Source organism: Phaeodactylibacter xiamenensis (assembly GCF_965229835.1).
Classification (GTDB): domain Bacteria; phylum Bacteroidota; class Bacteroidia; order Chitinophagales; family Saprospiraceae; genus Phaeodactylibacter; species Phaeodactylibacter xiamenensis.
In genome coordinates this window covers 3287264-3344934 of sequence record NZ_OZ245931.1, presented here as the reverse complement: position 1 = coordinate 3344934, position 57671 = coordinate 3287264, and the positions used below count along the sequence as shown (strand labels likewise).

At 50.5% G+C, this 57671-nt stretch carries 48 protein-coding genes and 2 pseudogenes (2 of these 50 running past the window's edge); 24 read left to right on the top strand and 26 right to left on the bottom strand.

Features of this window, described 5'->3' with window-relative positions; translation table 11 throughout:
- Positions 1-1340 carry the 5' portion of a sensor histidine kinase gene (locus ACO08I_RS12345; protein ID WP_282775530.1) on the bottom strand. Its footprint begins 190 nt before the window's first position, so 1340 of the gene's 1530 nt are visible here — the first part of the coding sequence; the start codon lies at positions 1338-1340; its stop codon lies beyond the left edge, outside the window.
- A 650-nt stretch (positions 1341-1990) separates the two neighbouring features.
- Between ACO08I_RS12345 and ACO08I_RS12340 the strand changes: the two genes are divergently transcribed.
- Entirely contained in the window at positions 1991-8743 is a 6753-nt protein-coding gene (locus ACO08I_RS12340; protein ID WP_421949462.1) for a gliding motility-associated C-terminal domain-containing protein, read from the top strand.
- A gap of 163 nt (positions 8744-8906) precedes the next feature.
- Here ACO08I_RS12340 and lipA read toward each other — a convergent pair whose 3' ends face one another.
- From lipA to ACO08I_RS12310, 6 genes are all read right to left on the bottom strand, one after another.
- Entirely contained in the window at positions 8907-9779 is an 873-nt protein-coding gene (gene lipA / locus ACO08I_RS12335; RefSeq protein WP_421949461.1) for a lipoyl synthase, read from the bottom strand.
- Positions 9780-10005: 226 nt separating this feature from the next.
- Positions 10006-10824, bottom strand: a complete 819-nt coding sequence (locus tag ACO08I_RS12330; protein WP_421949460.1) for a hypothetical protein — start codon at positions 10822-10824, stop codon at positions 10006-10008.
- Between the two features lie 220 nt (positions 10825-11044).
- Positions 11045-11422, bottom strand: a complete 378-nt coding sequence (locus tag ACO08I_RS12325; protein WP_282775533.1) for a hypothetical protein — start codon at positions 11420-11422, stop codon at positions 11045-11047.
- Between the two features lie 51 nt (positions 11423-11473).
- On the bottom strand, positions 11474-11956 hold the full coding sequence (locus ACO08I_RS12320; RefSeq protein ID WP_044220839.1) for a Rab family GTPase: 483 nt from the start codon (positions 11954-11956) through the stop codon (positions 11474-11476).
- A 41-nt stretch (positions 11957-11997) separates the two neighbouring features.
- Positions 11998-12846: a hypothetical protein gene (locus tag ACO08I_RS12315; protein ID WP_152605020.1), complete on the bottom strand. Its 849-nt coding sequence runs from the start codon at positions 12844-12846 to the stop codon at positions 11998-12000.
- Between the two features lie 5 nt (positions 12847-12851).
- Positions 12852-13208 carry a hypothetical protein gene (locus ACO08I_RS12310; RefSeq protein ID WP_421949459.1) on the bottom strand — a complete coding sequence of 119 codons (357 nt, stop codon included), beginning with the start codon at positions 13206-13208 and terminating at the stop codon, positions 12852-12854.
- Between the two features lie 204 nt (positions 13209-13412).
- On the opposite strand from ACO08I_RS12310, the gene ACO08I_RS12305 reads away from it, so the two are divergent.
- From ACO08I_RS12305 to ACO08I_RS12290, 4 genes are all read left to right on the top strand, one after another.
- Positions 13413-14735 (top strand): polysaccharide deacetylase family protein, encoded by a 1323-nt coding sequence (locus tag ACO08I_RS12305; RefSeq protein ID WP_421949458.1) that lies wholly within the window; start codon positions 13413-13415, stop codon positions 14733-14735.
- 62 nt (positions 14736-14797) lie between these two features.
- Positions 14798-15445 carry a uracil phosphoribosyltransferase gene (gene upp / locus ACO08I_RS12300; protein WP_421949457.1) on the top strand — a complete coding sequence of 216 codons (648 nt, stop codon included), beginning with the start codon at positions 14798-14800 and terminating at the stop codon, positions 15443-15445.
- Between the two features lie 27 nt (positions 15446-15472).
- A complete protein-coding gene (locus ACO08I_RS12295; RefSeq protein ID WP_421949456.1) occupies positions 15473-16075 on the top strand; it encodes an AAA family ATPase in 603 nt (200 codons plus the stop codon).
- Between the two features lie 46 nt (positions 16076-16121).
- Positions 16122-16988, top strand: a complete 867-nt coding sequence (locus ACO08I_RS12290; protein WP_421949455.1) for a PD-(D/E)XK nuclease domain-containing protein — start codon at positions 16122-16124, stop codon at positions 16986-16988.
- 4 nt (positions 16989-16992) lie between these two features.
- Here the strand turns inward: ACO08I_RS12290 and ACO08I_RS12285 are convergent, their stop codons facing one another.
- Both ACO08I_RS12285 and ACO08I_RS12280 read right to left on the bottom strand, forming a co-directional pair.
- Complete coding sequence (locus ACO08I_RS12285) at positions 16993-20115, bottom strand: choice-of-anchor Q domain-containing protein (protein WP_421949454.1); 3123 nt, start codon at positions 20113-20115, stop codon at positions 16993-16995.
- A 281-nt stretch (positions 20116-20396) separates the two neighbouring features.
- Positions 20397-22034 carry an NAD+ synthase gene (locus tag ACO08I_RS12280; protein ID WP_421949453.1) on the bottom strand — a complete coding sequence of 546 codons (1638 nt, stop codon included), beginning with the start codon at positions 22032-22034 and terminating at the stop codon, positions 20397-20399.
- 170 nt (positions 22035-22204) lie between these two features.
- Here ACO08I_RS12280 and ACO08I_RS12275 point away from each other — a divergent pair, with 170 nt between their 5' ends.
- Positions 22205-23797 (top strand): RagB/SusD family nutrient uptake outer membrane protein, encoded by a 1593-nt coding sequence (locus ACO08I_RS12275; protein WP_421949452.1) that lies wholly within the window; start codon positions 22205-22207, stop codon positions 23795-23797.
- Positions 23798-23803: 6 nt separating this feature from the next.
- Here the strand turns inward: ACO08I_RS12275 and ACO08I_RS12270 are convergent, their stop codons facing one another.
- Positions 23804-24928: a nitric oxide synthase oxygenase gene (locus ACO08I_RS12270; protein WP_421949451.1), complete on the bottom strand. Its 1125-nt coding sequence runs from the start codon at positions 24926-24928 to the stop codon at positions 23804-23806.
- A 116-nt stretch (positions 24929-25044) separates the two neighbouring features.
- On the opposite strand from ACO08I_RS12270, the gene ftcD reads away from it, so the two are divergent.
- Positions 25045-26736 (top strand): glutamate formimidoyltransferase, encoded by a 1692-nt coding sequence (ftcD, locus tag ACO08I_RS12265; RefSeq protein ID WP_421949450.1) that lies wholly within the window; start codon positions 25045-25047, stop codon positions 26734-26736.
- 11 nt (positions 26737-26747) lie between these two features.
- Here ftcD and ACO08I_RS12260 read toward each other — a convergent pair whose 3' ends face one another.
- From ACO08I_RS12260 to ACO08I_RS12250, 3 genes and pseudogenes are all read right to left on the bottom strand, one after another.
- Positions 26748-27989, bottom strand: coding sequence for a hypothetical protein (locus ACO08I_RS12260; protein ID WP_421949752.1), 1242 nt, complete (start codon positions 27987-27989; stop codon positions 26748-26750).
- A gap of 72 nt (positions 27990-28061) precedes the next feature.
- Positions 28062-28961, bottom strand: a pseudogene (locus tag ACO08I_RS12255) (YCF48-related protein); the annotation flags it as partial.
- Between the two features lie 66 nt (positions 28962-29027).
- On the bottom strand, positions 29028-29534 hold the full coding sequence (locus ACO08I_RS12250) for a T9SS type A sorting domain-containing protein (protein WP_421949449.1): 507 nt from the start codon (positions 29532-29534) through the stop codon (positions 29028-29030).
- 254 nt (positions 29535-29788) lie between these two features.
- Between ACO08I_RS12250 and ACO08I_RS12245 the strand changes: the two genes are divergently transcribed.
- Positions 29789-29944, top strand: a complete 156-nt coding sequence (locus ACO08I_RS12245; protein ID WP_421949448.1) for a hypothetical protein — start codon at positions 29789-29791, stop codon at positions 29942-29944.
- Positions 29945-30029: 85 nt separating this feature from the next.
- Here the strand turns inward: ACO08I_RS12245 and ACO08I_RS12240 are convergent, their stop codons facing one another.
- The 5 genes from ACO08I_RS12240 to pheT form a co-directional block, all read right to left on the bottom strand.
- Positions 30030-31595, bottom strand: coding sequence for a T9SS type A sorting domain-containing protein (locus ACO08I_RS12240; RefSeq protein ID WP_421949447.1), 1566 nt, complete (start codon positions 31593-31595; stop codon positions 30030-30032).
- Positions 31596-32029: 434 nt separating this feature from the next.
- Complete coding sequence (rny, locus tag ACO08I_RS12235) at positions 32030-33712, bottom strand: ribonuclease Y (RefSeq protein WP_044220874.1); 1683 nt, start codon at positions 33710-33712, stop codon at positions 32030-32032.
- Between the two features lie 216 nt (positions 33713-33928).
- A complete protein-coding gene (locus ACO08I_RS12230; protein ID WP_052287835.1) occupies positions 33929-34231 on the bottom strand; it encodes a cell division protein ZapA in 303 nt (100 codons plus the stop codon).
- Between the two features lie 2 nt (positions 34232-34233).
- Entirely contained in the window at positions 34234-34551 is a 318-nt protein-coding gene (locus ACO08I_RS12225) for a hypothetical protein (RefSeq protein ID WP_160213755.1), read from the bottom strand.
- A 12-nt stretch (positions 34552-34563) separates the two neighbouring features.
- Positions 34564-37011, bottom strand: coding sequence for a phenylalanine--tRNA ligase subunit beta (pheT, locus tag ACO08I_RS12220; protein WP_421949446.1), 2448 nt, complete (start codon positions 37009-37011; stop codon positions 34564-34566).
- Positions 37012-37266: 255 nt separating this feature from the next.
- On the opposite strand from pheT, the gene ACO08I_RS12215 reads away from it, so the two are divergent.
- The 13 genes from ACO08I_RS12215 to ACO08I_RS12155 all read left to right on the top strand — a co-directional run bounded on the left by ACO08I_RS12215 (position 37267) and on the right by ACO08I_RS12155 (position 47922).
- Positions 37267-39465 (top strand): OstA-like protein, encoded by a 2199-nt coding sequence (locus ACO08I_RS12215; RefSeq protein WP_421949445.1) that lies wholly within the window; start codon positions 37267-37269, stop codon positions 39463-39465.
- Positions 39465-40229 (top strand): SH3 domain-containing protein, encoded by a 765-nt coding sequence (locus ACO08I_RS12210; RefSeq protein WP_421949444.1) that lies wholly within the window; start codon positions 39465-39467, stop codon positions 40227-40229. Before ACO08I_RS12215 ends, ACO08I_RS12210 begins: the two co-directional genes overlap by 1 nt.
- 99 nt (positions 40230-40328) lie before the next feature.
- Entirely contained in the window at positions 40329-41006 is a 678-nt protein-coding gene (locus ACO08I_RS12205; RefSeq protein WP_282776828.1) for a hypothetical protein, read from the top strand.
- An 11-nt stretch (positions 41007-41017) separates the two neighbouring features.
- Positions 41018-41884, top strand: coding sequence for a T9SS type A sorting domain-containing protein (locus tag ACO08I_RS12200; protein WP_421949443.1), 867 nt, complete (start codon positions 41018-41020; stop codon positions 41882-41884).
- A gap of 22 nt (positions 41885-41906) precedes the next feature.
- A complete protein-coding gene (locus ACO08I_RS12195) occupies positions 41907-42194 on the top strand; it encodes a hypothetical protein (protein WP_421949442.1) in 288 nt (95 codons plus the stop codon).
- Positions 42195-42227: 33 nt separating this feature from the next.
- The gene (gene tnpC, locus ACO08I_RS12190) at positions 42228-43598 is read left to right on the top strand and encodes an IS66 family transposase (RefSeq protein WP_421949441.1); all 1371 of its coding nucleotides are present in this window, start codon (positions 42228-42230) and stop codon (positions 43596-43598) included.
- Positions 43595-43903 carry an IS66 family insertion sequence element accessory protein TnpA gene (tnpA, locus tag ACO08I_RS12185; protein WP_421947417.1) on the top strand — a complete coding sequence of 103 codons (309 nt, stop codon included), beginning with the start codon at positions 43595-43597 and terminating at the stop codon, positions 43901-43903. The genes tnpC (ACO08I_RS12190) and tnpA overlap by 4 nt, the downstream gene beginning before the upstream one ends.
- Positions 43896-44246, top strand: a complete 351-nt coding sequence (gene tnpB / locus ACO08I_RS12180; protein WP_421947416.1) for an IS66 family insertion sequence element accessory protein TnpB — start codon at positions 43896-43898, stop codon at positions 44244-44246. The genes tnpA and tnpB overlap by 8 nt, the downstream gene beginning before the upstream one ends.
- A 30-nt stretch (positions 44247-44276) precedes the next feature.
- Positions 44277-45821 carry an IS66 family transposase gene (gene tnpC, locus ACO08I_RS12175; protein WP_421947415.1) on the top strand — a complete coding sequence of 515 codons (1545 nt, stop codon included), beginning with the start codon at positions 44277-44279 and terminating at the stop codon, positions 45819-45821.
- A gap of 29 nt (positions 45822-45850) precedes the next feature.
- Positions 45851-46021: a hypothetical protein gene (locus ACO08I_RS12170; protein ID WP_421949440.1), complete on the top strand. Its 171-nt coding sequence runs from the start codon at positions 45851-45853 to the stop codon at positions 46019-46021.
- Entirely contained in the window at positions 46018-46701 is a 684-nt protein-coding gene (locus ACO08I_RS12165) for an ADP-ribosyltransferase (protein ID WP_282774191.1), read from the top strand. Before ACO08I_RS12170 ends, ACO08I_RS12165 begins: the two co-directional genes overlap by 4 nt.
- Before the next feature lie 6 nt (positions 46702-46707).
- The gene (locus ACO08I_RS12160; protein WP_282774194.1) at positions 46708-47049 is read left to right on the top strand and encodes a hypothetical protein; all 342 of its coding nucleotides are present in this window, start codon (positions 46708-46710) and stop codon (positions 47047-47049) included.
- Positions 47050-47055: 6 nt separating this feature from the next.
- Positions 47056-47922, top strand: coding sequence for an ADP-ribosylglycohydrolase family protein (locus tag ACO08I_RS12155; protein ID WP_282774195.1), 867 nt, complete (start codon positions 47056-47058; stop codon positions 47920-47922).
- 261 nt (positions 47923-48183) lie between these two features.
- Here ACO08I_RS12155 and ACO08I_RS12150 read toward each other — a convergent pair whose 3' ends face one another.
- Together ACO08I_RS12150 and ACO08I_RS12145 are read right to left on the bottom strand one after the other, a co-directional pair.
- Entirely contained in the window at positions 48184-48711 is a 528-nt protein-coding gene (locus ACO08I_RS12150; protein ID WP_282774196.1) for a hypothetical protein, read from the bottom strand.
- A gap of 143 nt (positions 48712-48854) precedes the next feature.
- The gene (locus ACO08I_RS12145; protein ID WP_421949439.1) at positions 48855-49292 is read right to left on the bottom strand and encodes a XisI protein; all 438 of its coding nucleotides are present in this window, start codon (positions 49290-49292) and stop codon (positions 48855-48857) included.
- A 27-nt stretch (positions 49293-49319) separates the two neighbouring features.
- On the opposite strand from ACO08I_RS12145, the gene ACO08I_RS12140 reads away from it, so the two are divergent.
- The gene (locus tag ACO08I_RS12140; RefSeq protein ID WP_282777646.1) at positions 49320-50537 is read left to right on the top strand and encodes an ISL3 family transposase; all 1218 of its coding nucleotides are present in this window, start codon (positions 49320-49322) and stop codon (positions 50535-50537) included.
- Here ACO08I_RS12140 and ACO08I_RS12135 read toward each other — a convergent pair.
- The 4 genes and pseudogenes from ACO08I_RS12135 to ACO08I_RS12120 all read right to left on the bottom strand — a co-directional run.
- Positions 50534-50791 (bottom strand): annotated as a pseudogene (locus ACO08I_RS12135) (element excision factor XisH family protein); the annotation flags it as partial. The gene ACO08I_RS12140 and the pseudogene ACO08I_RS12135 overlap by 4 nt on opposite strands.
- 211 nt (positions 50792-51002) lie before the next feature.
- A complete protein-coding gene (locus ACO08I_RS12130; protein WP_421947434.1) occupies positions 51003-52010 on the bottom strand; it encodes a transposase in 1008 nt (335 codons plus the stop codon).
- On the bottom strand, positions 52010-52330 hold the full coding sequence (locus ACO08I_RS12125; protein WP_421946841.1) for a transposase: 321 nt from the start codon (positions 52328-52330) through the stop codon (positions 52010-52012). Before ACO08I_RS12125 ends, ACO08I_RS12130 begins: the two co-directional genes overlap by 1 nt.
- Positions 52331-52372: 42 nt before the next feature.
- Complete coding sequence (locus tag ACO08I_RS12120; RefSeq protein ID WP_421949438.1) at positions 52373-52465, bottom strand: element excision factor XisH family protein; 93 nt, start codon at positions 52463-52465, stop codon at positions 52373-52375.
- Positions 52466-53496: 1031 nt separating this feature from the next.
- Here ACO08I_RS12120 and ACO08I_RS12115 point away from each other — a divergent pair.
- The gene (locus tag ACO08I_RS12115) at positions 53497-54039 is read left to right on the top strand and encodes a DUF6843 domain-containing protein (RefSeq protein ID WP_421949437.1); all 543 of its coding nucleotides are present in this window, start codon (positions 53497-53499) and stop codon (positions 54037-54039) included.
- 88 nt (positions 54040-54127) lie between these two features.
- Here the strand turns inward: ACO08I_RS12115 and hemA are convergent, their stop codons facing one another.
- Positions 54128-55357 (bottom strand): glutamyl-tRNA reductase, encoded by a 1230-nt coding sequence (gene hemA / locus ACO08I_RS12110; RefSeq protein ID WP_421949436.1) that lies wholly within the window; start codon positions 55355-55357, stop codon positions 54128-54130.
- Positions 55358-55669: 312 nt separating this feature from the next.
- Entirely contained in the window at positions 55670-56593 is a 924-nt protein-coding gene (locus ACO08I_RS12105) for an ABC transporter substrate-binding protein (RefSeq protein ID WP_421949435.1), read from the bottom strand.
- A gap of 351 nt (positions 56594-56944) precedes the next feature.
- Here ACO08I_RS12105 and ACO08I_RS12100 point away from each other — a divergent pair, with 351 nt between their 5' ends.
- Positions 56945-57671: the beginning of a sodium-translocating pyrophosphatase gene (locus tag ACO08I_RS12100; RefSeq protein ID WP_421949434.1), read on the top strand. It continues 1517 nt past the right edge of the window; only the first 727 of its 2244 coding nucleotides appear in the window; it begins with the start codon at positions 56945-56947; its stop codon lies beyond the right edge, outside the window.

Genomic DNA, 57671 nt, shown 5'->3' with positions numbered 1-57671 from the left:
TTGTTCATACCGATGCCTTTGTCAGAAATGGTGACTTCCACACCGTTGGGCACGTTACGGGTATGTACGGAAATTTCCGGTTCATCAGGCGAATACTTATTCGCGTTGTCCAGCAGATTGTTGATGATATTCGAGATATGGATGTTATCCCCCTCGATCATCGGGTTGCTGGCTTCCAGTTCGGCCCAGGCTTTGCCGCCCTTTTTCTCTACCTGCAAGCTGATGTTTTCTACCGCATTATGAATAATGTCATGCAAATTGACATCAGAAACTTTGAGTGAAAAGTCCTTTTTGTCAATCAAAGCCATCTGTAGAACTTTCTCTACCTGACTATTCATACGTTTATTTTCCTGTTTTATTATGTTGGCGAAGCGCCCGACTTTGTCTGCTTTACCTGCGATCATCGGACTTATGATGGAATCGGCGGCCAGGGAAATCGTTGCGATCGGCGTTTTGAACTCATGTGTCATGTTGTTGATGAAGTCCGTCTTCATGGACGAGAGCTTCTTTTGCCGGAAGATCACATTGATGGTGTAAGCAAAGCAAAAGAGGATAATCGTGGTGAATACAATTGACCCTAAGAAGTTGAGCCACAGGGAACGCCAGACAAAACTGGTGCGTTGCGGGAAGTGGATCATCAGCATGCCGGGCGCCGTTGCATCTTCCGGAAACAGGTCCACTTTATAGCGGGAGTTAAAGATAGTCCGGAAGCCAGGCAAAATTTCCTTTGGCTGATCGTCCTCAACCACGTAGTGCCCGTCAGCAATAATAAAACTGTTTTTTTCTCTGGAGAAAATCCCGTAACTGTATTCGGTATCTATGCCCCGGTTAGAAAGTTCCTGTTTGAGGAATTTGTCGAGTTGCTTCAGCTTAATCCGTTCTTCTAACGGAATGCCCCGGGCGCTTTGTTCGAAAATCACCATCAGCTTGCGGTAAGTGTCCTTACGTTTAATGCATTCCGGGGAGCTGCAGTCGTTGAGCAGCTCTGCAGTGAGCCAGTTGAGCCAGGCGCCCCTGCTCACCTGATTGCCGCCATTGGCCATGTCGGAGGGACTCCAGTTGAAGTTGGGGGGCAGGTTGTCGGGCAGGTCAAGTTTTGCCCCATTCATTTCCTGGTAGTAGGCATTTTGGAACCCATTCAGGGAGTACTGAAGTACCTCCTGACTCTCCTCGGTTTCCAGCCTGCGGGTCACTGCATTGAGCGCGGCATAAATGTTTTTCTCAAAGCGTTCTTCGTTAACAGCAACGGCTGTACGGATGAGGTCCATCTGTAGAATCACTACGCCCAAAACAGCGGCACTCATCAGCCCGATTATCGCCCAGATTGCTTTTTTATTCATAAAGAACGGCCTTCTTGATTTGTACTTTTTAGCTCGCCTGCTACCAGGCAAATTGATACTTTGACTACCCAACAGGAACTAAACTCTTAAAGTTAAGCATTCCTATCAGGGTGAAGCCCTGTTTAACAGACCTTTAACGCCGGGGGACAATATGTCGTTTTATCCGGACAAATAACTCGCTTTGTAATCTGGGCGACATTTCATTCGCATTAATAAATTCCTGATGATTGGTAGTTCAGAATGCAAATTCAATATTTTTTTTGGCAAGTGGGCAATGAATTTGAAGTATGTTTTTTGTTTTGCTTTGGGACAAAGCCTCGTACTCCAAAGAAAAGGTGCGGTTTCGGGGCCATCTTGTTAAATTATTTCTTTACTGCCCTTCGATTTGGTATATTTGCTAAAGTTTAAACAATGAATTGCCCAAGCTGCCCCGGATATAAAATGCTCTGCGCGCTATTGGCCGTTGCTGTCCAATTCGTGTAAAGCACCCCACTAAACCTACCAAAAGAATCAAATAAGCACACACCTAAAATAATTATTATCGCCCAAAAACCATGACGGCGCTGCTGCTTCTTTGTATGCAACGATCATCTCCTGATGGAGATAACGGAAGAAATCATTTGGTTCGTTCAAGACTTTGATTGCATAACATGAAGAGAAATCTACTCCTTTGCCTTTTGACGCTGACTACTATCTCACTTTGGGCACAACAACCCCCCGGACCATGCCCTCCCGGTGAGCCGGCGCTTGCCAACAACTGTGGTGCAGCTTGCGTACTTTGTGACTTTACGACGTTCACAAGTAGTAACGATAACCCCAATACCGGGCAACAGGTACCCCCTGATTTTTGCCCTGGTCAGCCCATTCAGCCCCACAACGTTCAATGGGTGGGCTTTGTCGCTGGTACACCCAATATATCGATGAATGTACTTGTGGAAAACTGCAATGATGGGAATGGACTGCAAATCGGAGTTTGGGGTACTTCCGATTGCTCATCGTTTAACCTCGTCTCACAGTGTTCTTACCAGGTCAACCCCAATACCCCTACGCCATTTAATATGACCGGGCTTACCGTTGGAGCAACTTATTTCTTCATTGTGGATGGCTTCGATGATGACGTATGCGACTTCACCGTCAACGTCACTTCCGGTAGTACTACCGTCCCACCGGTGTCGGGTGTTCCCAACATCATACCCACCACGCCTCCGCCATACTGCCCGGGCAGCACAGTGACTTTATCTGTCAACGGCGTGCAAAATGCCGGTGCCTACCAGTGGACGGTCAATGGCACACCGGTTAATCAGGGCAACCAGGAAACAGTGACAATTAACCTGCCAGATGAGGCGAACTACACCATTTGTGTTACGCCGAGTAACGCCTGTAATGGTGCGGGCATCCCCAACTGTACCACTATCTCAACTACACCGCCCCCAACCGAAATGATCACCGAAGTGATCTGCCAGGATGAAGCGCCGTATACCTATCAGGGCTCTCCGCCTTTCTTTGAGACGGGAGTTTATAACTTTTCCTATTTTCAGAATGGCTGTCAGCAACCGGTGCAGCTGGACTTAACCGTAATCCCTCCTATCCCGCCCACTTTAATTACGGCGGAAATCTGCGAGGATGAAACCTACATCTTCCAGGGTACTCCGCTTAACCAAACCGGTCAGTACGAAGAAACGCTGACGACTGCTGATGGATGCGATAGTACCGTCATCCTCAACCTTACCGTAAACCCCAATACCTTTCAAAATATAGGGGAGGTCTTTATTTGTGAAACCCTTTTACCCTACATGGCCGGAGGGCCGGGGGGCGTGCCCATTTCACAGCCTGGCCCCTTTCAGGTGATACTTCCTAATGCCTTCGGGTGTGATCAGGTCACTGTGGGGTTCCTAACAATTACCTCGCCGGGTCTCATCATTGTAGATACAACCGTTTGTGAAGGAGAGCTTGTTGTGATCGGCGACCTGTTTAATGGTGGCTCCACTTTCACTGAAACGGGCTTCTACTCGGGAAATTTCACTGATCCGGGTGGATGTCAGAGTACTTTTCAGCTGGACCTCACCGTTTATGACCCGGTAACCAATATAGACACCACCATCTGTAACGGAGAGTCACTGACTGTGGGCGGTAATGAGTACAGTGCCGGCACAACGGATTTAGAAATCACGCTTCCTTCACAAACACCGGGTATCGATTGTGATAGTACTGTGATTTTAAACCTTACCATTCTTGACCCTATCGAAACTTTTCTGGAGGAAGAAATCTGCGAAGGGGACACCGCTATGGTAGGCTCCGAAATTTTCACCACAACCGGGGAGTACACCGTTCTGCTGCAGGCCAGCAACGGGTGCGACAGTACCGTCTTCCTTGACCTGCTCGTCAACCCCAACGTTGAAACAACGATCACGCCGGAGGTGTGCTTTGGAGATGATTTTGTGCTCGGAGACTCTACCTTCACGGCCACCGGCACTTATGAAGTACCGCTGATGACCACTGAGGGCTGCGATAGTACCGTTATTGTTGAGCTCACCGTCAAGCCGGAAATTACAACAACGCTCGACGAATCCATTTGTGAAGGAGACGCTTTCACGGTAGGAGGCATGAGTTTTGATACTACGGGTACCTATGACGTGGTATTGACCGCAGCGGATGGTTGCGACAGTACCGTCACCCTGAACCTTGACGTCATCCCAACCGTATTTACAACGCTCGATGAAGAAGTATGTAATGGTGGCAGTTTCACAGTGGGCACTTCCACTTACGATGTGACGGGCACCTACATGGATACGCTCCCGGCAATAAACACGGGCTGCGATAGTGTTATCACCCTGAACCTGACTGTCCTCGACCCGATTATTGAGGACATCACCCGTAAGGTGTGTACCGGACAGGCAGTAATGGTGGGAAGCAGCACCTACGATTCGCCGGGTATGTATACCGACACCCTGATGACGCCTGAGGGCTGCGACAGTATCGTCAATTTAACGCTTACGATCGAAGATGTGATCCGGGATACACTGTCCACCTCTATATGTGAAGGAGAAGTCTTCACCGTAGCCGGCACCGATTATGATGCGACCGGGCTTTATCCTAATGACTTTGTTACGGCTTCGGGCTGTGATAGTGTCTTTTACCTGAACCTCACGGTTGTCCCGACCCGTATTACCGATATAGACAGCACCATTTGTGATGGGGAAAGCGTAACCATTCTGGGCAACGACTATACCACCACAGGCATGTTTGAAGACGTGACCACGGCGGTGGAAACGGGTTGCGACAGTATTGTCCGGCTCAACCTTACGGTGCTGAATGTCCCACGGACCGACCTTACAGAATCCATCTGTGACGGGGAGACTTATACGGTAGGTACCTCAGATTATACCACGACTGGTATGTACGCAGATACCTTACAGGCGGCGAATGGCTGCGACAGTATCATCACGCTGGACCTTACCGTGCTTGATGTACCGGAAATAGGCCTTACCGAGTCAATTTGTGATGGAGAAACGTACACGGTAGGCACTTCTGATTATACCGCATCCGGATTCTACACAGACACCCTTGTGGCGGCAAATGGCTGTGATAGCATCGTAATGCTGGACCTGACGGTACTCAATGTACCTGAAGTTGACCTGGTAGAAAGCATTTGTCAGTTCGAGTCTTACGAAGTGGGCCCATCCAGCTACACCATGAGCGGGAGCTATGTGGATACGCTCGTTGCGGCAAATGGCTGCGATAGTATTGTCAGCCTTGAACTGACAGTATTCCCCGTGAAGCGGGACACCCTGGATATTACCATTTGCAATGCCTCTTCCTACACGGTTGGTAGCAACACCTACAACGTGGAAGGCACCTACGTAGATACCCTCAGTTCTAACCTGACGGGCTGTGACAGTATTGTTACCCTGAACCTGATGGTACGCGATTTCTTCGAAATCAATCTGAACCGCACAGTATGCGAAGGAGAGTCTTTCACAGTGGGTACAACGCCTTACGACTCCACCGGGATGTACTCTCAGACCTTCATTTCCGTGGAGGGCTGCGATAGTATTGTGAATCTCAATCTTACCGTCATTCCATTCCCACGGACCGACCTGGCACCTGTCATTTGCGAAGGGGATACTTTTAATGTGGCGGGCAATCCTTATTTCCAGACCGGCGTGTATATGGATACGCTGACTTCCTTTGTCTCAGGCTGCGACAGTATTATTACCCTTGACCTTACCGTCAATCCAACGCTGTTTACCAGTCTTACAGAAGAAATTTGCGATTACGAAACTTACACTGTAGGCACTTCGGTCTACAATACCACAGGGATTTATACAGATACCCTCAGTTCGGTGGTGACCGGCTGCGATAGTATCGTTACCCTGGACCTGACAGTGCACCCTACGCTGTTTACTGATCTGACGGAGGAAATTTGCGATGGGGAGACTTACACGGTTGGCACTTCTGACTACACCACGAGCGGAAACTATGTGGATACCCTTAGCTCAGTTGTCACAGGCTGCGACAGTATTATCACACTGGACCTGACGGTGTATCCCATCCCGATGACGAGCCTGACGGAAATTGTTTGTTTTGGTGATACCTATACCGTTGGTACTTCCACCTATGATGCCACTGGCAACTTTGTGGATACGTTGACCTCAGCGGTGACCGGCTGCGATAGTATTGTCATGCTCGACCTGACGGTACGGGAGGAAATCCGAACGGAGCTGGTGCAGGAGATTTGCGACTATGAGACCTTCTCCGTTGGCAACAGTACCTACAATACTACTGGTATGTACGCGGATACGCTCACCTCGATCGCCACTGGCTGCGACAGTATCGTCACGCTTGACCTGACCGTACACCCGACCTTGTTCACCGAGCTGACGGAGGAAATCTGTGATTACGAAACCTTCACGGTGGGCAGTAGTACTTACAATACGACCGGCGTGCATGTAGATACGCTCAGCTCGGTAGTGACCGGCTGCGACAGTATCGTCACGCTTGACCTGACCGTGCATCCGACCTTGTTCACCGAACTGACGGAGGAAATTTGCGATGGGGAGACTTATACCGTTGGCACTTCTGATTACACGACGAGCGGGAACTATGTGGATACGCTCAGTTCGGTCGTCACCGGCTGCGACAGTATCATTACGCTGGATCTGACGGTGCACCCCATTCCGATGACGAACCTGACGGAAATCGTTTGCTTTGGCGATACCTATACCGTTGGCACTTCTACCTACGATGCCACTGGGAACTATGTGGACACGCTCAGCTCGGTCATCACCGGCTGCGACAGCATAGTTACTCTTGACCTGACAGTTCGGGAGGAAATCCGCACGGAACTGGTACAGGAGATTTGCGACTACGAGACCTTCTCCGTTGGTAACAGCAATTATAATACCACTGGTATGTACGCGGATACGCTTACCTCGGTAGCCACCGGTTGCGACAGCATCGTCACGCTGGATCTGACGGTGTACCCGACGCTGTTCACTGAACTGACGGAGGAAATCTGCGACTACGAGACCTTTACAGTGGGCAGCAGCACCTATAATACGACCGGCGTGCATGTAGATACGCTCAGTTCGGTGGAGACCGGTTGCGATAGTATCGTTACCCTCAACCTGACGGTGCACCCAACCCTGTTTACCTCACTCACACAGGAGATTTGCGATGGCGAGAGCTTTGGCGTCGGCACATCTACCTACACTACAAGCGGCACTTTCGTAGACACGCTTAGCTCAATGGTGACGGGCTGCGACAGTATCATCACCCTGGACCTGACCGTGTACCCGATCGAAATGACTATGCTTACGGAAGAGATTTGCGAAAGCGAAACCTTTAGTGTTGGGTCCTCGACCTACAGCGAGGCAGGCAGTTATACAGATACGCTGACCTCGGTGGTGACTGGATGTGATAGTATCGTCATGCTCGATCTGGTCGTTAATCCCGAGTACGAAATTACTTTACAGGAGAATATCTGCGACGGAGAGTCCTTCCCTGTTGGTGCAGAAAGCTTCTCGCAAACGGGCACTTATACCGTTCCACTGACTACGGCAGCGGGCTGTGACAGTATCGTCACCCTTGAGCTATCCGTCTTCCCCTGCGAGCTGCAGTTTGCCAACGAAGCAACGGATGTCAGCTGTTTCAACGACTCCGACGGGGAGGTAGCTTTTGAAGTGCTGGTAGGTACGCCGCCCTATACCTTTACCTGGCAGGCGCTGCCGGGAGGGCTGCCCAATGGCAACGGCACTATTGATGGCAACAACCTTGAAGAAGTCATTGACCAATTGCCGGCCGGTACCTATCGTATTGATGTGGTGGACAGCTCTCCATTTGAAATTTCCGGCAGCTTCCAGGTCGTAGTGGCACAACCAGAGCCTGTCGATATTGAGTTGCTGCTTTCCGAATACAATCAGTTCAACGTGAGCTGCGCATCCGAAACAGATGGCTTTATTAATGGTATTGTTACCGGTGGCATCCCACCTTACAGTTATACCTGGAGCAATGGAAGCCGCCTGGATGGCATTGATGAGCTCGGCGCTGGCACTTACAGCCTTACCGTAACGGATGCTAACGGGTGTACTGCTTCAGCAGAAGCAACACTAATTGAACCTGAAGGCTTGAATGTCGCTCTAAGTGTTACCGATCCCCTTTGCTTTGGCGATGAGGCAGGCGTGGTCAGTGTTGACGCAGTGGAAGGAGGGGTCACTCCATATGTCTATGGTATAGATGGCTCTCCAATGTCAGGCAGCCCACTGTTTACCAACCTGACCATCGGCTCACACCTTGTACAGGTGCAGGATGCGAATGGTTGTACAGATTTACAAGAGGTTATTGTCAATCAGCCGGAAGAGCTAATCGTTGATCTGGGCGATGATATAGACATCGAGCTGGGTGAAAGTGTAGAACTCTACGCAGAGACTACCAACGATGATATGATTGCGCAGTACATTTGGCGTATTGATACAGCTGCACGCCCCTCCTGCCTGGATTGTGTCGATCCGTTGATCACGCCGCAGGTGACGATGTCTTATTTCGTTACCGTAATTGATGAGAACAACTGTCAGGCAACCGATCAGATCACGGTATTCGTAGACAAAGACCGGGATGTTTTCATTCCGAATGTCTTCTCGCCTAATGGAGATGGCAGCAATGATGTCTTTACCATCTTTGCGGGGCCTGAGGTCATCCGGGTCAACAGCTTCCAGGTTTACAACCGGTGGGGTGAACCGATGTACGAAATCTACGACTTCCCGGCTAATGATCCTACCTTCGGCTGGGATGGCACTCACCGGGGCGAACTAATGAACGGGGGCGTCTACGTCTACGTCGCTGAGATTGAGTTCGTGGATGGTGTCATTGAACTATACAAAGGCGATGTCCTGCTGATGCGGTAATGCCCTGTGATTTCAATAGACTTATGCAAAAGCCCGGCTGCCAAACGTTAGCCGGGCTTTTGTGTGTGGAGAGCATAACGATAAGGCCGGATACTAAAAAGAAAACCGGAAGCTTGCTCTGTGCAAACTTCCGGTTAACAAGGTCTTTTAGAGAAAGCCGTTCTTACAGGTGGCGCTCAGCGTGGTAGCTGGAACGGACCAAAGGCGCGCTTTCCACAAAGTCAAAGCCTTTAGACAGGCCAACTTCTTTATACTCGGCGAATTTATCAGGGTGGACATATTCCACCACATCGAGGTGCATCTTAGTAGGCTGCAGGTACTGGCCGATGGTCATCACGTCGCAACCGTGCTCCAGCAGGTCATCCATGGTTTTGTATACCTGTTCATCCGTTTCACCCAGGCCTACCATAATGCCAGACTTGGTGCGCTTACCGTAATCCTTGGTGCGTTGTATTTGCTCCAGGCTTCGGTGGTACTTGGCCTGCGGGCGAACTTTCCGGTACAGGGCTTCCACGGTTTCCATATTGTGAGAAACCACTTCCTGCCCGGCGCTGATCATACGCTCCAGGGCCCACCAGGTCGCCCGTACATCAGGGATAAGCGTCTCGATTGTTACCTCAGGAGTACGATCTTTGATATGGCGCACGGTTTGGTACCAGACTTCTGCGCCCCGGTCCTTACGCTCATCGCGGTTGACGGAGGTAATAACGGCATGCTTCACCTGCATCAGGTCAATCGCTTCTGCTACCCGGCGCGGCTCGTCCTCATCATACTCCGGTGGACGGCCGGTCTTCACTGCGCAAAAAGAGCAAGACCGGGTACAGGTGTTGCCCAGGATCATGAAAGTAGCAGTACCAGCACCCCAGCACTCGCCCATATTCGGGCAGTTGCCGCTTTGGCAGATGGTGTGGAGGTTGTAGTCGTCCACCAGGCTGCGGACTTTCTTATAGTTGGGCCCGATTGGCAGCTTCACACGTAGCCAGTCCGGCTTTTTACGTCGTTGTTCTTTGCTTTCTACTACAGGTAATTCCAGCATGGGAATCGTTTTTATGACTTTCGCAAAATCCGGATAATGGTTTTGCGGTAATGTATTTTCGATCAATCAACAGTCAGGCCAAGCTTATAGTTTTGGGAAGTATGGAGTCATTGGGCTAACAAAAGTGTTCGGCGCACTTCGTTAAATCAACGTCAAAACACCCGGATTTACTACAGAGCCTGGTCCCGGGCTGGGATCAATTGTAGACAGGCACCGGCAAACTACGCTACCAGCGCTTGCCCAACTGCAAATTTACGTAAAGATTGATAAAGAAAGGACGGTTCTCGGTGTTTACGACTTCCGGTGATTCGACCATAATCGGAATGGTGCGCGTAAAGACATCAACCATCACTCCGGCTTCGATTGCCTTCACGAATTCATCGAAAGCACCCCAGTCAAAGTGGAGGGCAAATTTGCCATGCATGCCGGGCACCACTTCCAGTTCGCCCAGTCCCTGGGCAAAACCTGAAGAGCCATAGATACGGCTGATTTCCAAAAAGGTATTGGCGTTGTCGGCGCTGTATTTTTCACTGCGCACCACAAAGTTATCGACACTTCCCGGCTCGGAGGTACGGATGAGTTCAAGGTAGTAAGGCTTTAGCAAACCGAGGGACGGGCCGCCTTCGTAAGTGATGCCGACCGCCACGCCACGCCGCTTGGCTTTTTCAGAAAAATAACGCTTTTCGCCGAAGCCGGTACGAAGGACAAAGAAGTTATTCTGCTTACCAAAAACGAAAGCCCGGGAAACACGTGCCGACTGCCGCTGAAAGTCAAAACTTTGCCGGTACTCTTTCGGGTGCTTGATTTCGCCGAATTCTACATTGATGTACCGGGTCAGGTAATAAGTTTTCAGGCGGGCAAAGTTGACTCCAAAGGCAAAGCCATTGGTTTGCAGTAATTTAAGGTCTGCTGTGATTTCACGATCATACACAATACCCTCCGACTCATCGTAGATGTTTTGATTCGTCTCGAAGGTTTGTTGTGCAAAGAGGGGCACAAAGCTCAGCAGGAAAAACAGGAAAGAAACAGATCGTAATCTCAGCATACTCGGTTGTGGTAGTCCTGTCTCCGAAAGGGAGGCTGCAATAGCGAAATCACCTGACGGCGGCAGAAATGGTAATAGTACTAATACTACATTATTTTGCCTTAAAGGTTCAATACACTTCATTGGCAATTTTAGCAAAAAAAAGAAGGAGGATCGGCAAAAACTGAGCTCCCCGCGTTGTTTGTCTCAATTTATACAAAAATGCCAAATAATGCCAGTACTACTTTGACAGGAAGGTAAATTCTCTTTGCTGCTGATAGAGCGCAGCTGTATTTTTGAGTTGCAGCGCCTTGCGCAGTTGCAGTGCTTCGAAAGTACAGCGCTCAATAGTCAGGCGCAAACGGGCGGAAGATCCGGGGACTATATGCACCGTCAAGTGGTAATACCCGTTGAGGACAGGGTGAGGGCTGTCGACAAAGCGGAACTGCACCGGGAATTGATCTGCAGGCAAGGCCATAAGCGTCTCCCAAATGCTATCCAGGATAGGGAAATCATCGCGCATGGAATGGTGCAAAAGCCAATGCCGCGGAAAAAGGGCTCCATCTGCCTGCAGGGTATAGCCCTGCCGGGACAGGATGAGGATTTGTTGTTGTGGCATATAATCGTTTTTGGGCGTCGGTGTTGGGGTGTTGTTGGTTTTTCTTGTTTTTTAGTAGGAAACCAGCTCACTGGCAATTTCCATGAATAGTGTTTCCACGTTTTCTCCGGTTTTGGCGCTGGTCAGAAAGTCGGGGTTATGTGTCCGCTCCAGGATGATCAGCTCCTCCTCAGAGACCAGGTCTTTTTTGTTGCCAACGACTTTGATCAGGCAACCGGGCAGGATTTTCTGAATGAGTTTGAGGTCACTCTTTAAGTTATCGGCGGTTTGCTTTCTGGACAGATCGAAGACATAAATCACGGCACTTGCACCAAGGAAGTAGGTCTTTGGTACTTTCTTCTGAGATACTTCTCCGGCAATATCCCAAAGTATAAGCGAGAGTGGTTCGCCACTGACGTCCACTACTCGTTTGTCTACCTTAACTCCTATGGTAGTCAGGTACTGGTCACTAAACGTATTATAGACAAAGCGATGAAATAAAGAGGTTTTCCCCACCGCAAAACTTCCTGTTATCAGGACTTTCCTGCTGGTCATTAAATAAACTTTTTTACGCCCCCCGGCTGTTTGGCCTGCTCTTAAAGCTGGCCCTGTATTGCCTCAGTGCTCAGAGGCGTTGTTTTCATGAAGTATTCTTTCAGGGTTTTGCCCAGGTGAAGGTGCAGGGAGGCATCATCCGCCCTGATCTTCCTGGCTAATTCGTTCTGAACAAAGGTAGCAATCTGACCAGACAATTGTTCCTGTTCTTTTGTCGTCATTTTGCCTTCCACGGCGAGAGCAACGTAGTAAGTGTGAAAATCCCGTATCAAAATCTGGTAGCCCGCATATTCAATCAGCTCAAGCTGAGTAGTGCCACGCCGGAAGGCATCCACTACAAATGATTTTATTGCGGTGAGCATCCCTGCAATCAGCTCTTTGTCCACGACCTCCTGTGTGGATGCGCTTCCCAGCAAAAGACCGGAATGCTGCTCAATGATATACGCCTCCCTTACCCGGGGCAAAGCCGCATTGCGCAGCACCAGGTCCGCCTCCCGAACGCCCCCTGCCCGAAAGAAACGGTCGCGCAAACGCGCCAGAAAGCTGCGCTCCAGCTGTTGTTCCACGCTTTCCCGGAGTTCCTGCAGCTGCTGGGCAATGTACTTGCGGATCATCGTGCCCATGACCGGATAGAGCATATCGATCATCTCTTCCTGGGATTCCCGGATTTTGCGTTCTACCAGCCGGTCCACCGCCAGTTGGTAGGCTTTGGGGAAGTGGGCTTCAAACTCGCTGAGCTGCTCTTCGATGATGGGGACCACCCGTTCTGCCAGAGGCTCCTTCTCCTCCAGTATGTTATGGATATGCGTGATCCGCTCCTGCTCCGGCCGGAGCAGGATGTTGCGCAACTGCTGTAAAGGGTCCGATTGATGTTCAGGCTGCTGGCTCACAGGCATCAGGCTTCTTCCGATAATTGGCTGATTTGCTGCCCCAGCTCGCTGAGCATGCTGCCCAGGCGGGCGCGATCGGCACTGCTGACCGTGTCAATCTTTCTGCCCAGTTCTTTACCCTGAGTATTGAGCTGAGCCTCCAGATGGTTCAGGCGCTGACTGATGCGGTCCTCCAGCGCCTGCTGTGCGCTTTCCTGTTTGGCGATCCAGTCGTCGATGCGCTGCCCCAATCGTTGCTCAAGTCCGTTGAGCGCTTCGTTGATTTGATTGAAGCGGGCATCATATTCGCTCATCTGTTCCCCCATCAGGATATCCCGGATGGTGTTGATCTCCCCGAAGGTCGGTGTTTTCGTTTCAGCCATATGATCTGTTTCTTTTTGTGGCTGCATTAATTGCAGCACTACCTTATTAATAGTAGGTGTTGGGAAAAGGTGTTGTGTTTTGGCTGTTTATTTGCTGGACTAGGTTAGCCTCAAAATTCATCCTCGTAGAATAAAGGTAGCCATTCCGTATTCGTAAAAACAACATTTATCGCATTTTCCTTCAGTTTGTCCTATTTTTGAAGCATGAATTTGCTGCTCTATACCAGTCAGGCCACACCAAGGGTACACTATGCATGCAAGGTGTTATTCGGGCATATCCTCGGGCTGCAGGTGGAAGTGACGGCAGACTGGTCCTACTTTCAGTCGGCCAATGCGGACAAAATCATTTACGGAGCTGCCAGTTATGTAGGAAAAGAGCCCTGCCTGCCTGCCTCCTCCTTGCTTTTTGAGAAGGGCATCCATCCACAGCGGGTAGAAATACGCCATTTTAAAGGGCGCCCCGCCGGTTTTTTCGTGCCTGGCAAGGCTAATGCTATGCTGCCTTTCGACCTGCTGGCTTTTACCTTTTACCTGGTGGCCCGCTACGAAGAATACCTGCCTTTTGAAGGCGATGCCCACGGCCGGTTTCCGGCAACAGGCAGCCTTGCCCATCAGCATGGGTTTCTGCAACGGCCAATTTTACAGGAATGGGGGGCAATGCTCCTGAAACGGTTGCAGGCTTTTTACCCACACCTGCCTGATCACCGCCCAGGGTATACGTTCCGGCCCACTTACGATGTGGATATAGCCTGGGCGTACCGCTACCGCCCGCTTTGGCTTCAGCTTGGCGGATGGCTCAGAGCTGCCCTGCAGGGCAACCATACGCTGCTTCGGGAGCGCCTGCGGGTGTGCCTGGGGAGGGCTCAGGACCCTTTCTATACCTTTGATGAGCTGGAGCGCCTGCATATCGAACTGGAGCTGCGCCCACTGTTTTTCCTGCTGCTCGGGCAGTTCGGCCCTTACGATAAAAACCTGCCGCCAAAGGGTAGGGCGATGCAGGCACTAACCCAAAAGCTGATCACTTTCAGCGATACCGGGCTGCACCCTTCTTACCGGTCGAATACCTCCCGAGCGCAGTTGCAGGCAGAAGTGGAGCATTACACCCGGCTTACAGGGCAGGCACCCCTGCGCAGCCGTCAGCATTTTCTAAAGCTAAGTTTTCCGGCTACCTACAGGCAGTTGATAGAGGCGGGGATAAAGGAAGATTACACCATGGGCTACGCTGATGCCCCGGGCTTCCGGGCGGGCCTGTCGGTGCCTTATCCCTGGTATGACCTCGAAGCGGAGGCGGAGCAACCGCTGCTCATTTACCCGTTTGCCGTAATGGATGTAACGCTGCAACAGTACCTGCAGCTTCCTCCCGGTCAGGCCATCGAAATGTTAAAGAGCCTGATTGATACCGTACGGGGCACAGGCGGCGTATTTATGCCGCTCTGGCACAACAGCTCCTTTGCCGCGAGCCACGGCTGGGCAGGCTGGGCGGAGGTACATGAGCAGCTTTTACGGTACGGCAGCACCAAAAGCTGAGTTTTTTGTTCCTATTATGAGGGATAACCCCTATTTTGGTCGCCGCAGCAAAAACGACCCACATGTTCAATCTAAGCCAGACCCCTTCCATCGCGAATCAATTTATCGCCGAGCTTCGGGATATCAATGTACAAGCCGACCGGATGCGATTCCGCCGCAACCTGGAACGCCTGGGCGAAATCCTGGCCTATGAGGTCAGCAAAACCCTGGCTTATACGCCCAAAAGCGTTGCCACGCCCCTGGGGGAGGCCGAAGTAGCCCTCAGCGATCAAAAAGTGGTGCTGGCCACCATCCTACGGGCCGGCTTGCCGATGCATCAGGGCATGCTGCATTACTTCGATCACGCCGAAAGCGCCTTTGTCTCTGCTTACCGAAAACACCACAAAGACGGCTCCTTTGACGTGCACGTGGAGTACATCTCCTGCCCGGACCTTACGGGCAAGACGCTCATCATTGCCGATCCCATGCTGGCGACCGGCGCTTCCATGTCCCTGGCGATTGAGTCCCTGCTGGAGCACGGGCAGCCTGCCGCAATCCACGTAGTCACCGCAGTGGCAGCCACCGCCGGTGTGGAGCACCTGCAGCGGGTGATGCCGGAAGCCCACCTTTGGGTTGGCGCGGTGGACGAAGAGCTGACTGCCAAGTCCTACATCGTGCCCGGCCTGGGCGATGCCGGCGACCTCAGCTACGGGGAGAAGGTGCAGGAGTAGCGGCTTTTTTTGCTTATCTTTCCAGTTATGAAGTATCCGATTGGCATACAGGATTTCCGGGAGCTCCGGGAAGGTGGCTATGTGTATGTGGATAAGACAAAAACACTTTTTAATATTCTGCAACAGGGCGGAGGGTACTACCATCTCCATCGCCCCCGCCGTTTTGGCAAAAGCCTGCTGCTATCCACCATGAATGAGCTGTACCGTGGCAACCGGGAGCTGTTCGAAGGCTTATGGATCGACAATCACTGGGACTGGGAAGAGATGCAACGGCCGGTAATTTGGCTAAAGTTTAGTAGTCAGGGCATTCGAACAATGGGATTGGAGGCCGGTCTTGATGCAATGCTCAACGGTGAAGCCAATCGGCTGGGCATTCAGTTAGAAAAGGCGACTTTTGACCTTCAGTTCAAAGAACTGATACAGAAAGCAAGCAAGGAAAACAAGGTAGTACTCCTGATTGATGAGTACGATAAGCCTATTATTGACTATTTAGATGATCCTCAGGTGGCAGAAGCTCACCGGGAAATACTAAAGAGCTTTTACTCCATCCTCAAGGACAGCGACCCCTATCTGGAGCTCATTTTCATCACCGGCGTTTCTGCTTTCAGCAAAGTCAGTATTTTTTTCTGATCTCAATAACCTCTACAATCTTTCTCTGGTAGCCGCTGCCCGCACCTTGCTTGGTATCACGCAGGATGAGCTGGAGCATTACTTTGCGGAGCCTCTGGCGCGTGTCGATAAGGCAAAAGTCCGGCAATGGTACAACGGCTATTCCTGGGGTGGTACGGAGAAAGTCTACAACCCGTTTTCCATACTCAGCTTTTTCCAGGGTGGGGGAGAGTACAGCAATTTCTGGTTTGAAACCGGTACGCCGACTTTCCTGATCCGGGAAATGAAAAAACGGGCTTACTATTTCCCGGAGCGCATCGAAGTCTCGCAAAACAAGCTCAACGCCTTTGACCTTACGCGCCTGGACCCCATTTCCGTGCTTTTCCAGACTGGCTACCTGACCATCCTGAAGTACGAGCCGGAAGACCATCTGTACACTTTGGATTACCCGAATATGGAAGTCCGCCAATCCATGGAGCAAAGCCTGCTGCACGAATACCTCGAAGGCCCGATACAAGACCCCCTTGCAAGGGTGGCCGGACTGCGCAATGCACTGAGGGAAGGCGATATCGAAGGTATGGTCCGCATCATCAATGCGCTGTTTGCCTCCATGCCCTATGATCTTTGGCCACAGCAGCAAACCGAGCGTTTCTTCCACGCCATTATCCACCTCACTTTTGACCTGTTGGGGACCTACATCCGATCGGAAGTCCATACCGCTAACGGGCGCTGCGATGCCCTCGTGGAAACGGCCGATCGCATCTACGCTCTGGAGTTCAAACTCGATAAAAGCGCGGCGGAAGCCCTGCAGCAGATTTTTGATAAAGGTTACCTGCAGCCCTACGCCGACTCCCCTAAGCAGCGCGTTGCAGTAGGCCTGAATTTTTCCTCGGAGGAACGGGCGGTGGTGGCGTGGGAAAGTGAGGTACTATAAGCGCTCACTGCCCGGCAACCACAAGCCGCCCACGCCCTGCTACCTGCCCATCAGCATCAAGCACTTGAACTTCGTACAGTCCGGCGGGTAGATGCTCAGTAGGCAAGGGCGCGCCACTTTGCAAGGGCGTCTTCCTGACAATTGACCCTGTAGCATGCATGATCAACACCTGCACGTTTTCCTGGTCCAAGCCAGCCAAAGACCAATACACCGGAGCACCAGATGCTACCGGATTTGGAAAAAGCTTTAGTACTTCGGCAGACCGGTCCTCCGTGATATCAGCACTAACAAATTCTACTTCAAAAGGCCAAGTCTCTTCACAATTATTGGCATCGGTGATGGTGAGTTGATAAATGCCAGGAGGTAAACCACTGAGGGAAGGCATGTTGCTGCCCGTGCTCCAGTTGTAGTTATATGGAGGCGTACCTCCGGAAACACTTTGCAGAAAAATACTGCCTCCCATTGTTTCATTGGCAGGAGTCACTATAGATTCCACATGAATAGGCATTTGTTCAGGAACCGTAACAGTTAGTGTATCCCGGCAATTGCTGGCATCGGTGATGGTGAATTGATAACTTCCGGCAGGCAGGCTGTCAGGCCGTATTCCTGAAACTCCATTTCCTGACCAGGAGTAGGTGAACGGAGCCTCTCCGGTAGGAGCAAAGAAAACTACCCCATCCTCCCCTTCAGCGCATAAAGGTGCAGCAACAGAATCTACAGCAAGTTCAAAGCTCAGGCGTTCATAAGTGCCTAAGTCTACGATACCCTCCTGAATGCGATTGTTGCCTTCCAGGTCAGTGTCAGAAGTCACCGCCTCATTTTGCCCTGTATTGAGTGCCGGCGAGCAAGCCGACAGTCTCAAGTCTCCTGATAAAGTGTCCAGAAAATGGGGGTACACCTCATGGATGACCTGATCTCCAAAGGCTTCCGGGCAGCCTGATAACCCAACGCAGGGCGGGGAGCTAATGAGTGTGTAGTCGATATCAAAATCATAGTAATTTTCCAAGCCGACATTATTTACAAGACTGTTGTAAAAAATGCCTTTTGGCTCTTCAATAGCTGTTTTCTCTTCCCAGAAGATACTATTCCGTACCTGAAGCCTGTTAATCCAGGTGTCCAGCCCCGGTTCCGCTTGCCAGTTCTTAATGACGGGATTCAAGCCGTTATTAAAAAATGTACAGTGATTGACGGTAGTGTACAATTCAGCGTTTACTTGAATATAAAGCCCTAATGCGCCTTCATTTCGATCAAATGTGCAGTTGTGGATATTAAGGTTTCTGATAACTCCCACAGAAGAATCAGTCCCGAAGGCGACAATAGCGCCTCCTGACTTTTTGGTTGGTGCCTTATTCTCTAAAAACTGACAAGATTCGAAAGTAAAATCATCAATAACATCAGAAAGGTTGCTGCCCTGATAAGTAAGAGAAACAGCCTGCCCAAAATTCTTTTCAAATATCGAATTTTCTACCCGACCCGAAAAGACACTGCTCCCGGTGCCTAGATGAAGAGCGCTCCCTTTTTGGGTATCAGAGATATTTTCCTGAAATAAACAATTTCGAATAGCGAACCCTAAACTATCCCCCGCATCTGCCATAACACTGGTACTATACAACAATATTCCTCCTCCGTTGGTAGCAACTGCATTACGTTGAAATACACAATCCTGAAAGGTGATTTGCCCTGTACCGTTTGAATTATTAATTATGGCTCCGGCGCCTTCCCTGGCATAGTTATCACCAAATATGACATCCTGTACCTTAAACTGACCAGTACCTGTCACTGACAATCCGCCTCCGCTAAGCGCGTGATTGTGAATAAAGGTATCACGTAAAAGCCCGTAATAAGGAAAAGTATCAGCGTTCACCGAATTTAGATTCAGTCCCCCACCCTGAAAAAAAGCATGGTTTCGTTCAAATCTGCAATCCTGTAAGCGTGGCCAGCCTATAGCTTCATTCCGTATTTCTCCATGTACTGCACCACCGAATCGGGCACGGTTATTTTGAAAAACGCAGTGTGAAATCATTGGCATATTGGCAGGCATAGCTTCATTACTCCATACCAGTAGCCCCCCACCCGAACTATTGGGGCCAAGCAGTTGAGCCGAGTCTAAACCCTGCCCTGCTTCTATCGTAAACCCATCCAACCGGCACAGGCTATCCGTACCAATAGCCTGAACGACATGATATACATTGTCTGTACTATCTCCTTGTATACCAATATCACCAGAAAGAATAGCAGGAAAGAGATAAGGCTGACGCTCTTGAGCAGTAAGCTCAATTCCCTGAAACCCACCGAGTACTGTAACACCAGGCTGCAATAAGAAAGAAGAATAGCGGTCAGTACTATTGAAAAGTGTAAAATCAGTAGGCAGGTAGGTACCCTCTGCTACCCAGATAGTGTCCCCCGGATTAGCATAAAATAGCCCTTCCTGTAAATTATCAAAAGCATTAGGCCAGCTTGAACCATTCTTTAGCCCACCTTGTACATCCGCATCAACATACCATATCGAGGCAGCGGGGCGTTCCCAGTCACAATTGACATCATACTCAAGCCCTTCATTAGTCCAGACGCAGCCCAGCAAAAAACTAAACAGATCACCACTTGCTGGATAAAGTAAATAAAAGGGGTGGCGATAGTCTCCGTAGCCAGCTGTCCATATTGTAAAATCAAGAAGCGTTGCCTGTAGATCGGTACTGCCTAGAAATATAGTTTTATGGTACGTCCCTGCAATTTCCACACTATCTGTGTTATAAACTACATAATCAAATGAAGTGGCAGGAGATACATTCTGAAAGGCCTCAAGTAGCCCAAAATGTAGTTTCATCGTATCACCGACTTCAAGCCCATAGTCATAAATCAAATACTCCGGTTCGGCACAGTCCAAACTTCGCCGGAAGTACCCCTTATCCCCTTCTGCTCTGAAATAACCTGCAATCCGGTGCTGTTTACTGGCAGTATATTCTTCGATCATCTGCCAGAGCATTCCGCAAATTTGGATTTCCGAACCGTACTTATAGAGCAGTTGTTCGGTTTCTAAAGCCGGCGTTTGGCGTACTTGCCAGATTGGGTTATCAGAGCTCGAGGGTAGGACCTGGGTTTGCGCCCAGCCCTGGTTTACCATTAGCATTAAAATTAGGATCAACACTTTGCGCATAAAGATAAATTTAGCTGCTAAGTTTCCAAGTTGGTTAGCTTATCATCTCTGAAATCCAAAAATCAAAATTTGAGAAAATATCCAGTTAAGCTTGTAGGGCAAGCGTAGAGCGTAGCATAATTTTATGTTTTAGAGCGTTTAACGATATTGTAAATATAATTAGGTGTTCATGATATTCCCAAAAAAACGAATGTTTTCTTGGCTGCCGATTCGCTAATTAGCCTGAGGACATAAACGATTGATGCTGAAAACCTCTACGCCAAATATTTGCCCACAATCGGCATACGCCGCCCCATGCCAAATGCCTTTTCAGAAACCCGCAGCACGGGAGCCATTTGGTGGCGCTTGAACTCGTTGATGTTGACCAGGCGGAGCACCCGGCGGACCAGCTTTTCATCGTAACCTTTTTCGATGATGTCCTGGGGGCTGAGGCGGCGCTCGATGTATTGGAACAGGATTTCGTCCAGGTCCTCATATTCGGGCAGGCTGTCGGTGTCCTTTTGGTCGGGCTTGAGCTCAGCGGAAGGGGGCTTGGTGATGATGTTGTCGGGAATGATTTCCTCCTCCCGGTTGATATAGCGGCAAAGCTCAAAGACCTCTGTTTTGTATAGGTCGCCGATGACGGACAAGCCGCCGCACATGTCGCCATAAAGGGTGCCATACCCGACGGCCACCTCGCTTTTGTTGGACGTGTTGAGCAGGATGTTACCGAACTTATTAGACAAGGCCATGAGCAGGTTGCCCCGGGAGCGGGACTGCAGGTTTTCCTCGGCGATATTGAATTCGGTGGCCCAAAAGTGGGGCTTGAGCGCTTCCATAAAACTGTTGTAGATGGGCTCGATGGGAATGATATCGTAGGGCGCGCCCAGGTTTTCCGCCAGCTTCCGGGCATCTACAACCGAGTGGTCGGAGGAAAACTGTGAGGGCATTAATACCAGGCGGACATTTTTCGCTCCCAGCGCCCGCACCGCCAGTACGGCGACCAAAGCCGAGTCTATCCCACCGGAAAGTCCCAGGATGGCCCGCTTAAAGCCCAGCTTCCGGAAGTAATCGCGGATCCCCATCACCAGCGCATCGTGAATGAGGGACATTTTGTTTCGGGGCTGCAGCAGCTCCCTGCCGCCTTTGGTGACTTCGTCCAGGTCGTACATCCGCACCGCCTCTTCGAAGTAAGGCAGCTCGTCAAAGATTTTGCCATCGGGGGAGGCGACCATAGAGCCGCCGTCGAAAAGGATTTCTGTCTGTGCGCCGCTGTGGTTGACGTAGAACATTGGAATGCCGTAGCGCTCCACATTGGCCCGGACGACTTTCGTGCGTGACTCGGCCTGCACGTAACTGAAGGGCGAAGCGGAAAGGTTAAGAATGAAATCCGGCTGTTGCGGCATCAGCTGATCCATGGGCGAGATGGTGTAGAGCGGGTTTTCATTGGCGATGTTCCAGATGTCCTCACAAACCGTGAGGGCAATGCGCTTGCCTTTGAATTCCACCACCTTCCACTCCGAAGCCGGCTCGAAGTAGCGGTACTCGTCGAAGATATCGTAAGTCGGCAGGAGGGTTTTGTGCTGCACCTGCTGCACTTTGCCATCAGCCAGAAAGAAGGCGGAGTTGTAATGGTCTTTGCCCTCAATCACCGGGTTTTTGGTTGGTGAGCCCACCACAATAGCGATGCCCTGTGCAGCTTCAGCCAGCCTTTCCACCGTGGCTTCCGCCAACTCAATGAAGTCCTCAAATTCCAGGAAGTCCCGGGGCGGATAACCCACGGTTGCCAGTTCGCTGAAGCAGATGAGGTCGGCTTGTTGAGCTTTGGCTTCCGCGACCGCCTGCAGCATTTTTTGCAGGTTGCCTTCAAAGTTGCCAATGTGGAAGTTGAGTTGTGCGATCGCTATCTTCATGTATCTTCGTTTGAAATCTAAACAAAGGTAAGAAAGGATGGTTGCAATCGGGAAACCGGGACCGCTAAATTGATAAAATGCCCTGATTTTCTGCTCCTGCTGCGCCGTGCTGACTCCTTCTGGCTTTTTCCCTTGAAAATCCGTAAATTGATCGGTCAAAGACCCTGGAAATGAAAAAAGTATACCTTTTGTCGCTAATGATTGCTCTAAGCCATTATGCCTGTATGGACTTAGAGGAGGATTTGGTGGGAGCCCTCACGGAGGAGTTGTCTGTTGAAGGAAACGGTCTTGATTATGATTGTGCCTGCGGTGGGCCGCTGGTTGGAGCTTATGCAGGATTAAGATATTCTGGGACCGCCTACCACGGGGGCTATTTCTCCCTGCAGGAGCTTACCTCCGATGAAATGGTGGTATGTGCCAAAGGCAGCGACTGGTATGATGGTGGAATACAGATCGCTTTGCATCAGCATACTTATACGCCCGACCATCCTTTTCTGGGTACGACTTTCCGGCAGTTGTACGAGGCTATATCTGAAGCCAATCAAGCGCTGGACCAGGCGCATTTGGAACCACACGAAGTGGCACAGGTCAGAGGTTTGCGGGCATTTTACTACTGGCGGCTTCTCGACCTGTTCGGCCGGGTCAAAATCGTAACCGAGTACGATCCTAATCCTCCTCAGGCCACCCGGGAGGAAGTGTTTAACTTTGTGGAACAGGAGCTCCTGGCAATATTAGAAGTTCCCGAAGTCAGTGCAGATATGGACCTCAGCAGTAGCTCGCTTTCTGAAAGTAGTGATGCCTACGAACTTAATCGCTACGGTGCCTTAGGTATCCTGGCCAGGCTCTATCTGAATGCCGAAGTGTATACGGGGATGCCGAGGTACGAATCAGCCGGTACAGCAGCTTCCTACATCATCGACAGCGGGCATTATCAGCTCTGCGGCCAGGGTTGTGCTGTGCCAAATCTGGGCCGGCGTCAGGGCGTACCTTTCGACTCTGAACAGTTGGAAGGCTATGCCGTTGTTTTCGCACCCAACAATGATGGCAATCCCGAGCACATCTTTTCCATCAATTACGATGAGTATCTGGGACCGGGCATGAACTTTTCACAAATGGTTCTTCACCCGGCCAGTCGACTGAGCTGGCACCTGCAGGAACAACCCTGGAACGGCTACGCCACCCTTGAAGAATTCTACAACAGCTATGAGGACGCTGACCTGCGCAAAAAAGCCAGTTTCCTGACCGGGCCGCAGTTTGATTTCTCCGGTTCTGCTGTCATCGATTACACAGAAAATGACGGTGAACTTCAGCTAAAGTACACACCTGCAATCAATGAGCTGCAGCCCAATGCCCAAGCAGAATCAGGTGCCCGGCCCGCTAAGTTTAGCTTTAAGCTCTTTGGGCGCAGGGAAATGGACAATGACTTTCCGATCGTCCGCCTGGGGGAGGTCTACCTCATCAGGGCAGAGGCCCGCGCCCGCCTTAGCGGCAACTGGGCAGATGCCGAGCCTGATGTCAATGTATTGCGCGCCCGTGCTGGGGTAGAGCCCTACAGCGGTACGCTTACGGCGGATGAGTTTTTGGCAGAACGAGGCCGGGAGATGTTTCAGGAAGCCATACGCCGGACTGACCTCATCCGGTTTGGAAAGTATACTGAAGCCTGGTGGGAAAAGCCAGCTTCTGAGCCCTACCGGGAATTATTTCCTATTCCCCGGTCTGCTATCGGCGGAGACGCAGGGATGACGCAGAACCCTGGGTATTAATACAAATCACATCATCGGGCATCCCTTCTCCGCTGCTGTCTTGTAAAAGAAGTTCGGCTTCAGCTCCGCAGCATTATACGTGCGGTGGAAGGTCGCCGTCGTGGCCGGTGAGACCGGTGGTATGAGCCAGGTCCAGTCGCCATTGACCGGGCGGCCGTGCGATTGTTCAATGCGTTCAAAATGGGCATGCTGTTCAGCGGCGCTGTGGTGGTCCACGACTTTCACGCCCGCCTGCGCGTAGGAATGCAGTACCGCGGCATTCAATTCCACCAGCGCCCGGTCTTTCCAGAGGGTGGCATTGCGGGAGGTATCAAGGTTCATGGCTTCCGCAACTTTAGGCAGAGCGTTGTAGCGTTGCTGGTCCGCCAGGTTGCGGGCACCAATTTCCGCGCCCATGTACCAGCCATTGAAGGGCGCAGCGGAGAACCGCAGCCCACCGATGCTCAGCCACATATCAGCAATTACAGGTACGGCGTACCATTTCAAACCTAAGGCGGTAATCCCGGGCTGATCAGGGTGCGTAATCGGCACTTCCAGGCACACCTCCTTCGGCCACTCAAACCAAACCGGTGGGCGGCCCGCTTCCTGTACCACAAGGGGGAGGACGTCAAATGCGGTGCCTTTGCCCTGCCAGCCGAGGCTTTCGCAAAAGCGGGTAAAGGAGGCACTTGCCGGGTCGCCTAAGACACTGCCATCCGGTTGCGCGTAGCCCGCATAGCGGATGAGCTGATGATTAAGGATTTTCAGGGGCGTCCGGCCTTCAACGTCAGGTGGGAAAATGGTGATCGCTGACCGGATATTCCCCTCGTTGGTGGCAAAGCGCAGGTGGTCGCAGAGAAGGCGAAAGGCCGTCTCTGCATCCGTCACCTGCCGGGCATCGAATACATGCAGGCTTTTCCAGTACAACCGCCCGATGCATCGGATGGAATTCCGCCAGGCAACCCGTGCCCCAAAGGCCAACTCAGCTTTGGTCAGCTCGTAGGTGCCCTGTGCCGCGACCGATTCCACGATTTCCTCCCGTCGGTCCTGATAAGCCGCTTTGGGCAGTTCCTGTTCTTTGGCATAAAGCTGAAGGAACTGTTCGGCTTCCTGTAGGAGCGTCGATGGAGCAGCCTTGGCAATGGTGTTCATATTTTTTATTTTTCTTCAATTTGGAAGCGGAAAATGCAACAAAATAATCGTCCTCCCCTCTGAAAAGTTTATTTTCCCGCCTCAAATGTTTGTCAAAGTGCTAAACCAAATAAACCATGCAAAACCAACCGCTCATAGAGTGCGTACCCAATTTCAGCGAAGGCCGTGACCCGGCAGTGCTGAAGCAAATCACTGTTGCCATCGAAGCGGTGGAGGGCGTCAAACTTCTGGACGTCGACCCCGGAAAAGCGACCAACCGCACGGTCGTCACCTTTGTGGGCGCGCCGGAGCCGGTCATTGAGGCGGCTTTCCAGGCTATGAAAAAGGCCAGCGAAGTCATTGATATGTCCAAGCATACCGGTGAGCACCCCCGTATGGGCGCCACGGATGTCTGCCCGCTTATCCCCATTGCCCATATCACCATGGAAGAGGTCGCCGAATGGGCGCATAAGCTGGCCAGGCGTGCCGGTGAGGAACTGGGCATTCCCATCTACATGTACGAAAGTGCCGCGACCAAGCCTGCCTGGCGCAATCTGGCTACGGTCCGCTCTGGCGAGTACGAAGCCCTGCCCGATAAACTGGCTAAACCGGAATGGAAGCCGGATTATGGCCCGGCGAAGTTTAACGCAACCGCCGGAGCGACGGCAGTGGGCGCCCGGGACTTCCTCATCGCTTACAACGTCAACCTCAATACCACCTCGGTACGCCGCGCCAATTCCGTTGCCTTTGATGTGCGGGAGCAGGGGCGTGTGAAGCGGGAAGGCGGCAAAGTCTCCGGTGCAGTGCTCAAGGATGAAAACGGGAATGCCCTGCGGGAACCCGGCAAGTGCAAGGGCGTAAAAGGCATCGGCTGGTACATCGAAGAGTACGGCATTGCCCAAATTTCCATGAACATTACCGATGTGCGCCAAACCCCACTCCACATCGCCTTCGAAGCCTGCCGCGAAAGCGCGAACCGCCGGGGGATGCGGGTGACTGGTTCCGAACTGGTCGGCCTGGTGCCCCTGCAGGTCATGCTTGATGCCGGGCATTACTTCCTGCAACAGCAGCGGCGTTCCCTGGGCGCATCTGAAGAAGAGGTCATCAAAATTGCCGTAAAGTCAATGGGTCTGGATGAGCTGAGCCCCTTCGACCCCCAACAGAAAATTATCGAATACCAACTGGCAGAAGGTACCCCTACGCCACTCCTCAATATGGACCTCCGCACCTTCTCCAATGAGACGGCCTCGGAGAGCGTGGCACCGGGTGGTGGTTCGGTAGCGGCCTACGTTGGCGCTTTGGGAGCATCTTTGGGCACGATGGTCGCCAACCTGTCTTCTCACCGCCGGGTCTGGGACGACCGCTGGGCGGAGTTTTCCGAGTGGGCGGAACGCGGGCAGCGCATCAAGGATGGGCTCCTGGCGCTGGTAGATGAAGATACCCGTTCCTTCAACGACATTATTGCCGCAGTGCGCATGCCAAAGGGGACGGAAGCAGAAAAAGCCGCCCGACACGAAGCGATGCAGGAGGCGACCAAGTATGCCACCGAAGTGCCTTTCCGAACTATGGAACTGGCGCTGGAGACCTTCGAGGTGTGCAAAGCCATGGCAGAAAAAGGCAACCCCAACTCTGCTAGTGATGCTGGGGTAGGGGCGCTGTGTGCCCGGGCAGCTGTGCACGGAGCCTGGCTCAATGTCCGCATCAATGCCGGCGATATCGAGGACAAGGCCTGGGTGGAAGCCAAACTGTCGGCGGCTCAATCCATAGCTGCCAAAGCGGATGCCCTGGAGCAGGAAGTGATAGGGCTGGTGGAGCGGCATGTGGGGTAGTGGGAAGAGTGCTACATCTTCACCACCTTCTCCAAAGCTGTCCCGCCCTCCCAAGTGATCTGCAGCCAGTACAACCCCGGCGGCAAATGGGAGATGTTGTAAGCATACCTGTACCGCCCTGCCTCTTCAGGTGCAGGGAGGCTATGCTTGGGAAGCCCAATCCGCTGCCCTCCGGCAGACCATAACTGAAGCCGGGCATTGGGTGAAGGGCCTTCCGCCCAGAGGAGGCCCCGGGCAGGGTTAGGGTAACAACGCCAGGGGGAAGGCTGGGCGGCAGCTCTGGTATTGGAGATGATCTCTATGTGGATGGTGGTGAGGCTGTCACAACCATTAGAAGCCGGGTGCAACTGCGTTAAAGTAGTGTCTGTATAGAAGGTGCTGCCCATAAAAACAGCTCCTGGCACAAGAGCAGTGTCCAGCTCAACATAGCTATTGTTCCGGGCTTGGAGCGTGACTTGCAGGGTGCTGTCACAACCCTCTGCGGAGCGGTAGGCGAGGGTGTGCAGGCCCTGGCCAGGCAGTAGGGTATCGCCCCACCAAAAGGCTTCCCCTTCGCAATAGAAGGTGTCTATGGCGCTGAAGCTGCTGTTGGCGAGGGCTAGTGAAACCTGTACAGTACTGTCACAGCCCTGTTGGTTGAGGTAAGCAAAGGTGTATGCCCCTGGCTGTGGCAACAGGCTGTCCCCCCAAAGCAGCCCATCGCTGCCACTGCAGAAAAAAGTATCGATTAAGCTGGTATCCGGGGCATAGGCTTCTACTTTGAGCACGGTGGTGCTGTCGCAGCCCGTCAGCGCCTGTGCAGGGAAGGTATAGGTGCCGGGCGCATTAATGAGGCTGTCCCCCCACAGCAATGGACTGCCTGCACAGTAGCCGGTATCGATGACGATAGGGGCTGGAGGGCAGTCCGGGGTTAGGAAAACGGTAGACTCGCAGCTTTGTGCTGGCCCAAATTGGTGGTTATAGGGGCGCACAGTGGCGTATGCGGTGGTGTTTTCAGGGAGCGGTGCCGTAGCGTGGAAAAAGGTGTCGAGCCCGACATCAGTTGGAGGCAGGAGGTCATCCTCCCCTGGGCTGCTGCCTATTTGGAAATAGTACCCATCGAAGCAGCCTTCAGCGGCAGCCCAGGAGAAGCTGGGGGACAAGACGTTAGTGCCGAGCAATACGGGGGCAGGCCCGCATTCGGCAGCGCGCCCGCGGTAGCGGTAGATGCGGCCTCTGCTGGATATGGCATAACCCAGTGTGTCGTTGACCATATGGAGTTCTCTTATTCTATTGTCGTTTTCATACTCAAGAACATAAGACGTATCAATTGCTAAATGTTGCCTTGCCCAGGTTTCGCCCCCGTCTTTGCTATAAGAAATAAATGCATTGTAAAAGTTTGGAGAATCTAAAATTGCTCCCCCTACCCAGCCTATACTATTGCTAGTAAATTGGGTTGTAAAACCATAAGTTTCAGAGTTGTCCGTAACTGTATATTCTGACCAAGTATCCCCCCCATCCAGTGTTTTATAAATGGTGTTGTTTTGGCATGGAATCCATCCAGTGGTTTGATCTAGAAAGAAGAAATCTAGTTCACTTGTAGGTAGTCCTAAATTCAAAGTATTCCATGTATCCCCCTTGTTGATAGTTTTCCATATTCGGGCTGAATTAGCGCTGCTGAATGCATGCCAGCCATAAAAATAGAGGACACTATCCGTTACAGCCTGAAAACCTCTGAAAGAAGGTATCCCAAGTTCTACATTGTTTCCTTTTTCTACCCAATTTGACCCTCCATCTTGAGTATGAAAAATAGAGCCTTTGTCAACAGTTAGCCAGCCCTCGTTTTCGTTGTTAAAAACAATATAACGGATTTGGGTCCCCCCTCCCTCTGGAGGGAGATCTACATCATCCCATGACCAGCCCTTATCTTCTGTTTTAAATACACTATACTTAAATGCTCCAATAAAAGCAGAGTTCTGATCAATGAGTTCAATGGAACTTGGGTGAGAAATGGAGCTTGGCCAAGTCACGATGCTCCAGGAGTCCCCTTTGTCTTCTGTTCTTAGCCCTAAGCTTTGCCCTTGTTCTACAAGTCCGGCAACTACCCAAAATACGGAGTCATTTAAGACTTCAAGGTTTGTAAAAACAATATTATCATTACCTCCATCGTAAATGATTTCCCAGCATTGGCTTTTGCCCTTGTTTATGCTGGCTATTATCAGTAAAATGAGGAATATGGTACGCATAATAAAAGGATATATACCCAGCCCTGCATATATTGAAGGGCTGGGTAATTAAACTATATTAAAGTCTTATTGGCCTTTAATAACCTTACCAGAAGTCATGTCTTCACCTATCTTTACTTGATAGTAGTACACACCATCCGGCCAGGAAGCGGTAGAACTTTCCAAAACACCAACCGTTAGGCCCTGCCATTGCCAGACCTGCTGGCCAATACTGTTGAAAATAGTAACTGAGGCTTGTGCGCCTGAAGGAGTACTCCCAAGGTCGATCAGCAGCTTTTGACTGAAGGGGTTAGGGGCAACCAACACTTGTGCACCTAATGCTGATTTCTGTTCGTTGCTTTCTTCCAGAGGAGTGTTATCCGATTGCTGCAAGAAACCGTTGCCCAGCTTCCCCCCGGAACGGATGGAAAGCGTGATCTTTTGCTTCGTCCCATCTGCCATATAAGCAATGGGCTGTAGTGCAGCAGTATCAAGGCTAAACCCGGATAAATCTGCACTGCCGCTTACAAGTTTATCAAAGGATAAGGCAATAATACTTAACGCGGGGGGATAAATGGAAGATAGATTTTGCATAAAGTGTGAAGGGATTTTAGTTACAAAGAGCGCATTCGAGCAAGTGGCTGGAACGCGCTGTGGTTACAATGTAGGCAAAAAAACGGGATAGTGCCAATTCCGGCTGAATAAGTTTAGCTGAATTAACGTATGGTTCAGCTTTGTTTGGGGGTGTAAAAAATACCGGACGAGCTGATTTTATCAATCAAATATAGCGTGACGTATTTTTTTTAGGGAAGAGAGCTCTCCCGAAAAAATGTGCAGGAAGAGCAGCTGTGCACGGAGCCTGGCTCAATGTCCGCATCAATGTCGGCGATATCGAGGACAAAGCGTGGGTGGAAGCCAAACTGTCGGCGGCTCAATCCATAGCTGCCAAGGCAGATGCTCTGGAGCAGGAAGTAATTGGGCTGGTGGAGCGGCATGTGGGGTGATGTGGTTATCACTCCACCTTCTAAAAGCGGCTCGCAGCCCTGCACGCTTTCCAGATACTGCGCGATGTCAGCTACAGCAGCCTTTTCACCGTTTCACGACTTTCAGGCTACCCGAAACCTCCGCGCTATGCAATACCAAAATATAAATACCAGGCGGCAGCCCCTCCGCGCTAATGTCCTGTTGCCCCTGTCTGACTTTGGCCTCTTTCAAAACCCTGCCCTGCATATCGGTCAGCTGCAGGTGGGCAGTGCCTGGGTAGCCCCAGTCCAGGACCCAATGGTCTGTTGTAGGATTGGGGTAGGCGCGGGCCATAAGCTGTGGGGCCGTATTCGTTGGCACTTCCTCCCGTGTAGAAGTGATGATGGTACTGTCTGTTACAATTTGCAGGTTGCCGCACCCAGGGACCAGGCAGCCCATACTGTCTGTACGGACCAGCCAGATATTGATGTTGTTGATGAAAGGCTCCTGATTCGGGAAGGTATCCTGATAGGTGCCGGTGAAGACCAGGTCGCCGTTGGGAAGCTCTGCCCCGTTGTTGAAATAGCTGAGGAAAGCCAGGGGAGACCGGTTGTCAAAAATATAGCGTTTCCACTTGAGTTCCCCTTCCGGGGACATCCGGAAGATGAACCCTGCATTATCGATAATTTCTTCCCATTCCTCGGGCACCGGGGGGCGGCTAATATACCCAATGCCAATAATATCCCCGTTATTGGCCCGGTTGAGTTTGATGACATAGGGGTAGGCCGGCCGGGTCATCCATAGGGTGTTGGTCCATACGGTGTCCCCTGTCATGCCATCCAGGGCAGCCATACGGAGGTTAATAAATGAGATGGTGACATCCAGCGGGTCCGTCAGGTTTGGTTCCTCCCAGTTGGTGGCAATGTTGCCGTTGTTGAGCTCTACGATCTTTGCGATGTTGTTTCGTGAAAAGTCGTCTTCTTCCAGCCGGCTGTGCCATAGCACTTCCATCTCTGGGGTAAACTTGGTGAAGCCCTGAAACCGGCCTTCGTTATTCCTGACCAGCCCAGAGCTGACAAAATTCCCGTCCTGTGTGGCTATGAGGTCATTATCTGACATAATGCCATAGGGGCTCTCCGATTCCGGGTGCATAGCCTGATGCAGGATTTCCATGCTGTCATTGAGAAATGAAAAAGTGGTTATAGGTTCACCTTCTCCTACTGTGATACTGGCAGTCAAATAGCCTTCTTCATGTTTTGCCCAGTAATAGGGGATTTCCTCCTCTGTTTCTGCACCGAAGTTCCATTCCTGTTCGACAGTAAAGTCCTGATTTAGTTTTAGTATCTGTACGTTTTCTTCTTCAGCCGGAGAGGGGCGGGCGTACATATAATACGTGCTGTCCGACACTTTGATGAGCGACTCGCTCACTGAAGCTACAATGTGGGTATCTATTTGGGCGTGCCCCAGCAAGTTGCCCGCCCAATCGGTACGGGCGATAATGGTGCAAATCCTGCTGTAAGTAGTGTCGCACCGGTTAGGAGAGACAAGTAGTAGTTCTTCCCGGTCTTCGTCAACGATGACCTGCCATCCAGAATTATCTTTTTCTTCAATATCTATAGAAGTGCTGAACCAGGGCTGTGCACGGGTGAAGAGAGGGGCGTACAGCAATAGTAAAGTTAGGATAATGCGCATAATTCATTCATATGAGAGGTGCAGGGCAGAGCTGTACCTTTGTCTTATTTAAGCGGGGGCGAAAATCTGAAGCCGGTAAATCTCAATGATGTTTTCATGATATAAGATGGTGTTTAGTTACAGAAGGCGCATTCGAGCAAGCAGCTGGAACGCGTTGTGGTTACAATGTAGCGAAAAAACGAGATAGTGCCAATTTCGGCGGAATAAGTTTAGGTGAATTAACGTTTGGCTTGACTTGGGTTTGAGTCGCAAAAAGAGCTGGGATAATCGGTTTTGCCCATTGAATATAGCGCGGTCTGTCTTTTTGGGTATGGAGAAGGTACTGCTGAACCCTCTGATGGCAATCCTTGCATACCGGCAAAAGAGCACCACAAAAAATCCCCTGCCCAAATACATCGGACAGGGGATTGCTTGACCAGGTAACCAGTTATGCCCTACCGCGCATAAGCCACCGCCCGCTTTTCGCGGATGACAGTCACTTTGATCTGCCCGGGGTACTGCATATCGTCCTGGATTTTCTGAGAAATCTGGAACGACAGCTCGTCGGCCCGCTGATCGGTTACTTTTTCGGACTCTACGATGACGCGCAGCTCACGGCCGGCCTGCATCGCATAGGCTTTTTGTACGCCCTCGTGCTCCATCGCCAGTTCTTCCAGCTCGCCAATACGCTTGAGGTAGCTTTCGAGGATCTCGCGCCGCGCGCCGGGGCGGGCACCGGAAATGGCATCACAGGCCTGAATGATAGGGGAGAGGATGTTGTTCATCTCTACCTCATCGTGGTGGGCACCTACGGCATTGCAAACGGCAGCGTGTTCACCGTACTTTTCGCAAAGCTTCATGCCCAGCAGGGCGTGGGACAGTTCCGTTTCCTCCTCGGCAACTTTGCCAATATCGTGGAGCAGGCCGGCCCGCTTGGCCATTTTGGCTTGCTTGCGGCTCAGGCCGAGCTCGGCAGCCATGATGGCGCAGAGGTTGGCCGTTTCAATGGAGTGCTTGAGCAGGTTTTGCCCGTAGGACGAGCGGAAGCGCATGCGGCCTACCATCTTCACGAGGTAAGGGTCAAGCCCGTGGAGGTCCAGGTCGATGACGGTGCGCTCACCGATTTCCACAATCTGCTCGTCGAGCTGCTTGCGGACTTTGGCTACCACTTCCTCGATGCGTGCCGGGTGGATACGGCCATCGGCTACGAGGCGCTTGAGCGCCAGGCGGGCTACTTCCCGGCGGATGGGGTCAAAGCTGGAAATCACAATGGCTTCCGGCGTGTCGTCCACAACGATTTCCGCACCGGTAGCGGCTTCCAGCGCCCGGATATTCCGGCCTTCCCGACCAATGATCTGCCCTTTCAGGTCGTCGGAGTCGAGGTTGAAGACCGAAACGGTATTCTCAATCGTATACTCCGCACACATGCGCTGAATGGACTGAATGATAATTTTCTTGGCTTCCTTGTTGGCAGTGATCTTAGCCTGTTCCACGGAGTTTTTCACCAGGGCCATAGCATCGGTTTCCGCCTTGGCTTTCACGGCTTCGAGCAGCTGTTCCCTGGCTTCGGCTTCGCTCAGGTTAGCCACTTTTTCCAGTTCCTTGATGTGGCGCTCGCTTGCGGTCTCCAGTTCCTCGCGCTTGCGGTTCATGACTTTGATCTGCTTCTCGAGATTTTCCCGCAGGGCGATGGCGTCTGCTTCGCGCTGTTCCAGTTCTGCCCGCTGATTGTCCAGGGCTTTGACTTTATCGCCGAAGCTCTTTTCCTTTTGGCGCAGGTCAGACTCTAGTTCCTTGATTTCCATTTTGCGCTCCTTCAGCTCCACCATCTGATCGGCTTTGCTGCTTTCAAATTCAGACTTGAGGCGGCTGAATTTTTCCTTGGCCTCCTGAATTTTGCGCTGCTTGATCTTCTCGTTCTTATTTTCGGCCTGAGAGGTGATCTTTTCCGCTTTGATCTCTGCCTCGTCAATCAGGCGTTTGGCCGTGAGCCGGGCTTCCTTGACCTCCTGGTCCACGGTGGAGTTGATTTCGTCGATGCGTTTCTGTTTGGCACTTTTAAGGGCCATCTGAACGCCTATGTAGCCAATAATGGCTCCAACGACCAACCCAATAATGATTCCTATTCCTATATCCATAATTGGTGTTGATTTTGTGATGCGGTGGTTTTGGTGCTTTGCCTGTATGTATACTTGCAGGACAAACCCGGGCCACCGAATTGCATTTGGTGTATAAATAACCTGGCTGGCGAAGCTCATGTGCACCTAATTAAGGAGCAGCGGGCTTACGCCAAAACAGGGGTATTCCAATATTTCAGGAAAAACGGGCGGCAGGATACCGCACATCGGGAAAGTTTAGTCAAGCACCTGATCAAGCAAGGCTTCCAATTGAAAGAGTTTACCGGAAAGGGCAGGGTCATTGCCCCCGGAGGTTTTAGCTTTGTGCAAGTCGACCGCGTAGGTCAGGAGCGCCATCGAGAGGCAGTCCTGTTTGTCCTTATTGGTATAGGTCAACTGAAAACGGTTGATTTTCTCGTTGACCTCTTTGACGATCTTGCGGATGGCAGGTTCATCTGCCACATCTATTTTGAGTGGGTACGGCCGGCCGGCAATCAGCACGGTAATATGTTTCATCTCCTTGTCTTGCCCTCTGCTCATTCCTATTGCTTATGTAGCCACTCAATACAAGCGTTGATCTCTTCAATGTATGTTTCCAGCTGTTGTTTCAGCTGATTTGATTGCTCAGGTTGTCCTTCCCGCTGCGTGTCCAGGGACCGCTGCGTTTGTTCCAACTTATGGGTTAAGGCACTCACTGCACCGCGCTGACGGTCCAGATCGGCCTTGAGTTTCTGGTTTTCTTCCTTGAGCCCGGCATTTTCCTGCTTCAGGCGCGCCATGCGCTGCACAAGCTGCCGGACTTTCAGTTCAATATTGTCAATGCGCTCTAAAAAGTTCATTTTGGGACTTTGGGTCATCATACTACCCTGCCTTTACTGACGGATCGTAGCACCAAGTTTGGACTCATAGTCGGCAATCAGCTGATTGACCACCTTGTCCACTTCCTTGTCCTTGAGCGTTTTCTCAGGGTTTTCAAATGTGAAGCTGACAGCGTAGGACTTTTTCCCGGCGCCGAGCTGCTCCTCGTTTTCGTACACGTCAAAAAGGTTGATATCCTTAATGAGCTTCTTGCCCACCTTACGGGCAATCGCCACAATATCACTAAATTTTACAGAATTATCAATAACCAGGGCCAAATCCCTCCGGCTGCTTGGGAATTTGTTCAGCTCCTCGTAGGATAATTTATACTTTTTTCGGGCTTTCATGAGGTTGTCCCAGCTGAAATCGGCGTAAAAGACCTCCCCGCGGATATCCATCGCCTTGACCAGCTTAGGGTTGACTTTGCCGAAGCGGACCAGGGTCTGCGGGCCGCGGTGGTATTCCAGCCCGAACGCCAGGCTGTTGTCCCGCAGCGCTGTCTCCTGATAGCCCTGCAGCCCGAAGCGGGCGAGGATGTTTTCCACAAAAGCCTTCAGGGCGTAGTAATCCGCATCGCCTTCGCGTACGCCCAGCCAGGTTTCCGGGTGGCGCTCCCCGGTCATGAAGAGGCTCAGGTGTTGCTGCTCGTCGATCTTATTTTCTCCGTGCTGATAAGTACGGCCAAATTCAAACAGCTTCAGGCGCGACTGCTGCCGGTTCTGATTGTGCAGAATGGCTTCGAGCCCGCTGAAGAGCATATCCGGGCGCATAATATCGAGCTGCACGGTAGAGGTGTTGTTGATGTACACCAGCTTGTTGTCGGCCAGCCCTTCGAAAATTTCCTTGTAGTACTGCGAGCGGGACAGGGACAGGGCCATCATCTCATTGAAACCATTGGCTGCCAGGTAGTCGCCGATCTTGTCGCGCAGCAGGTTGGGGTCGGGCTGAGGGGCGATGTTGAGCCCGGTCTTGACCTGCTCAGGGATAGGCACCTCGTTGTAACCGTAAATGCGCAGGATTTCCTCGATCACATCGGCTTCCCGCGTTACGTCCGACTTATTGGTAGGCACTGCAACGGTGAACGTCTCCCCATCGTCTGCCAGGATTTTCATCTCCAGGGCCTCCAGGATGCTGTGGATTTTGGCTTTGGGAATGTCGATGCCAATGAGGCGGTTGGTGTGCGCGTAGCTGACCTTCACTTCCACCGGTTTGACCGGGTTGGGGTAGAGGTCGGTTATGTCGCTTGAAAGGGTACCGCCAGCCAGGTCCTTAATGAGCAGGGCGGCCCGCTTCAGGGCGTAGACCACGATGTTGGGGTCGCTGCCTTTTTCGAAAACCTTGGCGGCATCAGTGCGCAGGTTGTGCCCCATGCTTGTGCGGCGTACCCACTTGGCGTTGAAATGAGCGGATTCCAGGAAGACATCAGTGGTATTTTCCGTCACACCGGAGCCTATGCCCCCGAACACGCCAGCGATGCACATGCCTTCGCCAGCGCCATTGCAGATCATAAGGTCTTCGCCTGTCAGCTCGCGCTCCGTTTCATCGAGGGTAGTGAACTTTGTGCCTTTTGGCAAAGCCTTTACGACAATCTTGTGGTCTTTGACTTTTGCCAGGTCGAAAGCGTGGAGAGGCTGACCGAGCTCGTGCAGTACGAAGTTGGTCACGTCCACCACATTATTGATGGGCCGCAGCCCGATGGAGAGCAGGCGGTTTTTGAGCCAGTTGGGCGACTCCTTAACGGTAATGCCCTTTAGCGTCAGGCCAGCGTAGCGTGGGCAGGCTTCGGCATCTTCCACCTCAATGCTGACCGGCAGGCTTTGGTCATCCGCTTTGAAGCCGTCGACGGAGGGCAGGTGCACGCCGTCGTTGTGGCTGTGGTTGACTTTGAGGTAGGCTGCCAGGTCCTTGGCTACGCCCAGGTGGTTGGTGGCATCCGAGCGGTTGGGCGTCAGCCCGATCTCGTAAACGTGGTCGATTTCGATATTGAAGTACTCCCGTGCGGGGGTGCCCACTGCGGTGTCTTCCGGCAGCACCAGGATGCCATCGTGGCTCGTGCCGGTGCCCAGTTCGTCTTCCGCGCAGATCATGCCTTCGGACACCTGCCCGCGGATCTTGCCTTTTTTGAGGGTGAGGGGTTCTTCGCTGCCAACGGGGTACAAAGTTGTCCCCACGGTAGCCACCATCACTTTTTGTCCCTGCGCTACATTTGGCGCACCGCAGACGATCTGCAGGGGCGCTTCCCCACCTACATCCACTTTGGTCAGGGACAGGCGGTCGGCATCAGGGTGTTGGCCACATTCGAGGACATGCCCCACGACCACGCCTTCCAGCCCGCCGCGGATGCTTTCCACCCGCTCCATGCCTTCTTCTTCCAGTCCAATACCTGTGAGCATAGCCGAGACTTCCTCAGGGCTATGGTTTATATCGATATACTCTTTCAGCCAGTTCAGAGATACTTTCATTGCTGTAGTTTTGTAAGGGCACAAATATACTGACGAATGGGGGATTTACAACCTATATGGAGGGGGAGTCCTCACAAATCTGCTTCTTTGAGCTGATTTTGGCGATGGTCTGCCTCTTCACAACGTTAAAAAAGGGTTAACCCGTTCCGGGAAGCAAGCGGGAGGGCCTTTCTCAACGTTTTCGTGGAGATTTCAGCCCGTTTTTCGCAGGGAAGTGCGGGGAAAGTCGGAAGTTTGCACCTCATGGAAGAAGCTATGCCATTATTGAACCCGAAAATATACGGTATCGTACTGCTGCTGCTAGTGGCTGCCCCGGTATTTGGGCAACAGCCCGCCGCTCCGGCACAGGACACGGCCAAGCAGGAAGTGGAAGTCGACCACGCCGACCTGTTTGAATACATTCAGTCGGGAGATACGGTTATTCAGAAGCTCAATGGCAACGTCGAGCTGCGGCAGGATAGCGTGTACATGTACTGTGATACCGCCCGTATTGAGAACCAAACCCGCGTGTATGCCAATGGCAACGTCATCATTCAGCAGGGGGATTCCCTCAATGTCTTCTCAGACTCTGCCGTTTACGACGGGGCGACCCGCATCGCCGAGCTCTACGGGGATGTCATTCTGGAAAAGGGTGATCAGCGCCTCTTCACCGACCGCCTGACTTACGACCTTAACCTCAAGCTGGCCACTTACGATAATGGTGCCACCCTTACCCTCGACAGCACGCAACTGACAAGTAAAAAGGGCTATTACTACGTAGATGAGCGGCAAATCTACTTCAAAGACAGCGTCGTGGTGATCGATTCGGCTTTTACACTGCTTTCGGACACTCTGGGCTTCAATACGGAGACCAAAGTGGTGGACTTTCTGGGGCCTACTCTGATCGACAGCGATACCACCAAGCTGTACTGCGAAGATGGTTTTTACGATACCGAGAACAACGTAGCGGAATTCACCAAAAACGCGCAGTACCAAAAGGGCGACCAACTGGCCCTGGCCGATACCATCCGCTACGATGGCAGCCGGGAGGTGTACATCCTGCGCGGCAACGCCATTTTCAAAGAAAACGAACGGGAAGCCACCGCCGATGTAATTGAGTACAGTCAGGAAGCCGACCGCACGGTACTCGTGGGCAATGCCCGCTACAAAGATGCCAAACAGGACATCGCCGCTGATGAGATCGTCTACGATGCCAAACAGGAGACTTATTCCACCCGCGGCCGCTCCCGCATTAGCGATCCGCCGCAGCTGCTGGAAGCCGATCAGGTGGACTACAGCGAGGAACGGGGCATTGGTATCGCCACCGGCTCTGTGATTTGGCGGGACACCTCCGAAGACCTGACCATTATGTGCGATACGGCCGACTATGACCGGAAAGCGGATTACCTCAAAGCCTTCGGGGGGCGCAATGGCCGGCCGCTGCTCATCACGATTGTGGATGGCGACTCCTTATTTATGGCATCCGATACCCTGCTGGCGCTGCAAGACGTATTCGATACCCTGATTGTGGAGACCGTCATTACCGTCGATACGCTATGGGCTGATGCTCTGTCCACAGATACTTTGGTCATAGACTCCCTCATTGCCGATACCCTCATCACGGAAACCCTTGTCACCGACAGTGCCCGTCTGTTGCGGGCCTATCCTGATGTGCGCATTTTTAAAACGGATATGCAGGCCATCTGCGACTCCCTGTCGTACAGTACGCGAGACTCCACCTTCCGGCTGTTCCGGGAGCCTATCGTCTGGGCAGATACCTCGCAGTTCAATGCCGATACCGTTAACATCCTGCTCAACAAGGGCAGTATTGACCGCATTTTCCTTCGCAATAACGCCCTGATTGTCAATTCTCCGGATGAGATTATGTTCAATCAGGTCAAAGGCAAGCACGTGACCGCCTTTTTCAAAGCAGAAGAACTCCGGCGGATGGCAGTGAACGGCAACGCGGAATCCGTGTACTACGCTTTGGATGACGATGGCGGCTACGTAGGCGTCAATAAAACCATCTGCAGCGAGATGATGCTGTACTTCGGGAACAATGAGGTGGAAAAGATCACATTTTTCAATCAGCCCAAGGCCGAGATGCTGCCGATGGGGCAAACGAACCACAGCACGCTCAAACTGGAAGGCTTCTTTTGGGAAACCCAATACCGGCCGGACAGCCTGCCTGATTTGTTCAGCCCGGAGAAAAAACGGGTACTGAAGCCCCTGCCCAAAGCCGCTGCCCCCGCTGCGGATTCTCTGGCGCAGGACAGTTTGGAAGTCCCCCCTTCCGCTATGGGGCTGGATGAGGAAGCAGAAGGTGCTCCGGCAAGCCCCGCCGAAGTCCCCGCTGCGCCCCCGGCTCAGGGTTTACCCGTTCCGCCCGATCCTGCTAAAGGACAGGGTTTACCCGTTTCCCCGGCCACCACGGAGCAACCACTGACACCAGAAAAACAAAACGACGAGCAATAATGATGAAAAAGTGGATGGTATTCATTGCATGGTTTGGAATGGGCATTGGGCTGCTGGCCGCACAGTCTTCACCAAAACAGCTGCTGCAAGCCGGCCATAATGCCTACCACGACAAAGATTACGAAACCGCCATCAGCCGGTACGAAGCCCTCCGTGCCGATGGGTACGAAAGTGTGGTCCTCTACTACAACCTCGGCAACGCCTACTACCGCAACGGCAATCTGCCCATGTCGGTCCTCAACTACGAGCGTGCCCTCCGGCTCGACCCCGCCAATGAGCAGGTACAGTCCAATCTGGCGTTGGTACAGGAACAACTCGAAGCTTCGAATATTCAAATCCGGCAATCGGGCGTCGTCCGCACCTGGCTTTCCGTGCAGCACCTAATGCGCACCCGGGGCTGGGCCGTGCTCGGTCTCCTCCTGTTTTGGCTGGGCGTAGGCGGGCTGGCCGTCTGGCAATTTGCCCCTCAGCGCCGGCAGCGCAAAGCAGGTTTTCTGGCAGGCGTTACCGCCCTGTTCCTCTGCCTGTTGCCCTTTGGCTTCGCCTACGGTCGGGCGCAGCAGGAGTTTTACCATCACAAAGCCGTCCTGATGGCAGAAGAAACACCCCTGCACGTGGCCCCGGATGCCCAAAGTGAGCCCGTCCTGACCCTCTACGGCGGCGAGAGCCTGACTATACTGGATGAAATTAGTGGCTGGTATAAGGTGGAGCTTAGTGATACGACGGTGGGGTGGGTTCCTAAGGATTTGGTGGCGGAGGTTTAGGGGGGGCAAACTATTTCAGGGGATGACATTGAGCCCCGGATCGGCTACCTGAAAATAGAAGGGATCGCAAGCAGTAGTGATGACCTGGTACAGCACGAATTGCAGCGCAAGAAAAACCAAGGCTACCTATGGGAAACGCTGATTACCTTACCAGCAGGAGAACCTATATACTTCGAAGACTCCACAGCTTCTTATCAATACAACTACGATTACCGGTTACTGGCCGTAGATGATGCCGGGCTGAAGTCCAGCTCTAAAATATTGACTGCCCGTCCCTTAGCCAGCTCGGTTCGGGGCGAGATTTTGGATCTGCGCTTGCTTATACATACGATTTTAGAACAAGATTCTGCGGTGCTAACCAATCTGCCTGTATTAACGGTCAATCCTTCCAGTAATGTATTTCCAAACAATCCCCAAGGCGCACAGCCTGGCCAACAATACCTATATGGCCGTGGAGAAGCTGCGCTGGTCTGGGAGTTCCTTGAACAAGATGGAATTTATGGTTACCAAATATACCGTTCCGCATCCGATGGGGTATTACGGCCCTACCGTATGGTCAGGCCGGATGAAGGTGTCGTCACACTGGAAGTATTTCAGAAAATCCAGGAACGTTTTGGTGCACAGTCAGGGATCGACTCCGGCATCGTTGACGGCAACCACTTTTTCTTCTTCGACGGTGGGCTAAAGAAAGGGACCGCCTATACCTATCGGGTCGAAGCCCAATACATTGATGGGGCAGTATCCCCACTCTCTGAATCAGTCATTGTGATCTATTAAAAGAAAGGACTATGATGCGACTCCAAATACTATTTATCGCTTTATTCCTGTTGCCCTCGTTGAGCCAGGCGCAGGACTGTGCGGAGGCTACTGTGCTCAGCTCACAGGAAACCATGCTCACCGTCCCGTCCTTAAGCCGGGCAGCAGCAGATACCCCGCACCAGATCAGTGACTGCCGGGCTGAAGGGTTGCCCGCTACTCACCCGGCATGGGTCCAGTTTACGGCCCCGGTAGATGCCCGTTTGGCCTTCGATCTCATCCCCCTCAACGAAGGGGATGACCTCGACTTCATCCTCTACAAAGTTGAAGGGGACGATTGCCAGAGCCGCACGGCTATACGCTGCACAGCCGCCGGGCCAAATATTGGAGGCGCTACCGCATTCAGCACGCCCTGTATGGGCGCTACGGGGCTAAAAGCAAATGTAGACACCAATGCTGCCGCTTCTGGCTGTGATAATGCCGATGGCAACTACCTGTCCCCTGTCTTTGTGAAGGCTGGAGAGACCTATCTGCTCTGGGTCAATAACTATGCTCTGTCCTCCGGGAACCGCCCCAGCGGGCAAGCGGATGGGTTTACCCTGCTGCTGGACTTTGATCAGGCGGCGCTGGTCAGCGAAACCGATATCCTGTCCTCCCTGCGCGTCTTCCCGAACCCGGCAACCGATTGGCTGCAACTGGAACTGCAGCTGCCCGCTGCCACGCCCATGGAGGTCATCGTACAGAATGCGCTCGGCCAGCAAATCACCACCGCCCTCTACGATGGCACTGCCGGCAAACACACCTACCCATTGCCTACTGAAAAGTGGCTGCCCGGGCTTTACTGGGTGACGGTGGTGGTGGATGGGGTGCGCCGGGTGGTGGTTGTGGAGAAGCTTTAAGGAAAGACTAATCTTAATGACTATGTTGCGTTTCAAATTTTTTCTCTCAAGTATTAGCATATTTTTAGCTATTGGGACAGCGAAAGCCCAAAACTGCTTCGTTCAATTAGGTGATGCTACTGGAATGACACACACACCTGCCCAGTTGGTTGATTTAGAAGAGGCAGCGTGTGAGTTAAAAGCATCTTTACCTAGCGAGTATCAAGATAGTTTCATAGTATTTGACTTAGGATTTTATAGGATTAAAGAGTATACCGAAAATGGATTACTTACTGATTGGGATACAATTAGTAAACATTCAGCCGGTTAAACAAAGATTCAAAAAAATACGATATTTAAGCCCATGGAACCGTCTGCCCTAAATAACCTGCTATCCAAGCTGCCGCCTGACATTAGCCAGGTGGTCAGGGTTATTGTTTCTATGCAGCAAGAAGCCATATCCCAGCGCGACGAAACGATCCGGGCATTAGAGCAGCGCATCAAAGAACTGGAAGCCCAGCTCAACCAAAACAGCCGGAACAGTTCTCGACCGCCGAGCAGTGACGGCCCTAAGAAGTCACGCACAACAACCCAAAAAAGCAAGAAAGGCAGGAAACCCGGTGGACAGCCAGGGCATAAGGGCACTACTTTGAAGATGGTGCCCAGCGCCGAGGCGAAGATTGAGGACCATTACCCAAAGGCTTGCTCTGGTTGCGGCGCAGATTTATCGGGGCAGCCAAGCTTGGGGTTTGACCGCCGTCAGGTCTTCGATATCCCACCAATTGAGATACAAGTCACAGAGCACCGTGCACACCGCGCCAGCTGTTCCTGCTGTGGGGTGCGCACGCAGGGGCTCTTCCCCGCCGAAGCTACAAATAATGCGGTGTACGGCCCCAACCTGCGGACATTTGCCAGCTACTGCATGTCCTACCAATTGCTGCCTTACGGACGCACGGCAGAACTGCTGTCCGATTTTTTAGGGCAGCCAATAAGCGAAGGGACGCTGGACAATATGCTTTCAGAGGCTTGCTGCCAACTGGACAGCTTCAGCGAGCAAATAATAAGGCGCTTTCAACAAGAGGAGGTAGCCGGCTTTGACGAAACAGGCGTGCGCGCGCAAGGGCAGGCTTATGCCCATGTGGCCAGCGGCAGCGCCCATACTTACTTCTTTCTTGGAAAGCGGGGCTATGCTACGATGGACGAAATGGGCATCTTGCCAGGTTTTAAAGGCATTGCAGTGCATGACCGCTACGCTAACTACTTCGGCTATGACTGCCAGCATAGCCTGTGCAATGCCCATTTACTGCGCAACTTACAAGCCGTCATTGACGAGCATAATGATTACTGGGCCCGGCAACTGCAGGAACTGCTCAAAAACATCAATAAAGCAGTAAAACGGGCAAAAGCGCAAGGCAAAGATGCGTTTTCTTCCAGCCACTGCGCACAGTACCGCCAACGATACATGACCTGGGTACAACAGGGGCTAAAACTGCACCCTGCTATAAATGGGGATGGCACAAAAGGGCCGCCTAAGCAAACCAAAACCCACAACCTCCTTATGGCCTTAAAAGAATATGCCAGCGAGGTGCTCCGTTTCCTGTACGACTTCCGGGTCCCTTTTGACAACAACAGGGCGGAGCGGGACATAAGGATGCTAAAAGGTAAGCGTCCGAGCAAAGGCGTCTTGACTGCCGGTTTTCATGAATCTACCTTTGGGCAAAACCTAAAGATATGAATCCAGTCAAACGCGTACAAAAGTGGCAGGCTCTGCTGGCCGAGCAGTCTGCTTCCGGGTTAAGCAAGAAGGCATTTTGTGAACGAGAAGGTATCAATGCAGCTACTTTTTATTATTGGCAGCGCCGTCTGTCGGAACACGTTCCAGATGAAGGGGCCGGCTTCTTGCGCATCCGTCCCCGGGCCGCACACGAACCCCGGGCGGCACATGAAGTAGTAGTGTGCCTGGCCGATCAAGAGCTGCGCCTGCGCAGCGGTTCGCCAGCGACCCTGGCGCAAATCATCCAACATCTATGCCATGCTTAGTTTTTCTTCTCGACAGCGGTATTTCCTCTACGGCGGGGCCACAGATATGCGCAAGGGCTTTTCGGGGCTGAGCGGCCTGGTGCGGGCGCATATGGACCAGGAATTAATGAGCGGTGATGTATTCATTTTCGTGAACCGCCGCCGCGACCGTATTAAGCTGCTGATGTGGGATATAACAGGCTTTGCCCTGTATTACAAACAGCTGGAGCGGGGGACTTTTGAGTTGCCCCTGGCGGCCCGTGAGGGGACGGCCGAGCTAAGCTGGCCGGAGCTGGTGCTAGTGCTGGAAGGCATCGAATTAAAGTCCATAAAAAGGCGCAAAAGATACCGCCACGGTGCCTGATTTTGCTACCTTTTTCGTATCTTTTCACCAATGAAAGCAACCGTTTCCATAGCAGAACACGAGGCCGTTTTGGCCGAAAATGCGCAACTCAAATTCCGTTTGGAGAAGTTGGAGCGTATGCTGTTTGGGCGTAAGAGCGAACGCTTTGTAGCGGATGCTCCACCGGCCGGACAGCTCAATATGTTCGCTGCCGGCCAAGAGGCCGAAGCGGAGGGGGCGGAGATGGCCCCCTTGCGGGAAAAGATCAGCTACGAGCGCAATAAGCCGGTGGCAAAAAAGAAGCATCCCGGGCGCACACCGCTGCCGGAGCATTTCCCGGTAGAAGAAAAGGCCCTGGAACCGGAAGAAGATACTACGGGCATGGTGCGTGTTGGCGAGCACATCACCGAGTATGTGGAATATACACCGGCGGAGCTGAAGGTCATCCGGTTGATCCGCCCCAAATACGCCAAGCCCAATACGCGGGTGGATGAAAACACCGAGTTTGTTTGTGCACCGCTGCCTAGCCGCCCCATTGAAAAGAGTATTGCCTCGGCTAGTCTGCTAGCTCACATTATTATCAATAAATATATTGATCATTTGCCTTTTTACCGGCAGATCCAGCGTTTTAAGCGCAATCATGACTGGGCGGTCCACAAATCAACCATCAATAGCTGGTTTGTAGCCGTTTGCACCCTACTCAAGCCGCTATACGAAGTCCATCGCCAGCAGATATTGGAACAGGCCTATCTGCAAGCCGACGAATCAAAAATAAAGGTCTTGACCAAAATCCTCAAAGACAAGAACGGTAATCGTATCAAAGTAGATACCCGTAAAAAGGGCAGCAAACAGATGCTGGGCTGGATGTGGGCAATACGTAGCCCACAGACCGGGCAGGTGCTGTTTGTCTATGAAGATAATCGTGGCCAGAAGGCCGCCAATACTGTATTGAGCGGCTTCCAGGGCGGCTTTTTACAGACCGACGGACTGGGCTCCTACAACCAGATCGCTGCACGTGCCGATGTAGAACGCCTGGGCTGCTGGGCACATGTGCGGCGTAAGTTCTTCGAAGCACAGGGCAATGATAAAAAACGAGCCCAGCATGCTCTGGGACTGATCCAGCAGATCTATGGCCACGAACGCAAAACCGCAGAATATACCCCCGAAAAACGTAAGGCCTATCGGGAAGAGCATCTACTGCCTTTGTTCCAGGAGTTTAAAGACTGGCTGGATGAGCAATGCGTCTATGTCACCCCCAAAAGTGCAATGGGGCAGGCCTTCACCTATGCCCAAAACCAATGGCCCACTTTAGTAACCCTATTCCAGGACGGCCGCCTACTCATCGATAATAACCATATCGAAAACAAAATCCGGCCTCTGGCCTTGGGCAGAAAGAACTATCTCTTTGCCGGGTCCCACGAAGCCGCTCAGCGGGCCGCCATGATCTACAGCTTCATGGCCAGCTGTAAGGAACATCAGATCAATCCTTACCAATGGCTTAAAGACACCCTCGATCGTATCCCTGATACCAAGCTCTCCGAACTCAACACCCTAATACCCAGCCCCCAGTGGAAACCGATGGAGCAAAACACGTAGTTGCTCGGACGCTTACGCTAAAAGTGAAAATGAAAATATCCGGTTTCTTTCACAGCATAGAGACTGGCAACCGCTTCCTGCGTATCAGGGCTTTCTTATCCACAGCCACTAAACAGGGATACTCCGCTTTTGAGGCCATGAAGAAGCTCTTCACTGGCCAAACTGAGCCATTCGTATCGAATTTGGTCTGGGGCGATTGATATACCGGCTGAATGGTTACGCATTAAGAGTACTAAAAGAGTATCCAGACGAGTATGTATCAGCATTAGAAAGTTTTGGTCTAGTCAAGGGAGATTTATTTACCAGACATGGAGTGGATTATGATGACGAATTCTTTGAGATTATGGATGACTTTATACTGAACAATACAAATGGGTTGTCAAAATCTGAAGTGTATAGTATCTTTGGGTATACTACAAACTTCTTTTATCAAGATCTTAACTATTGGCTACGTGAAGGGATAAATACAAGTCAAACATCTGGAATAAAAGATTTAATAGATTCAGGTTTAGCCAAACTTCCATCGTGGAATGGGCAATCTCAGATTTATCGAGGAATTAAGATAACAGGAGGTGATGCTCAATTACAGAGCATATTATCAAATTACCAAATAAATAATCCGATAACAGAGTTGCAATTTACCTCTGTAAGTGCGAGTTCGAACACTGCTTTCTTAAATCATGCTAATACTAAAATCAAAATGACCATAACTTTAAAACCTGATTCTAGAGTAAGAGATATATCAGCTCTCTCTGACGGTGTGTTTTATAGAGGCTTCCCCCCTCCTGAACTATTATTTCCTAGTGCAATTAGTTTTCATGTTGACGATATTGTCGAGTCTTCGAATGGTGTTTCTACTATATTCTTAACTGAACTTTGAACTATAATGGATAAGGAACAAATCATAAGTAACTTAATAAAAGATAAAAGATATTCGGAAGCAGCTGAATTGATTAACTCCAAGTTGTCAACAGAAGATTATTGGGTTAAGAATTATCATAGCATGAGTTCCAAAGAAAAAGTGAAATTTTGGTCCGGCTATATTGGAAGGCAAATGAGATGGAATAATGAATCTGGGGTAGATGAAATGGACGTTTTCAATGTGCCAGATTTTAAAATATGGCTTAAATATGAGCCCAATATTTTGCAGATGTTGAAAGAAGTAATAAAGGTACTGAAATTGGATGAAAATGTGGTACTATCAAGGATAGGAATAAGCAAAAAATAAACCACAGTGCTTTTAGAAATTGCCATCGCAGATGCCTATGGAGTAGGCTTTGAGTACAGACCTCAGAACTTCATCCGAGAGAATAACGATCTGGAAAAGTACTACTCTCACGAAAAATATGCCTCATTGCACGGGTGCTATTCCGACGACACACAGATGAGTCTAGGTATTGCGGAATTAATGCTAGAGAACGCCTCATGGGAAGCGAGAATCATTGCGGATTACTTTGTAGAGGTGTTCCAGCGCGATCCCCGAAACGGTTATTCAAAGAAATTTCAGAATATTTTATCCGCTTCGAGTAGCGGGGAAGACTTACTATCGAATATTGTTCCAACAAGTGACCGCAGCGGTGCTGCCATGCGATCTGGTATAATTGGTCTCTACGCAGACACTGAAGGTGTAATGAAAAAGACTCGTTTGCAGGCAAGTCTTACACATAATACGGAATCTGGTAAGGCAGCAGCGGAGGCGGCAGCTTTATTGACACACTATTTTGCTTATCAAAAAGGAGCCAAAGCAGATGTAGGGAATTATGTGAGCGAAGTTGTGTCCAGTCCGAAGTGGTCAGAAGACTGGTCAGGAGAAGTGGGAGAAAAAGGTTGGATGAGTGTGAGAGCGGCAATCACCGCGATAAAGAAAAGCAGTAGTCAATCAGAACTACTCAAAACGTGTATAGCGTTTACCGGAGACGTTGATACAGTTGCTGCTATAGCTTTTTCGGCAGCTTATTTTTGTAGAGAGATAGAACGAGATTTACCCGATTGGATGTATGAACACTTGGAGAACGGTAAATATGGTCGTGATTACCTAATCTCTGTAGATAAACGTTTAGCGGCAAAGTTCGAAGAGGTTATAAACTGGCCACAATCTTAGCAAAAAGGTTTCCTTGCTGCCCATATCATGCCCCCCAACCCAAGCTCCAGCCCTAACACCAAAAGCAACGCTGCAAGTAGTACTGTCTGACGCTTACGGTACAGACCAGGAACGCTGTCGGTTCTCAGATGCTGACAACGAAGTTCGTTCTCCAGTCTGCACCGAAAGCGTCGGGCAGTTCAGCATCTGAGAACTGCGCCAATGCGCCAGCTATCCGGCCAAAGTAAAAATACTATCAGCACCCTCTCACTGCCCGTAGTATTAAAATACATCGACCATGATGGCTTTAGATAACTCAAATTCCTTAAACTGTTGCTGTAGGGCGATGGTGAAAATATCAAACATGCCACCGTCCTCTTCCATCAATATTTTTCCTGCTGAATGAAGCCTGATGCTATAATAGCGTACGCCGACATGCCGCTGATGGATTGGCAGACGAATTATTTGTGAAAGGCCTATATCAGAGAAACTGGAAAAATTTGCTGCTAACAATCGCTTGTATCTTTCCTTAGCAGGCGTTTTTTCCAGCAGAGCTATGATGTCTTCTGCATCGCCAAACTTAGTGAATGTACCCATAGAATCATACAACGCTCGAAGAAAAGGCAGCAGTTCTTTTTCCAGAATATCTGGACGTAGCTTGCCTTCCCAGCTGCTTTCCTTGATTTTGCCTTCATAGATGTTTAGATGAATACCGTGTTCGGCGAGTGGAACTTTCACTTCTTCGATTGCCATTGTATCACAACTAACGCTGACTTCGTTGACTAGCCCTATAGAGAGAAATGCACCCATATTTTTGAGGATAAGATAACAGGTTTTCTTTAAAATTCTCAGATTTGAGCCTTGACAAACCACCTGGGCGAGCGTTACGTTTGGGGTGGCAAGCTACGGGCAGCATGGGGGGCTCTACTACAACCTCGGCAACCCCTATAATACTATGCTGCATAACCGGTTAACGCTCTCTCATTTTCTGGAATAAAGCCAAGAACGATATCAAGGCGAGCTACCCCATAGCTCATTAGTTCTTCAGCAACGTCAATATCTGTCCAGTTGCACTGAATCCATACCTTTTCTTCTTTTATATCAAAATGCATCACGCAGTCATGGATAAACTCGTTTTTGTCCCAGCCCACACGCATAAGCTGATAGTGATTGTTAGCTTTATCAGCAATTACCTGATTTTCAATATTTTTAATATTTGAAGGTTTGATTTTAGCATATTCATTTAACACTTTTAGTATTGCTTCCTGGTATCTTGTTACTTTATCCATGCTGATATTTTTATGGCTCCAATTTGATAAACCAATAGCTTTATTTTTTTCCTTTTGACAATTTCTTTGATGAATGGCCGCTGAAAAAAGGCTCTTCGCCATTAATAGTGGGTTTCGTATTTTTAGCAGATGAAAGACACCGAACTATTTGCAGCAGCCTTAGCGCTAAAATCACCTTGGTATATCAAGAAAATTGACTTTCGAGATACAGCACAGGGAGAAAAGGAACTCCATATCGAAGTAGACCACCATAAGCGGGTCAAATTTGAGTACGAGGGCGAGCTGTGCCCTGTGCACGATCATCAATTGCGGAGTTGGCGGCATCTGCGTTTTTTCCAACATGACTGCTATCTGCACGCACGTGTGCCGCGGGTGAAGACGGAGTCAGGAGAGGTACGCCTGGTAGCTGTGCCCTGGGCTGAGCCGGGCAGCTCCTTTACCCTTTTGTTTGAGCTTGACGTTCTAAAGCTTATGGATAAAGGCATGAGCGCCTCTGCAGTTGGCCGCCACTACAGCTTTGATTCCCGTATAGCTAGCCGTATAGTGGGCCGCCATGTAAGCAACGCTTTGGCTACTCAGGAGCTAAGAACGGTCAAGGACCTGTCTGTCGATGAGACCTCACGAAAGAAAGGGCACAACTACCTGACCATCCTATGTGACCGGCAAGCTAAAAAGGTAGTAGGCGTATCTCGGGGCAAAGACCAAAAAGCTGTAGGCCAAGCACTTATCGATATGGAAGCACGTGGCGCAGACAGGGCTACAGTACGGTCAGTGACTCTAGATATGTCACGCTCCTATATCGCGGCCTGTGAGTCCTACCTTCCACAAGCCGAGATGGTTTTTGACCGCTTTCATTTAGTCAAAAAGCTTAATGAAGCTATTGATACTATTCGAAGAGCAGAACAAAAGCAGTTTAAGGAGGCGCTCAAGCACAGCCGGTATTTATGGCTGCGCAATGCCAGCAAGTTATCTCAAAAGCAGCAACAACGCCTGGACTTGTTAAAAGAAGCATTCCCCAATCTAGGCCAGGCCTACCGGCTCAAAGAGCTATTCCGGGAAGTTTTCGATGCGGCTCAGTTCACCAAGCGCCTCAAGCCGCTCAATGAGTGGATAAAGATGGCTTGGGACAGCGGGATCAAGCCCATCCAGGAGTTTGTCAATATGCTCCATGACCATTGGTACGGTATTAAGACCTACTTCAAAAGATTGGCAAATAATGCTTTCGCTGAAGGGGTGAACCTAAAGATTCAGGAAATAAAGAGAATTGCCAGAGGCTATCGGAACCCACACAATTTCATCCTGATGATCTATTTCAAACTCGGAGGACTTGATTTGAAAATCCACTAAATATGGCGAAGAGCCTGAAAAAAGCCATCGTAAGTCCGTTTGGGTATTGCCAAGTAAAGTTCGCGATTAGGGTCATCAAAGTCAAGAGCCAATGAATACATTTCGTACTGACCAACAGCCTCGTGCATATCCTGTACGGGTGAAGGTTTGATGAAGCTCTTTATTTCTACCGCTATCTTGTGGTTGTCATTCTGCGCTGCTATTAGCTTTTCTGCTCCAAGGTCTATCCTGAAGTCAACTTTTCCGTAGCTGAAAGCGTATGGATCTGGTTCAGCCCCCTAAGAATCGGACAAAATTCTATTAGTGAATAATAATCATTCGTGATGGTATTATCTTTGCTCTGCGAGAACACCAACGGTGACGATTGTACCGAAGGTAGTAATGCGTAGGCCTACCATTACGTTTTTAATAATGAGGCCCCATCGAGGGAACCTCATTATTGCGAGGAACACCTGCTGGTTCTGATTACCCGAAGGAACAGTCATAGCGGTGTATCTCTTTCCAAGATAAAACATCCTGAAGACTTAGCCTCAATTTGAACCGAGCTTTCTTTTTATCGAAGGTTTCCATTTCGATTTGGTTATCCTCCCAGAGTGCCCAAAACATACTCGGACTGAGCATCGCTATAGAGCTATGCTGGCGGTGGTTATTGTAAGTCTGGTAGAACTTATTCAACCGGTTTTCCAAGTCTTTGAGCGTATGGAAACAGGCTCCTTTCAAAGAGCTGCCTAAGGTCTTGTGAAAGCTCTCTACGTGGCCATTTTCCTCGGGCGTGTAAGGATGCGTAAAAACCTGATTAAGGTGATTGTCCCGAAAGTATTGTTGGACCATTTTACTGCAAAATTGCTTGCCATTATCATTGCGTATTTCGACGCTGATTTGAGCTTTGAGCAAGTCCGCTGGCTGCAAGTATTTCACGATGACCTGATCCCAGGCATCCTTGATCTGTTCTTGCTTCATGACGTAGCCTACAGCCCAATGTAAGGCAAAGCGGGTAAAAGTATCCAATATCGTCAGGACGTAGGCGTAGCAGGACTTTCCAGCTACCCAGACGTACTTGATATCCATTTCAATGATCCTTAATGGGCCTTGCGGGCATACTCTGCGGTACTGGACAAAATTACGCCCTTTACGTTTTCTGGCCTTACACAAAAGGCCATTTTCCTGTTCCAGCCGGTACACTTTTTTATGGTTGATATACCAACCTCGGACTTGTAAAGTAGCACTCACCAAACGATACCAATTTGGCAAATCTTTATCAGCCAAAATAGAGATAATACCGGTGACTACTTCCTCGTTACTACGACGCGTTAAGAGTTGAGTTACTGGGTCTTTGAACAGTGTCCAATGGGTGGCTTGCTTGCCTACTTTTCGGCCCGTTGGCTGATAGTATAAATCATGGCGGGTAAGCCCCGTTATCGTTAACACTTCCTCCCGCATCAAACCCAGCGACATGTATTGTTTTGCTAACATTACTTTCTCAACTCTGGGTACTTTTTTTTCAATAGCTCATCCTTTAACCGGCTTCTCAGCTGCTCTTCTGCAAGCATGAGCTTGTAATGGACCAGTTCGTTTTCCAGCTCTCGTATCCGGCTCCGGTTGGCCTTAGCTACGCTATGGTCTAAGCCATCAGCACCATCAGCTTGATACTGCTTTTTCCAGTAATAGTACGTTGCAGGGTACACATCATACTTCGCCAAAGTTACTTTGACCCCATAAGCTTTAGCTTCATCCAGAATCTCCAGCTTCTCCTTTTTGCTGAATTTCCGGCCTCTGTTTTCTTGCTTTTCCATATCTAAATCTCTAAAAAAGTTTTTAGACTTTTGTCAGAGTATTTAGGGGGCTGTTACAGGATCATCGGTGATGGTCCAGCCTTCCTTTTCTAACGCCTGCTTCACGACATCGTGATATTTATCTCTTGTTGACATATCCGGTTATTTTACAATAGCAGATGAAACCTGGAAAAACTTCCTAACAAAAGTTGTTGATTTTATATTTTAGGAAGGAAGTTTAGTAGAAAAAGGAACCAGAAGTTATACATTTAAATTTTGAGACTGTTTATAATAAACTCAAGTCTGAGACACCTGTAGACTTTATCTCATGCCAATAAGAAGCAGCAATAATAGCGTAAAATTATTACTTATTTATTTACCGTATAATGCTTTTCTAAAAGCATTTTATGTACTTTTTAATCATATTATCTATATTGAATACCCTGAAAACATAGCACGGGCCTATTTTCGTACTACAGAAGGAGATAACATAATTGAGATAATATTTTCAAATATCTTCCTTAACATCATTTATGATTTTTTTTGGCTACTGCCTGCTACAATAATGAACTTTTATATTTTTTATAAATTGATTACTTCCTTACTCCAGGAAAAGGAGAACGTATATGAGTATATAAGCTTTTTACTTTTGAAAGTATATTTATTTTGGTGCCTTATTTACTTGTGTTCTATTGGTTTTGGTTCCTTTATCAAGGAAGATTCGTTAGGATCTCTGCTATCAGGGCCATTTGCTCCATATGGTGGGTTAATGATAACTTATATACTATTGGGTAATTTTGTTTTTTTGATATTGTTTGTTCCACTATGGGAGAAATACATCAAAAAATTGTTTACATGATTGATATGGAAACAGTGTGTAGAACAAAGATTACCTTCAAAATCGGTCACTCTTTTAGCACCCCCGCTGCCCATACTATGAACCACTGCCATCGGCCAAAACAACCAAAAGCAACGCTGCAAGTAGGACTGACACTGTTGGTTCCCGAATTCTGACGGCGGAGTTTGTCAGTACAGCATCCAGGAATTGTGTCTACGCGCTAGCTATCCGGTCGAAGTGGAAATATTAGCGGAGGAGTTATTCTGCCATATATTTCTGTTATCAACAGCCAAAGATTTTAGCCCTTAATTTCATGAATTCTTGATTTTAAACGCACAACAAGTTTTACATGAAAATACGCAGTATAATAATCTCAGCCCTATTCATTATGGTTCTTCTGTACGGAGCTTATATTTTATGGGCAATCCTTGCGTTTGGAGGGGGCTGTAACAGAATGGCTCCTGAAACACATTTTTTGCCGGATGGCTACACGGGGAAAGTATATATATTTTTTAATCAGAGCGAGGGCAGGGCAAGAGAATATGATGAAAATGCAAGAGTTTACAGGATTCCAAAATCCGGAGTGCTGCGAACCAAATTTAAATCCAATAGCGGCACGATAGATGCAAGGAAGGATTTGAATTTCTATTACCAAAAACCAGATACCTTACTAGAGCTAAAGCAATATGTGTTTGCAAGGGCAGATAGCACTTTAAACCTTGACTCGAATACGGTAGTAGTATTTGAGTATGGTATAGGTAGAGGCTGGAGAGGGTTTGGCAAAGAAGGAGAGGAGCTTAGATCAACCACCTATATAGTAGATAGCTTAAAAAACATCAACAAAAGAGATTATAAGCTAACAATTGAGAGGTTTGAAGATTGGGATCATTAAAAACAGATGCATTATGCTGGGGCTTTTCAAGAAACTAATGGAATAGTAGTGCCAAAGATCACACCACAAAACCCATCACTTCAACGCCCTACAGTACCGCCTCCCGCGCCGCCTTCATTGGAATGCCAATGCACTTCTTTTCCATATAGGCCAGCATCTTTTCCATCAGCGCTTTGGTCTGATCATCGAGGGTGGCAACCTCCTTGTGGAAGACTTCGTTCATGGCGCGCTCCCTGACGGCTTTGATTTCGATGGGGACCTGCCGCATGGCCAGTTCAATCTGACGCTGCTTGATGAGGGCAGGCATTTGCTGTATGTACTCGTTGAGGACTTTGTGGGCGCGTTCCACTTCGCGTTCGCGGAAAGCGAGGTTTTGCTTGGCGAGGTTGCGCAGCCCCTCCACTTCGATGTATTCAAAATTGAACTGTTCGACAGCGGCTTCGGCTACGTTGTTGGGAATGGAGAGATCAATGACAACTTTGCGTTCGGTGTCGCCCTGCAGCAGCTTTTCGTAAAGCGGGGCTGTAATGATCGGCTCAGTAGACCCGGTGCATACGATCAGGCAATCGAAGCCTTCCTGATAGTCAGACAGGTCGCTTAGCGGCAGCGCCCGACCGTTTAGGGTTTTGGCCAACTGCTCAGCTTTGTCGAGGCTGCGGTTGAAAACCGTAATGTCGGAAAACTCGTATTTGCTCAGGAATTTGCCCACGAGCTGATTGGTCTGCCCGGCACCAACGAGCAGCACGCGGTCTTCTTTGTGGACGTGTGCTTTGAGCATTTGCTGAAAAGCCAGCGATACCACGGAAACCGGCTTATCACCAATCCGGGTGCGGTTGTAGACAGCTTTGGCAGCCACTACGGCCTGCTGAAAAACGAGGCGGATGTATTCTCCGGTGGTGCCCCAACTGTGGCAGAGTTCGTAAGCTTCGCGGATCTGGCGGAGGATTTGGCGCTCACCGATCACGAGAGAGTCGATGGAAGCGGAAACATCAAAAAAGTGTTTGAGTGCTTCTTCTCCCTGATAGTGGTAAACGATATCATCAAGCTCGTCTTCAAGCTCGATCGGCATGTCAGGGTTAATACGCTGAAAGAAATGGGCGATGAAGCGCTCGTCCACCTGATGATTGGTGGTGAAGAAGTACATAACCCGGTTGCAGGTGGGCAGGTAGAACAGCTCATCAATATGGAATTGCGCCTTAAGCTGCTGCAATTGCTGCTTCAGTGCCTCCTGATCGTCCACCTTGATCACAAAATCGCCTATATCCTTGAGGTTAGTGCGTTTGTGTGTTACCGTAAGTATATTGTACTTCGCCAGCATAAAGCCCTTAAATTCAGTGTTCGGTTACAAAAGTAATTTTCGCTCGTTGCATCAATGTCACAAAACTGCAACAAGGTTCAACAAAACTATTTATCGACCGTATTTCTTGTCATGACATTTATCAACATCTTATATCTCCTTACGAAAAAATGACAAAAGAAATATTGGTTTTTTGAAAGGCCACAGCTTGGTAAAGCCCTGCTATGCCTCTGTTTCAGCGTTTTTGTCGCAATAGTCAAGTATAAATACGAAGTGTAGGCTCGAACCGTTGTCAGGCTTCGGTCATAAAGTTGCACAAAATTTTTTGTTGAACTAAGTTCCTGATCCTGAAAGGAGTTCGTTGGTGAATATTTGCTCAATAGCTTCCAAAGTGGATTCGATGTTGTTTGCCTTCAGCCAGGTTACAAACCTGGAGACGCGCGCTGCATCCATTTGCCCCCACGTTTGGGCAGTTCCGTAGTAGGGGTTGGTGCGTTTCTGGGCTTTTACCAGGTCAATGCGCTCCCGGTCGTGTGCGGTTACAAAAGCCCCCAGCATACGGGCCGCTGATTCGGGGTTTTCCAGGGCGTGGAGGTAGCCGGCTTTGGTGGCTTGTAAGAAGGCTTGGTAGGCTTCCCGGCGACTTTCAATTTGGTCTGCCAACGCCAGAAGCACCGGTGAATAGCCATAAGGTATGCCGTAATTGCCAAGTTCAAAACAACGCAGCTCAATGCCCTGTGTTTCTGCTTCCACTCCTTCCCAGTTTTGGAATATCCAGGTGGCATCTGCTTTGTTCTCAAGCAAGGTATTCCAAATACCAAGCTTATTTGGATAGCTGAGATAGAGCTCGCCCTTACCGCCATCATTGCGCACCATCTGCTGCACAATTTTGTCTTCGTACCGGGCACCGTAGGAGGCATAGCTTCTGCCATCCAACGCAGCGGGGCGGTTGATGTCACTGGAAGCCAGTACCGCGATGGCACTGGCATCTTCCTGCAGGATGGCTGCCACAGCTTTGACTGCTGCCCTCCTGGATTTGGTATTTAGGCTGATGGCGCTCTCCGTTGGGGCGATGGCAAAGTCTACCTGCCCGAGCTCCAGCTTCTTGGCCGGGGTCGTGGCGTATTGATCTGCAGAAGGGTCAATAATTTGGACCTGTAGCCCGGCGTTTTCATAGTAGCCCAGCTCCTGCGCCACAAAGAATCCCGTGTGATTGGTGTTAGGTGTCCAGTCGAGTGCTATACTAATAGGTGTCATAGTAGCAAGGTGTCTGTTTGATGATTTCAGGATATATCTTACAAAATAGTCAAGGGTTAGGTTTGAGTGGCTTCCACCAAATTACACCTTGTTATATGGAGTCCTTCACAACTCCTCCTGCAACAGTTGGACAAAAAACAAATTTGCGTTAGCTTTGCCCCGCTAAATCATAAGCGATTAGCAGAACCTAAACTCAGAACGGAAAGGTTTGGGCATTAGGCACAAACCCGACGTAGGAGTTTATGCCGACACCAAGCAGGTTTGAACCTCAAACCACTTCGTCGTCGGTATAAAAACAAAGAGGGCCAAATGGATCCTCCGAATCAACTATAACTTTAAACAAAAAATGGTATGGGTCAAACGATCACTTATTTAGTACCCGTCTTTGGTGTACTCGCCCTGTTGTACACCTTCTGGCGCTCGGCCTGGGTGTCAAAGCAGGAAGTTGGAACAGAACGCATGGGCCGTATCGCGGTGAATATCGCGGATGGTGCCATGGCATTTCTCAAAGCGGAATACCGCGTACTGGCCATCTTCGTACTGGCCGTGGCAATCCTACTGGGCATCAGCGGTAATACTGCTGATTCCTCTCCCCTTATCGCTCTGTCTTTTGTACTGGGCGCGATTTGCTCTGCACTGGCAGGGTTTATTGGCATGCGCGTAGCGACTAAAGCCAACGTGCGCACCACCAACGCTGCCCGTACAAGTCTGGGCAAAGCCCTGGAGATCGCCTTTGCTGGCGGCTCTGTTATGGGCCTTGGCGTAGTCGGTCTTGGCGTAGTCGGTCTTGGCGTGCTCTTCCTGGGCTACTCGAGCATGGGGTGGGATATTAACCGCGTGATCACCGTGATTACCGGTTTCTCTTTTGGTGCATCTTCCATTGCGCTCTTTGCACGTGTGGGCGGCGGTATTTATACCAAAGCTGCTGACGTGGGCGCTGACCTCGTAGGTAAAGTGGAAGCCGGTATCCCAGAGGACCACCCCCTCAACCCTGCAACAATCGCGGACAACGTAGGCGACAACGTAGGTGACGTAGCCGGTATGGGCGCTGACCTGTTCGAGTCTTATGTGGGTTCTA

What these genes read in the sequence shown, in the direction of transcription:
- ACO08I_RS12340 (WP_421949462.1), top strand. Translation starts at nt 1,991, where the DNA reads ATGAAGAGAAATCTACTCCTTTGCCTTTTGACGCTGACTACTATCTCA.
- lipA (WP_421949461.1), bottom strand. Translation starts at nt 9,779, where the DNA reads ATGCTGGAATTACCTGTAGTAGAAAGCAAAGAACAACGACGTAAAAAG.
- ACO08I_RS12330 (WP_421949460.1), bottom strand. Translation starts at nt 10,824, where the DNA reads ATGCTGAGATTACGATCTGTTTCTTTCCTGTTTTTCCTGCTGAGCTTT.
- ACO08I_RS12325 (WP_282775533.1), bottom strand. Translation starts at nt 11,422, where the DNA reads ATGCCACAACAACAAATCCTCATCCTGTCCCGGCAGGGCTATACCCTG.
- ACO08I_RS12320 (WP_044220839.1), bottom strand. Translation starts at nt 11,956, where the DNA reads ATGACCAGCAGGAAAGTCCTGATAACAGGAAGTTTTGCGGTGGGGAAA.
- ACO08I_RS12310 (WP_421949459.1), bottom strand. Translation starts at nt 13,208, where the DNA reads ATGGCTGAAACGAAAACACCGACCTTCGGGGAGATCAACACCATCCGG.
- ACO08I_RS12305 (WP_421949458.1), top strand. Translation starts at nt 13,413, where the DNA reads ATGAATTTGCTGCTCTATACCAGTCAGGCCACACCAAGGGTACACTAT.
- upp (WP_421949457.1), top strand. Translation starts at nt 14,798, where the DNA reads ATGTTCAATCTAAGCCAGACCCCTTCCATCGCGAATCAATTTATCGCC.
- ACO08I_RS12295 (WP_421949456.1), top strand. Translation starts at nt 15,473, where the DNA reads ATGAAGTATCCGATTGGCATACAGGATTTCCGGGAGCTCCGGGAAGGT.
- ACO08I_RS12285 (WP_421949454.1), bottom strand. Translation starts at nt 20,115, where the DNA reads ATGCTAATGGTAAACCAGGGCTGGGCGCAAACCCAGGTCCTACCCTCG.
- ACO08I_RS12280 (WP_421949453.1), bottom strand. Translation starts at nt 22,034, where the DNA reads ATGAAGATAGCGATCGCACAACTCAACTTCCACATTGGCAACTTTGAA.
- ACO08I_RS12275 (WP_421949452.1), top strand. Translation starts at nt 22,205, where the DNA reads ATGAAAAAAGTATACCTTTTGTCGCTAATGATTGCTCTAAGCCATTAT.
- ACO08I_RS12270 (WP_421949451.1), bottom strand. Translation starts at nt 24,928, where the DNA reads ATGAACACCATTGCCAAGGCTGCTCCATCGACGCTCCTACAGGAAGCC.
- ftcD (WP_421949450.1), top strand. Translation starts at nt 25,045, where the DNA reads ATGCAAAACCAACCGCTCATAGAGTGCGTACCCAATTTCAGCGAAGGC.
- ACO08I_RS12260 (WP_421949752.1), bottom strand. Translation starts at nt 27,989, where the DNA reads ATGGTCAACGACACACTGGGTTATGCCATATCCAGCAGAGGCCGCATC.
- ACO08I_RS12250 (WP_421949449.1), bottom strand. Translation starts at nt 29,534, where the DNA reads ATGCAAAATCTATCTTCCATTTATCCCCCCGCGTTAAGTATTATTGCC.
- ACO08I_RS12240 (WP_421949447.1), bottom strand. Translation starts at nt 31,595, where the DNA reads ATGCGCATTATCCTAACTTTACTATTGCTGTACGCCCCTCTCTTCACC.
- rny (WP_044220874.1), bottom strand. Translation starts at nt 33,712, where the DNA reads ATGGATATAGGAATAGGAATCATTATTGGGTTGGTCGTTGGAGCCATT.
- ACO08I_RS12230 (WP_052287835.1), bottom strand. Translation starts at nt 34,231, where the DNA reads ATGAGCAGAGGGCAAGACAAGGAGATGAAACATATTACCGTGCTGATT.
- ACO08I_RS12225 (WP_160213755.1), bottom strand. Translation starts at nt 34,551, where the DNA reads ATGATGACCCAAAGTCCCAAAATGAACTTTTTAGAGCGCATTGACAAT.
- pheT (WP_421949446.1), bottom strand. Translation starts at nt 37,011, where the DNA reads ATGAAAGTATCTCTGAACTGGCTGAAAGAGTATATCGATATAAACCAT.
- ACO08I_RS12215 (WP_421949445.1), top strand. Translation starts at nt 37,267, where the DNA reads ATGCCATTATTGAACCCGAAAATATACGGTATCGTACTGCTGCTGCTA.
- ACO08I_RS12210 (WP_421949444.1), top strand. Translation starts at nt 39,465, where the DNA reads ATGATGAAAAAGTGGATGGTATTCATTGCATGGTTTGGAATGGGCATT.
- ACO08I_RS12200 (WP_421949443.1), top strand. Translation starts at nt 41,018, where the DNA reads ATGATGCGACTCCAAATACTATTTATCGCTTTATTCCTGTTGCCCTCG.
- ACO08I_RS12195 (WP_421949442.1), top strand. Translation starts at nt 41,907, where the DNA reads ATGTTGCGTTTCAAATTTTTTCTCTCAAGTATTAGCATATTTTTAGCT.
- tnpC (WP_421949441.1), top strand. Translation starts at nt 42,228, where the DNA reads ATGGAACCGTCTGCCCTAAATAACCTGCTATCCAAGCTGCCGCCTGAC.
- tnpA (WP_421947417.1), top strand. Translation starts at nt 43,595, where the DNA reads ATGAATCCAGTCAAACGCGTACAAAAGTGGCAGGCTCTGCTGGCCGAG.
- tnpB (WP_421947416.1), top strand. Translation starts at nt 43,896, where the DNA reads ATGCTTAGTTTTTCTTCTCGACAGCGGTATTTCCTCTACGGCGGGGCC.
- tnpC (WP_421947415.1), top strand. Translation starts at nt 44,277, where the DNA reads ATGAAAGCAACCGTTTCCATAGCAGAACACGAGGCCGTTTTGGCCGAA.
- ACO08I_RS12170 (WP_421949440.1), top strand. Translation starts at nt 45,851, where the DNA reads ATGAAAATATCCGGTTTCTTTCACAGCATAGAGACTGGCAACCGCTTC.
- ACO08I_RS12160 (WP_282774194.1), top strand. Translation starts at nt 46,708, where the DNA reads ATGGATAAGGAACAAATCATAAGTAACTTAATAAAAGATAAAAGATAT.
- ACO08I_RS12150 (WP_282774196.1), bottom strand. Translation starts at nt 48,711, where the DNA reads ATGGGTGCATTTCTCTCTATAGGGCTAGTCAACGAAGTCAGCGTTAGT.
- ACO08I_RS12145 (WP_421949439.1), bottom strand. Translation starts at nt 49,292, where the DNA reads ATGGCGAAGAGCCTTTTTTCAGCGGCCATTCATCAAAGAAATTGTCAA.
- ACO08I_RS12140 (WP_282777646.1), top strand. Translation starts at nt 49,320, where the DNA reads ATGAAAGACACCGAACTATTTGCAGCAGCCTTAGCGCTAAAATCACCT.
- ACO08I_RS12130 (WP_421947434.1), bottom strand. Translation starts at nt 52,010, where the DNA reads ATGTTAGCAAAACAATACATGTCGCTGGGTTTGATGCGGGAGGAAGTG.
- ACO08I_RS12125 (WP_421946841.1), bottom strand. Translation starts at nt 52,330, where the DNA reads ATGGAAAAGCAAGAAAACAGAGGCCGGAAATTCAGCAAAAAGGAGAAG.
- ACO08I_RS12120 (WP_421949438.1), bottom strand. Translation starts at nt 52,465, where the DNA reads ATGTCAACAAGAGATAAATATCACGATGTCGTGAAGCAGGCGTTAGAA.
- ACO08I_RS12115 (WP_421949437.1), top strand. Translation starts at nt 53,497, where the DNA reads ATGAAAATACGCAGTATAATAATCTCAGCCCTATTCATTATGGTTCTT.
- hemA (WP_421949436.1), bottom strand. Translation starts at nt 55,357, where the DNA reads ATGCTGGCGAAGTACAATATACTTACGGTAACACACAAACGCACTAAC.
- ACO08I_RS12105 (WP_421949435.1), bottom strand. Translation starts at nt 56,593, where the DNA reads ATGACACCTATTAGTATAGCACTCGACTGGACACCTAACACCAATCAC.